A 57671-nucleotide genomic window follows, 5' to 3' on the forward strand; every position below is an offset into this window, starting at 1 on the left:
TTTAATTTAAATTTAACATATAGTGCTGCCCTGATGTAACTATTCATTTATTTCATTTTCTCTAGTAAATATCTTATTGCTATTTAAGCGTAATATCATAAAACGCACTCAAATTGGTCAAATAACAACCTTCATTGATCTTAATTTAAATTTTTCTTCTTTTTCCTAGTACTAAATATAAAGTATTTCTAGCAAAACTTTATATTTAGTACTAGCATAAGACATAGTAAGTGCCATACCCTAATTTTCATTAGGTTGTTTTAAAGGGATATAGCAAGCTGTAAATAACAGTCTTAGCTCTATTGTTTGGTGACTTGCTTTTTATATTTTCAAGATAAATCAATCTAGAGGGTAAAATAATGATTCGTACTAAAATTGTACTGGGCTCTATCGTATTAGCTTCAGCATTACTAGCGGGTTGTTCTAACAGCACTGAAGTGCAAAAACTCTCTTCAGACGTACAAACTCTGAATGGTAAAGTTGATCAACTGAGCAACGACGTTCAGTCTCTGCGTTCTGACGTACAGACAGCTCAAGAAGAAGCAGCACGTGCTAACCAACGTTTAGACAACCAAGTTCGTACTTACAAAAAATAAGTTAGATTTGGTCGTTGTCTAGTTGAAACGGCGCTTCTTTGAAGCTAATAGTATTTATGAGGGCCTATGAAAATAGGCCCTTATTATTTGGAGTAGTTATTCAACTACAGAGGAAGAGCGATATTTAGTAGGAAGCACTGCGCTGACTTTATGGTCATAGATAGGCTGTGGCTGTGAAATAGTAAAAGGTTCAATAGGCACTAACCCTTCGTGCTGCGTTTCAGAGTCTGAAGAACTATTACCCTGATCATTATTCACACGCACAGGCATCCCAGAACGCCTTGCTAGCTCTTTTTCTACTAAAGCCTTATCAACCCCTTCATTTTCCAGAAAACGCTTGAAATCGTCAGTCAGTTTGATTGGCATTGTTTGTGGGTCATCATTACTTGTCCGAGATAATGGCTGATGCACCTCAATGTAATAACTGCCATCAGTTTCTTTGGAGTATTTTACAGGCTGATCAATAACTTGGACACGAGTTCCTTTTGGTACTGTCTTGAATAACGCTTCAATATCATCAGGACGTAAACGAATACAACCGGAGCTCACCCGCATACCAATACCAAAATCTGCATTAGTACCGTGGATCAGATATTCACCACGCCCATATGCTAGTCGTAATGCATACAAGCCCATTGGGTTTTCAGGACCTGCTGGAACGACAGCAGGAAGCGTTATACCTTCTTTAGCATAATTTTTACGGATGTTCGCCGTTGGCGTCCATGTTGGATCTTTAATTGATTGGCTTACTGAAGTTACCATTTCAGGTGTATCACGACCTAATTGGCCAATACCTATAGGGTAAACAATCACTTCTTCGCTGTTCGCCGGATAATAATATAAACGCAGCTCCGCTAAGTTAATCACAATTCCGGTTCTTGGCGTTGACGGTAACAACATTTGTGCTGGAATGATAAGCTCTTTTCCAGCTTCAGGAAGATACGGGTCCGTTCCAGGGTTTGCTTCAAGCATGCCTAGTAGCCCAATTTGGTGCTCACTGGCAATGGCTTCCAGTGGACGCCCGTCATTGGGTACGATATACGTGTAATTTTCCCCGATAAGTCGAGTGTTACTGTCAGGTAATGGATATTCTTTTGCTTGAGCTGGAGCCAATAAGGCGCTCATGACAAACAAACTTGCCACCGTCAAAACTCTTTTCATACCTACTCCAAGGAAAATAATGTTCTTACAATAATTCAATGATTATTGTTCATAATAGCAACTATCTCTCATATCTTTAATACTAAATAAATATTTTTATTAAGTATTAATATGGAAGTAGTCTTTTTATGATAACTAAATACGATGACTTTAATGAATTGCTCGGATAAAGAATAATACCCAAGAAGTAAAATATAAGAGAGGGAGCATAAGGCTCCCTCGGTAAGATTATACTAATTGTGCCGCTCGCGATAAAATTGTGCGGATCATCGCATTCAAACCTTGAGTACGTGAAGGTGTTAAATGCTGCTCTAATGCTAATTGTTCAAAAAATGACTTCACATCAAGTGCTAATATTTGTTGCGCTGTTTTACCTTGAAAAAGAATAATAACAATGGCAACTAGCCCTTTAACGATGGCTGCATCGCTATCACCTGCAAACGTAATTGTCCCGTCCGCTTGTTTTTGCATATCAATCCACACTTGGCTTTGGCATCCAGCGATTAAATTATTATCGCTTCTTTGTGCCTCAGAGAGTTCAGGTAAACGCCCCCCTAGCTCTATCATATAGAGGTAACGCTCCTCCCAGTCCTGACAGCGAGAGAAATTACGTAATAACTTACTTTCATCGGGTAATGCGGGCATGCTCAGTTCCTTTACCATCTGTTTCTTATGTGCTTAGCCTAACAATTTTTTGATGCGCTGTAACGCATTGCATAAAGAATCGATTTCTTCTTTGGTGGTGTATATCCCTACAGAAGCGCGGCACATAGCGGGAACTTGGTAATGTTCCATTAATGGTAAAGCACAATGATGCCCAGTACGGATTGCAATGCCATACCTGTCAAGGAAAGACCCAACATCATAAGCATGGTGCTTGCCTAAATTGAAAGCCAGAACACCTTCCCGTTGGTCATTGCCATATAATATAACTGAAGGTATTTCTTGCAATTTCTTAGAAGCATAAGCCATCACTTCAGCTTCATGAGCAAACACATCAGATAAATTTAGTGCATTTAAATAATCAAATGCCGCCCCTAAACCAATAATTGCGCTTACATTAGGTGTTCCCGCTTCAAAGCGCCAAGGTGCGTCAGCAAAAGTGATCCCTTTGGTCAGGCTGACTTGGCGGATCATCGCCCCACCACCTTCCCATGGTGGCATCATATCCAAAATAGCTTTTTTACCATAAAGGATACCAATACCCGTCGGGCCATATAGCTTGTGACCTGAAAACACATAGAAATCACAGTCTAAAGCTTGTACATCAACCTGCTGATGCATTGCACCTTGCGCACCATCAACCAATACCGTGATTTCACCGCCTTTTGAGGCAGCAATTGCTCGTGCTTGCTTGATTATCTCCTGTACGGGATTAACTGTTCCCAATACATTAGAGATATGTGTAAAGCTCAATAATCGCGTGCGTGAATCAATGACATCATTTAATACCTCTAACTGTAGCCTACCATCATCAGAAATTGGGATAACTCGGATTTCAAAACCAATTTCTTCAGCTAACATATACCAAGGTACAATATTCGCATGATGTTCCATTTCAGTGATGACAATATTGTCCCCTTCATGGAAATACTTTCGACCAAAACTATTTGCTACTAGGTTAATACCTTCCGTTGTGCCTTTAACAAACACAATTTCTTCATTTGAAGCTGCGTGAATGAAAGCGGCCGCTTTTTGACGAACCTCTTCCATCATTGTCGTGGCATTTGCACTGAGAGTATGTATACCGCGGTGAACCGCGGCATATTGATGCAGCGTAAATTCACTCTCTTTTTCAATGACTTGCAAAGGCTTTTGTGCACTTGCTGCACTATCCAAATAGACTAATGGATGATTATTGACAGACTGAGATAAGGCAGGGAAATCCTGCCTGACTGAAGCGACATTGAATAGCATGGGGATTAAACCTCCGCTAAGCGCTGGCGGATGTTTGCCATCACAGCGTGTTTTAACTCTTCCGATTCAATAGATTCTGTAAGTTCTGCAGCAAATGCGATGATAATCATATGTTTTGCTGCTTTACCCTCAATGCCTCTTGAACGCAGATAAAACAGTTGTTCGTCATCAATACGACCGACCGTTGCACCGTGACCACACTTTACGTCGTCCGCATAAATCTCAAGCTGAGGTTTAGTATCAATTTCAGCTTTTTCACCTAACAACAACGTATTGTTAGTCATCTGACCATCTGTTTTTAATGCATTCGGCGCTACTTTAATCATGCCATTAAAGACAGCTTTACTGCTATCCATCGCAATGACTTTATGTAGTTGGCGGCTATTACAGTAACCCTTATTGTGCTCCAAATACGTACGAGTATCTGCAATTTCATTGCCTTTAGGCAGCAATAAACTGTTAAGTTCAAATTCTGTATTTTCACCATCAAGGCGAGCACTGGTATGGTTTCGCGTTAATAATGCGCCAAGTAAAAAGCTCGTACTTTTCACCCGACTATCGCGCCCAATAACAATATCATTGTGAGCAAAATGCTGAGCCTGACCATTTTCAATATTTAACTTAAAGTGACTAAAATCTGCATTATCACCGACTTCAACCGTTAAACGGCTGCCCGTCATGTGCATTTGGTCATTCAAACTGACATAATGCTCAATCACTTGAGCTTTGCTGTTCGCATCTAACGTTAAATGGTAGCGATACTGGCTAATATTCGTAGCTTGTTTATCGCTGCTACCCGTTGAAATATTCAGCAGATACAATGGTTTCTCTGCTATTTTATTTGCAGCAAGATGAACAACTAACGGTTGTACCGCCAAGCTTTCTGTTAAATGCAAGAAAATCTCGCTATTTACAGGCGAAGGAAGCAAGTCTTGGTTATCAAGCAAAGACACTTGGAATGGCCCCATATCAATGGAGCTTAGTGCTGAACTATAGCGCCCATCAATTAAAACAAGGCGATAGGCGTCAATCGGCAGAGCCAATGCTTCACAGTCTTTTGCTTCAACATCGCTATCACTAAAACGATACTGAGCCTCAAGTACCGTATTTAGTGGTGTATAGTGCCAATCTTCATGGCGAAACGCAGGCAAGCCAACTTGTTTTGCCATTTCCCAATGCGTTTTAGCATGTTGAGAATTCACACCGTGTCGTTGCTCAAACAATTCAGAAAAACGTGACATTGCTTGCTCATTGAGCTTTGCAACTTCAGCACGTTTTTGTGCTCTTTCACTGTTGGTCAATAAGCCAGCCATAACCCTGCTCCTCCAGTTTTTTCGCTAAACTGAAATCACCTGATTTGATGATTTTCCCTTGATATAACACGTGGACAAAGTCAGGCTTTACATAATCCAAAATGCGTTGATAGTGGGTTACGATAATAAATGAACGTTCAGGCGAACGTAATGAATTCACACCGTTAGCCACAATTTTCAGCGCATCAATATCTAAACCGGAGTCAGTTTCATCAAGAATACACAATTGAGGCTCTAGAGCTGCCATCTGCAAGATATCGTTACGTTTTTTCTCACCACCGGAAAAACCCACGTTAACAGAACGAGCAAGTAAATCTTCTGGCATTTCTAATAATTTGATTTTATCTTCAATAAAATCTTGGAAATCAAAACGATCTAATGCTTCTTGCTGGCGATATTCTCTGACCGCATTAACGGCGGTTTGTAAGAAAAATTGGTTACTGACCCCTGGAATTTCAACAGGGTATTGGAATGCGAGGAAAACGCCTTCCCCTGCACGCTCTTCTGGATCTAACTCAAACAGGTCTTTACCTTTAAACGTCACTTCACCGCTATCAATTTCATACTCTTCGCGGCCAGCAAGTGTGGCTGATAATGTACTTTTACCAGAGCCATTTGGGCCCATGATGGCGTGAACTTCCCCTGGTTTTACTTCCAGAGATAACCCTTTTAAAATCTCATTACCTTCTACACTCACGTGTAAATCTTTAACACTTAACATATTTACATGCCTTTAGCGCCTTAGCGCAAATAAACTCGATTAGGATCAACCAACACTGTGCTCTAAGCTGATTGCCAGTAATTTTTGTGCTTCTACGGCAAATTCTAATGGAAGCTCCGAGAACACATCTTTACAGAAACCATTTACAATCATTGATATCGCATCGTCTTCGCTGATACCACGTTGTAAACAGTAAAATAACTGGTCTTCTCCAATACGTGAGGTTGTCGCTTCATGTTCGAGCTGTGCCGTATTATTTTTAACTTCCACATACGGGAAAGTATGTGCACCGCACTGTGTACCAATTAACATAGAGTCACATTGGGTAAAGTTACGAGCATTATGTGCACTTGGTAAAATTTTCACTAAACCGCGATAACTGTTTTGGCTTTTACCTGCTGAAATACCTTTAGAAATAATCGTTGAACGGGTGTTTTTCCCGATATGGATCATTTTCGTTCCGGTATCTGCTTGCTGATTACCATTTGTTAATGCAACAGAGAAAAACTCACCGACAGAGTTATCCCCCTTAAGGATAACGCTTGGGTATTTCCATGTGATGGCAGAGCCAGTTTCTGACTGCGTCCATGACATTTTTGAATTTTCACCTTCACACAATGCACGCTTAGTCACAAAGTTCAGGATCCCACCGGCTTCGCTATCTCCACCGGAGAACCAGTTTTGGACAGTCGAATATTTAACTTCGGCATCTTTATGAATAATCACTTCAACAACCGCCGCATGGAGCTGATAGCTATCACGAACAGGCGCAGAACACCCTTCGATATAACTGACATAACTACCTTCATCGGCAATTAAAATCGTACGCTCAAACTGGCCTGTTTTGGCTGCGTTGATCCTAAAATAAGTTGATAGCTCCATTGGACAATGTACGCCTTTTGGTACATACACAAACGTACCATCTGAAGCTACCGCCGCATTTAATGCCGCAAAAAAGTTATCATGGCTCGAAACGACTGACCCGAGATATTTCTGCACCAGTTCAGGGTACTCTTGAATAGCCTCACTGAACGAACAAAAAATAACCCCATGTTTGGCTAAGTCATCACGGTAAGTTGTAGATACCGAGACCGAGTCAAAAATGGCGTCAACCGCAACAGCCTTCCCTTCACGTACAGGAACACCCAATTGGTTAAAAGCTTCTTCAACTTCAGCCGTTAAATAATTATTGGTTTCCGCTACACCTGTGCCTTGGGTTGCACCAGATTGCGAACCACAGGTATCATCACATGAGCCACAAGATGGCGCAGAATAATAGCTATAGTCTTGATAATCGAGATTTGGGTAATTCGCTTTAAGCCAATGAGGCTCTTCCATGCCTTTCCAGTGATTAAAGGCATCAAGACGGAATTGGAGCATCCACTCAGGCTCATTACGTTTTGCTGAAATTGCGCGGATCACATCTTCGTTGATGCCTTTCGCCATTTCATCAGTCGCGACTTCGGTAAAGAAGCCTTCTTTATAACGCTGGTCATCAAGCCAGCTTTGAACATCATCGCCAACTTCTACATTGCTCTGTGACATAATCTGACTTCACATGTTAAACGCCGAAGCTTTCACCACACCCACAGGCATGTTGGGCTTTCGGGTTATTGAATTTGAAAATTTGATTCAGCCCTTCTTGGACAAAATCAACGACTGTGCCATCAATAAATGGCATTGCTTCTTTTGGCACATAAAGATGTGCGCCATCGAGTTCAAATAACAGGTGTTGCTCTGTTGGGTTTTCGATCATTTCAAATACATAACCAAAACCCGCGCAGCCGGACTGTTTTACGCCAAGTGAAAGCCCTTTAGTGTTTGGGTTTTGCACCATCAATTTTTTGATTTGTTTTGCAGCGCTTTGTGTCAGGCTAACTCCCTGCCAATTGTTTTCATCAAATGAAAATGTCTCTACACCGTCAGTCATATTGACCCCACATTTCTTATGGCTTTTCAGCCTGTTATCAGGAGATTAACTCTGCCTACCCTATGGTAATGATTAGCTAATTGACTTCAACCATTTGTTTTAAGAGGTTATAGCTATTTTAGCTCTTTTCTTGCTCATTATCAGGTTAAAAAACAAACAAGCACCTAGCAAAATAAGATTAACCCATTGATAAATAATGAATAAGTAGAGTTGTATTTTTTATTCAAATTTGTACTAAATAATACACTTAAATGACACAAATTAATAAAGATGCATTTATTATACAACTTAATTAACTTGATAAAAAATGAATTTATAGAAAGAATGGCCATATAACCATACAAGAACAAGGGTTTTATAGGGTGTTCTGGCATTTAATTAGCCAAAAAACCCTATATATAGAATGGTTATTATTCAAATAATACCGCAGTTGTCAGGCGAGAAGTACAACACAATTTGCCTTGTTCATTGAAAATTTCAATATTCCACACTTGCTGGCGACGTCCTAAATGAATAGGCTTACAAATACCTTTTACAACCCCTGAGCGAGCAGCACGAACATGATTTGCATTGATTTCCAACCCGACCACCTTTTGTTCCCCTTCCGAGCACATATAACCCGCAATTGAACCCAAGGATTCGGCTAACACAACAGAAGCACCGCCATGCAATAACCCAAAAGGCTGTTTGGTACGATGATCGACAGGCATTATTCCCTCTAAATAATCATCTCCAATTGCCGTGATTTCAATGCCAAGATGCCCTAACATGCAGGTTTTTGACATTTCAGCGAGTTGTTGCAAATTAAATTGACGTTTCCAAATCATTAAACTATCTCCAACAGTGCTTGAATCGGATGTTTTATCGATACATTTTCCATTCGCTTAACTTGGCTACGGCAAGAATAACCTGAACTTAAACAGCGATCTTTTGGCAAAGAAGACATCGCGCCTTTCCACGATAAATCATAAATTCCTTTTGAATTTTGAAGATTGGCCACTTCGTGCCCATAAGTCCCTGCCATGCCACAACAGCCAACACTAACATTATTTAATGTTTGCCCAAAGCGAGCAAATAACGCTGCCCATTGATTCGCACTATTAGGTAAAGCCGTTGATTCCGTACAATGACCGAAAAAATACCATGGTTGTGTCGAAGCCACTTGCACATTGTGTGGTTCAGGCAATGTCATTAACCACTCATGCGCCAACATCACCGTAAATTGGCACTGTTCTTTACCTAAAATTTCATGGTATTCATCGCGATAACAAAGTACCAGTGCAGGGTCAACACCGACCATTGGTAACTGTAATTTTGCCACTCGATTTAAAAAGTCCGCTGTCTTGCGAGCTGTTTTAGCAAATTTCGCTAAAAAACCTTTGATATGTTGCGCTTTTCCATTCGGTGAAAACGGTAACAATACAGGTTTAAGACCTAACTTTTCAATTAAGCGGACAAAATCTGCCACCACTTTGGCATCGTAATAGCTAGTGAAAGGGTCTTGAACCACCAGCACATATTTTTCACGCTGTGAATCCGCCATACTTTCAAGTTGTTCAAGCGTAACAGAAACCGCGGCATGGCCTGAAAGTTCTTGTTTTAATGTGGGTTGAGAAAATAACGGTAAATCCACCATACCAATGGTGTGTTGGCTCAGTTTTTGCACCACCAGTTGACGTAAAAAGAAATTAAATACGCTAGGTACCTTGGAAAGTATTGGTGCACTCGCTTCGACGTTTGCAACAATATGGTCCCGAATAGGTCGCAAATAACGCCCATGATACAATGCTAAAAATTTAGCTCTAAATGATGGCACATCAATTTTAATCGGGCATTGTGTTGAGCAGGCTTTACAGGCGAGGCACCCAGCCATTGAAGCTTTCACTTCATGAGAAAAATCATAATCCCCTTGCTTCGCACGCCAAGTATTACGGGTTTTCTCGATTAAGCCTCTTAATGAAGGCTGGTTGTGCGTAATTCCTTTTTCAAGGTGTTCTGGTGTAACGCCTTGTTCCGCTAGCAACCTTAACCATTCACGAACAAGTGTTGCACGGCCTTTCGGAGAATGGACTCGTTGACCACTCACCTTCATCGATGGGCACATTGGGCTCTTTACATCAAAATTGAAACACAGCCCATTGCCATTACACTCCATAGCACCACGGAACTCTTGGCGCATTTGGACTGGAATTTGCCGGTCATACGTTCCTCGCTTGATGTCATCAACCTGCTTCATCGGTGCATCCAACCCCGCAGGTGGGCAAATTTTACCTGGATTCAAACGGTTATCGGGGTCAAATGCCGCTTTAATATTCCGAAGCTCACCGTATAATACATCGCCAAAAAATTCAGGACTATATTGCGCACGGAAACCTTTCCCATGTTCACCCCACAAAAGCCCACCATATTTAGCGGTTAATGCCACAATTTCATCAGAAATTTGTTTCATCAATACTTCTTGCTGCGGATCACACATATCAAGCGCAGGACGGACATGTAATACCCCTGCGTCCACGTGACCAAACATGCCATAATTCAAGTTGTGACTGTCTAATAATGCACGGAATTCCACTATATAATCAGCAAGATGCTCAGGAGGAACACAAGTATCCTCAACAAACGGAATTGGCTTTGCAGCCCCCTTGCTGTTCCCTAACAGCCCAACTGCTTTTTTACGCATGTTATAAATGCGCGTAATATCTTCAAGGTCATGACAGGTTTGATAACCAATCACGCCGGCTTGGTTATTCGCCATTAACTCATCAAGCCGCTGACAAAGGCTTTCAGTTAATTGGTTAATTTCCGCTTCATCATCACCACTAAACTCAACAATATTCAGCCCCAACATTTCCTTATTTGGAATGTCAGTAATCAATGCTTTAACTGAGTGCCAAACAATATCTTCACGCGCTAAATTCAATACTTTCGAGTCAACTGTTTCAACAGACAAGGCTTTTGCATCAACCATAAAAGGTGCATTACGCAATGCGGACTCAAAAGAGTCATATTTGACGTTTACTAAGCGGCGTACTTTTGGCAAAGGTGTGATATCAAGCGTCGCCTCGGTAATAAAGGCTAAAGACCCTTCAGACCCAGTCAAGATACGGGTAAGGTCAAATTCTGTTAGTTCATCATTAAATACATGACGTAAATCATACCCTGTCAGGAAACGATTTAACTTGGGAAATTTTTCTTCAATTAATGGACGTTGCTCTAAACAGCGTTCTAATACTGTTTTATATATACGCCCCACTGTTGAATCTTCTGACGCAATCGTTTGGGCGAGTTCGATAGGCATAGCACGTGTATCTAGGCATTCTCCACCTAACACCATGGCTTTAACGCCTAACACGTGATCAGAGGTTTTACCATATACTAATGAGCCTTGACCTGATGCGTCAGTGTTGATCATTCCACCTAATGTTGCTCGGTTGCTGGTAGATAGCTCCGGCGAAAAGAAATAACCGTAAGGTTTGAGGTATTGATTTAATTGGTCTTTGATGACCCCAGCCTCAACTTTAACCCAACCTTGCTCTGGGTTTATTTCTAAAATCCTATTCATATAACGGGACATATCCACAACAATCCCTTCAGTTAAGGATTGCCCATTAGTTCCCGTCCCACCACCCCGAGGTGTAAAGCTGAGCTCACGAAATTTCGCTTGCCCCGCAAGCCGAGTGATAATTTGTACATCTGCACTCGAACGCGGAAATACAACCGCTTGGGGTAATAGTTGGTAAATACTATTATCTGTTGCCATGGATAAACGCTCAGCATAGCTGGTGCCGTTATCCCCAGTAAAACCCTGTTCTTGTAGCTCATGCAAGAACTCAATAACTAGATGACTAAGATGAGGAGCTTCTGATATACGCGGGATCATTATTAACGATGACTCTTGTTGTTTAGTGTTCGCATTACTCGTTATGTACTATCTTTATTTTAAGTTGCACAATAGTGTCTTAGGTCTATGATGGGTTACCTTCACAGCCTGTAAAGACAGCACAGCCGCTGATGACATTGTCATTATGAACCATATCACAATATTGTTTTTTTTAACCGTGAAAAAAAATTACGTTATTTTCACCTAAAAATTTGCCACAGACACAGAATTTTCATTTGTAAAGGACCAGTCATTAATGGAAAAATCGCAAAAACGCTTGGATCTTCCCAAACTTATTTTCGGCCTATTATCCATCGTTTTAATGATAGCAGCCTGCTTTTGGGTACTTAATCCATTTATTCTTGGCTTTGTATGGGCTGGAATGATGGTAATTGCTACTTGGCCACTATTATTAAGACTGGAAGCTCGCTTATGGCATAAGCGCTGGTTAGCTACATTGGTGATGGTTCTTCTTATATTACTGCTGTTCGTTATTCCATTGGGTATTCTAATTGGCAGTATCATTGAAAATAGCACACCACTTATTGATTTAGCGAAATCGCCGTCAAGCCTAACATTGCCTGATTTAGAATGGCTCAATACCATTCCAATGGTGGGTGAGAAAATTTACTATGCATGGCATAGCTTAGTCGCCAGTGGGGGGAATGCTTTACTTGCTAAAATTCAACCCTATTTTGGCCAAGCTGCTGGCTGGTTTGCTACACAGGCCATTAGCGCAGGAAGATTTGTTTTTCACTTGATGCTAATGCTGCTATTTAGTGGCTTGCTCTATCTTAAAGGCGAATCTGTCATGGTTAGCATCCGTCACTTTGCGGTCCGTCTCGCAGGGATCCGTGGGGATGCTGCCGTCGTGTTAGCGGCACAATCTATTCGAGCTGTTGCCCTTGGTGTCGTCGTCACCGCGCTAATTCAAGCCATCGTCGGAGGAATTGGACTTGCCTTGTCGGGTATTGGTTATGCGGCCATCTTAACTGTCTTGTTGTTTATATGCTGTGTGGCGCAATTGGGGCCTCTACTCATTATGGTGCCATCCGTCATTTGGCTATTTTGGACAGGTGATACGACATGGGGAATTATCCTTGCTATATGGGCCGCCGTTGTTGCCACTATGGATGGCGTTCTTCGCCCATGGCTCATTAAAATGGGGGCTGACTTACCAATGGTTCTGATCCTTGTTGGTGTTATTGGTGGAATTTTATCATTTGGCATGATTGGTTTGTTTATTGGCCCTGTTGTATTAGCCGTTTCATATAGCTTATTAAAAGCTTGGATGAATGAGGTTGCAGTTCCAAGTGAAGACTTAACAGAAACTGAAAAATTTCTAGAAGAAGAGTTTTCGATTAAAAAGTAGTACGTAGTTGATTAGTAGCAGGCATGTTCAAGCAAGACATGCCTGCTAACTTAATAAGTATTGCTCCATTAATATTTAGAAACAATATTTAACATTCTAACGTTAGTATTTAGTCTAATTTATGTTAACATAAATCTATTGAATTAATTCTCTTTAAGTAACAATGAGTAATATTAATATTGAGAGTGTTCTTAATGATTGTATAATATGAATAGTTTAATATTCTATTATTGAATCATATGGATATAAAAAGCGATGCCCCTCCCTTTTTAGGCATCGCTTTATTTAACTGAATTGCTGTGTGTAGTCTTTGCCTGTCAGCCCATGATAGGCTTTTTTTTTATCCTCATTTAATATGAATATTATTCATATCGTAATCAGAACATCACTTTATAATTATTGATTAATATCAATTTTTGACATAACTAGCAGTTTTCATACTCCTTTAGCGTTATATAATTAAATAACTTTCGTTATTTCTATTTAAGATATATTTTCTGTTCAAATCAAATACACAAAATAAGAGTAATTATATTCGTTTTTTATTTATACCTAAAAAGTATTATATGAATATTTATTTAGAACTGTTTGCTATCAACCTATTAATAATAGTATTAATCAATTTCTGTAATAGGTAATTTTAATCAAATAAATGCGAAGGCTGAATGTTATTCACATTCAGCCTTGATAATTAAAAAACGAGATAACTATTGATTCTCAGCTATCGTCAGCCATGTTTGTACCACGGTATCTGGATTCAAAGATAAACTATCAATACCTTCATCTACCAGCCATTGAGCAAAATCTTGATGGTCGGATGGCCCTTGACCACAAATACCTACATATTTGTTTTGTCGTTTTGCAGCCTGTATAGCCATAGATAACATGGCTTTTACCGCATCGTTTCGTTCATCAAATAACTCAGAAACAACACCAGAATCCCTATCAAGACCCAATGTTAACTGAGTCATATCATTCGAACCGATAGAGAAACCGTCGAAATGTTCGAGGAATTGATCTGCCAGTAAAGCATTTGATGGAATTTCGCACATCATAATGACTTTTAGACCGTTTTCACCACGTTTCAAATCATGTTTAGCCAGCTCAGCAACTACAGACTCAGCTTGTGCAACTGTCCGCACAAATGGGATCATAACTTCAACATTCGTTAACCCCATAGTGTTGCGAACACGTTTAACCGCTTCACATTCTAATGCAAAACAGGCACGGAAGCTGTCAGATACATAGCGCCCTGCACCACGGAAACCTAACATTGGATTTTCTTCTTCAGGTTCATAAATATCCCCACCGACTAAGTTGGCATATTCATTAGACTTGAAGTCAGATAAACGGACAATAACGCGTTTTGGCCAGAAAGCAGCGGCTAGAGTAGAAATCCCTTCGGTTAATTTACCGACATAAAATTCAATCGGGTCATCATAACCCGCCATCATTTGGCGAATTTCTGCTTGTAACTCAGGAGATTGCTGATCAAATTCCAGTAATGCCCTTGGGTGAACACCAATCATACGATTGATGATAAACTCAAGTCTAGCTAGACCCACACCTTCATTAGGTAAGCAAGCAAAATCAAATGCACGGTCAGGGTTACCGACATTCATCATGATTTTGACATCTAGATTTGGCATATCACTCACTTCAGAACTGTGAATTTCAAACGCCAGTTTACCTTCGTACACAAAGCCCGTATCACCTTCTGAACAAGAAACTGTCACTTCTTGGCCTTCTTGCAAACGGTCAGTCGCATCACCACAACCCACAACCGCAGGAATGCCTAATTCACGCGCGATAATCGCAGCATGGCATGTACGTCCACCACGATTCGTAACAATCGCAGCGGCTTTTTTCATGATAGGCTCCCAATCAGGGTCTGTCATATCGGTAACAAGTACATCACCCACCTGAATTCTATCCATTTCACTCAAGTTATGTATGACTTTAACAGCCCCAGAGCCAATACGATGACCGATTGCACGTCCTTCAACTAAAACTTGTCCTTGTTGTTTTAATTGATAACGCTCCATCACTTGTTGATTAGAGCGAACGGTTTCTGGCCTTGCTTGGACAATATACAAACGCCCATTATGACCATCTTTTGCCCACTCAATATCCATTGGGCGACCGTAGTGCTTTTCAATCTGTATAGCTTGGCGTGCAAGCTCTTCCACTTCGAGATCAGTTAAAGAGAAACGATTGCGTAGTGCTTCTGGCACATCTTCAATTTGTACTTGTTTACCGTGCTCTTTACTGTTGGCGTACACCATCTGTAATTTTTTAGAGCCCAGGGTACGGCGCACAATTGCAGGACGGTTATTGGCTAACGTTGGTTTATGGACATAAAACTCGTCTGGATTCACGGCGCCTTGCACCACCATCTCACCTAAACCATACGCAGAGGTAATAAATACGACTTGGTCGAAGCCCGATTCAGTATCAATCGTAAACATAACACCCGATGAGGCTAAATCTGAACGTACCATGCGTTGAACGCCCGCGGACAGTGCTACACCGCGGTGATCATAACCTTGGTGAACACGATATGAAATCGCACGGTCATTAAACAATGAAGCAAAAACGTGTTTAATCGCAACTAATACAGCGTCAATTCCTTGAACGTTAAGGAATGTTTCCTGTTGCCCTGCAAACGAAGCGTCAGGCATGTCCTCAGCAGTTGCCGATGAGCGGACAGCAAATGAAGCTTCCGCTTCACCTTCTGACAGTTGTGCGAAAGCATCACGAATATCTTGTTCCAACTCCTTCGTCAATGGTGTATCAATCACCCATTGACGGATCTGAGCACCTGCTACAGCCAGTTGGTTCACATCATCAATATCCGTTTCATCTAGCAGGTTATAAATGCGTTGATTTACACCGCTCTGCTCCAGAAAATCATTAAACGCCTGTGCGGTTGTCGCGAAACCGTTAGGTACGGATACTCCCAGATCAGATAAGTTAGTGATCATTTCACCGAGAGAAGCATTTTTGCCCCCGACACGGTCAACATCATTCATCCCTAATTGGTTATACCAAAGTACATTACACGGAGTGAGGCCATTTGTGGACATTGAAAGCGATCCTTTTATAGCAATTTAGTGACAGAGTACAAATCGTAAAAAATCTCGTTGGCGAAATTTCGCCTCGTGAAATAGACTAGCACAGACGCTAAGAGAAGATGGACTGGTGAATCGTTCCATCACTGAAGAAAACTTTTTTGTTCTAAAAATCGTTCAAAAAATGGCTATAGTTTCCCCTATAAACTAATTTTTAAACTTTAAACAAAGATAATATTTCCCAATATCCAGTGATAAATACAATAGAGACGAATAATGATGAGCGAATTAGGAGCAATGAATAATATGGTAAGCCAAGTTCAACGTACTGTTTTTTTTATTTCTGATGGAACAGCGATAACCGCTGAAACTTTGGGGCACGCCGTACTTTCTCAATTTCCTCTGTCATTTATTTCTTATACTCTGCCGTTTGTAACAAGCGAAGCTCGTGCACATGAAATTAAGCAAAAAATAGATATTATCTTCGAAGAAACCCAGTTGCGTCCTTTAGTGTTCTATTCGATTATCTCCCCTGAAGTTAAGCAAATCATTACCCAGAGTGCAGGTTTTTGCCAAGATATCGTCCAAAGTCTAGTCGCCCCAATTCAGAAGGAAGTCGGCCTAGAACCTGAGCCAAAACTCAACCGAACCCATGGCCTATCCATGCAAAATATGAATCAATATGATGCACGTATAGCTGCTATTGAATACACACTGGCTCACGACGATGGGATTTCTTTACGAAATTTAGACCAAGCTCAAGTGATACTAATTGGTGTTTCACGTTGTGGCAAAACGCCAACAAGCCTCTACTTAGCGATGCAATTTGGTATCCAAGCGGCAAATTACCCATTTACGGCTGATGATATGGATAATTTACAATTACCTGCAGCATTACGCCCATATACACATAAATTGTTTGGTTTAACTATTAGCCCTGAACGGCTAGCAGCTATCCGCGAAGAGCGCCGTGAAAATAGCCGTTATGCATCCATAAGGCAATGTCGTATTGAGATAGCTGAAGTGGAAGCTTTATTTAGACAAAATAAAATCAACTACTTAAATACAACTAACTATTCTGTTGAAGAAATTTCAGCAAAAGTGATTGATACCATGGGCTTACAAAGACGAATCTTTTAATGAATACAAATAAAAAAAATATTCATTCCTGCTAAGTTGGAGGTTGAAATTAAGCCATATTCGTTTATTGTGATCTTAATCACTTATAGGGCATACGCCTATTAAAGTTCTTTGAGAAAGAAAATGCACAAAACTGATGAATTACGTACTGCGAGAGTGGACAGTTTAATTACCCCACAAACTCTTGCTGATGAGTTTCCTATTTCCCAAAAAGTCGCTGAAAACGTGACAGCGTCACGAAAACGCATAGAACAGATATTATCCGGCCAAGACCCACGTTTACTGGTCATTGTCGGCCCTTGTTCCATTCATGACATTGATGCCGCTATTGAATACGCTAAAAAACTAAATGTGTTAAGAGAGCGTCATCAAGACCGTTTAGAAATTGTCATGCGAACTTACTTTGAAAAACCACGTACTGTCGTTGGTTGGAAAGGGTTAATTTCTGACCCTAACCTCGATAATTCTTGCCAAGTCAACACTGGTATCCGGTTAGCTCGTAAATTATTGATTGAAGTTAACCAGTTAGGGTTAGCCACGGCAACCGAATTCCTTGATATGGTCACGGGCCAATATATTGCCGATCTCATTAGTTGGGGAGCAATTGGCGCTCGCACAACAGAAAGCCAAATCCACCGTGAAATGGCATCCGCATTGTCCTGTCCTGTAGGTTTCAAAAATGGCACCGACGGCAATATTAATATTGCTATTGATGCGATAAGAGCTGCAAAGGCGCAGCATATGTTTTTATCGCCGGATAAGAATGGCCAAATGACCATTTACCAAACCAGTGGTAACCCGCATGGCCATATCATTATGCGTGGCGGTAAACAGCCTAATTACACGGCTGGTGACTTAGCAGCAGCCTGTGACAAACTGCGTAAATTCGAATTACCAGAGCATTTAGTGGTCGATTTCAGCCATGGTAATTGCCAAAAAATTCATCGTCGCCAACTCGAAGTTGCACGAGATATTGCGGAGCAAATAAAAGATGGCTCGACCGCTATCAGTGGAGTGATGGCAGAAAGCTTCTTAGTTGAAGGCACACAAAAAGTGGTTTCTGACCAACCGTTAGTTTATGGCCAATCTATTACCGACCCATGTCTTGGCTGGGAAGATACCGAACAACTTATTGAAATTCTTGCTCAAGCTGTTGAGTCACGCTTTAAATAAGCCAAATCATTCCAATTTTTTTATTATGAGCCCTTTAGTGAACATAGAAACTAAAGGGCTTTTATATTTACAAAAAAAATAATTATCATTTAATGCATAATTAAATAATATAATAATCTAATTAATAAAATAAATACAGAATTTTAATCCAAAAAATCCTTGACCCACCTCGCGCCAACGATAATAATTCTCACTACAAACTAATTTATCCGTTAGAACTTCTGTAGCCTAGCCCATTATTCGCTACGACATTACAGGGCTAAATAGTTCTAATAAATAAATGAGTTACATAAATATTTATTGCATGCCACCCAGATTATTTATCCAGGCAGCCAGCAAATTCTGAAACCAAAGGAAAGGATTTCCTATGCTGTTTAAATCGATGCCTGCATCAATCCATCAAGATCATAAAATATCACTCTCAGCTATTGCTGCCACCGTTGTAATGACCGGGTTTAGCAACACCGCTTTAGGTGAAAACTTATCGACTCCAAAAGCGAATACCCGCGACATTATTCACGTTTCGACCTCACCTCTTAGTTTAGAAAATATCGCTGTAGCAGAACAAGTCGATGTAATTGATGCAAAAGCGCCTGAATATCAATCTGCGACATCCGCCTTAGATTTACTAAAAGGCCAAGCTGGGGTATTTGTTTCTGGTTCCAATAGCACTTATGGCCAGGGTATTCAAATGCGGGGTTATGATTCACGAGGTGTTAAAGTCACCGTTGATAATATCACCCAAGACTTTTATTCCGGCTTATATGAAGCTACATTTATTGACCCCACCTTAGTAAAAAAAGTCTACGTCCATAAAGGCGCATCATCTGTACATCATGGCGGCGGGGCGTTAGCCGGAGTCGTATCATTCAAAACAATAAATGCAGCTGACATATTAAAACCAGGGCAAAAAATCGGTGGTCAGGTCTTTAGCGGTATTAACCGTAATGATCACGGTTACTATGCAGGTGCAACGCTATTAGGCAGAACTGAATCAACAGATACTCTGTTTACCTATAGTCAACGTAAAAAGCACCTACTCGGCTCACCCGAGTTTGAAGAGGTTGATAATACTGAACAGCTAAGCAACTGGATGCTCAAAAGCAGCTGGCTTGCCCACCCTTCATATAACTTGACGTTACAATTAAAAGAATACCGCAACAACAGTTTAGGGGTAAAACAACCCGCTAAACCTTCAGAAAAAAATAGATATCCAAATACACCGCATGAAAGACAAAGCCATCAGCGAGATGTTGCCATTAGCCAATTTTTTACACCCAAAAATGAGGTAAATTGGCAAGCCCAGTGGGATATTTATTATACAGATTTATATTTAGATCAAACTGATACAGTTAAGGTCAAGAGCAAACCAAAAGAGTATGGCTCTGAAACGCGAAATCAATATACCTATGGGACTAAATTTACTAATAGCTTCACTTTACCTATGTATAACTGGGTAAATCATCATATTCAAAGTGGTTTCGAATATTATCAGCAAAAGCAAACGTCAAATCAGTATGCAATAAGTTATCCACCAGCAGAACTTGATAACCTGTCTGGCTGGTTAGTCAATGACATGACATTGCATCAATTACCGTTAACTTTATCAATTGGAACGCGCTTTACACAATACCGTGCATCGAGGAATAATTTCCCTGAAAATAAACATATCAACTTGTCATCCCGTATGGCTGTTAGTATTACTCCAACCCATTGGCTCAATCTTTACTCATCATACGCTGAAGCATACCGTACCCCACGTATGTCCGAGCTTTATAACAATTCTAACCATTTCACTATACCCTTTTTTGGCACTCCCTCGAACTTTCGCCCATCGCCTGATTTACGTCCAGAAACGAATAGAACCCTCGAAACAGGTATAAAAATCAGTTTTGATGGGGTATTTATTGATAATAGCGACCTTCAATTCGGTTCAACCTACTTTAAGACCAAAGCTAAAAACCATATTGCCCTTGAAGGTCTTTATACGCCAAGGTATGGCCAATGGTTCCCAGATGAGCTTTATTATATCAATATCCCCAGCGCATCCATTTATGGCATTGATAGCTTTATAAGCTACAGAACACGGTGGTTTGAATTAAATATCAATCACAATAAAACCACAGGTAGAGAAGACGGCTCACATTATTCTCTTTCGTCTATACGTCCTGAAACACTAACGGCTCGATTCAATGTACCGGTTGCTAGTACTGGCTTTACTCTAGGTTGGATAGGGGAATTCTCTGCAAGAACGCAACTTCAAGGTAACGATAAATATAAAAAGTGGCATCACAGATCTGATAAAGGCTTAGACCGCTATCATAAAGAAGTCATTCAATATGCGGGCTATAGCATTCATGATTTCTATGTGAATTACCAAGCAGATCAATTCATAAAAGGGTTAAGTTCGACTCTCACAATGAAAAATGCATTTGATAAGCCATATCTATCTTCCACTGGCGTACCCCAAGAAGGTCGGAACTTTTATCTCAACATGAATTACAACTGGTAGTTAAGTAGTAAAAAACCATGTTATCAACTGATTTTATTAAATTTATCAGCAGTATAAAAAATAAATCAGTTGATAACTTTTCACTATGTCTTTTAATTTTATTAAGGAAAAATTTGTGAATTCAAACCTCTATAATGATTACCTGCAAGCTAAGAAAATGCACTCTGATAAGCACTCCCAAGAAATAGCGGCCTTACTTAGCGTATCGGAGGCCCAACTAATTCATTGTCGTGTCGGTAAAGATAATGTTCAACGATTGGTCAGTAAACCTATTGATATCTTGCAAGATTTAACCACAATAGGCAAAGCTATAGGGATCACTCGTAATCAGTACGCTGTTAGTATTCAAACGGGTGCATACAATAACCCAAAATTTAGTAACCACGGTGGGCTATTTCTAAACCCTAAAGCATTAGACTTACGCATGTTCTTTGCGCAGTGGAGCTCAGTTTTTGCACTCACTGAAAAAATGCCAGAGGGAACTCGCCACAGTATTCAATTTTTCGATAAATATGGTGATTCGTTACACAAGGTCTTTTCCACCGACAACTCTGATATAGCTGCTTGGCAAGCCATGATAGAGCGCTACAGCACATCAGAGAATCCGCCTATCGAACCTAAAACAATTTCGCCATTTTCAGAACAGAAAATTAGCGAAGAACTCGCCTCTCAATTAGAGCAACAATGGCGTGAGATGACCAATGTTCATCAGTTCTTTGGTATATTAAAGAAACACAATTTAAGTCGTCAGCAAGTTTTTCGTGTCGTTAGCCAAGAATTAGCATGGCAAGTCCCTACTACGGCTTTATCTGAATTACTCTCTCTTGCATACCATGCAAAAAATGAAGTTATGCTCTTTGTAGGAAACCGTGGGTGTGTGCAAATATTTACAGGAAAAATAAATGAACTATCATCACTCTCTGTTGAAAGTTCTCAAACTGATTGGTTAAATGTTTCAAGTACAAACTTTAAACTTCATATCATTGAAAATGGCATTTCTGAGTGCTGGGTCACACGTAAGCCAACTAAAGATGGCTTTGTGACAAGTCTTGAGGTCTTTGATACCCAAGGTAACCAAATTATTCAAATGTATGGCCAGCGTATTGAAGGCACTCCCGAACAAATAGAATGGAGCAAGCAAATTCTTTCAATATCTCGCATATAATAAAAGAATAATAAGAAAGTAGATAATCTGTCATGGTAATTTTCTAAATACTTTTCAATCATAAATTGTGGTTTGAATTAGACATGAAAATTGCCATAGACCCTTTACCTCATTAATTCACAACAACGATACAAGCCACTTTTTGATATAGAAATAGAATAATCATCCATCTCTCGCACAAAGTATTTAACTTACCGCATATATTAGTTATTCATACTACGAAAACTGTAGTTACAAGCACTTTCAATCATAACAATTACCTCGGAATTTCCTGTTTATTGTTATAGAAATACGATTATAAATGAAGCAATAATATTTCAATTATTTACTTGGTTAATAATTTCGAATAGCTTGAACAATTTTTTTGAACATGATGAAAACTTTCTCTTTTTCTCATCTATAAAAATGACATAAAAACATAGTTACTTGAATTAAAAGAATTTTAAACATACAATATTGAATGTTTAAAATGTTAATTTTTTCAACATCTATTGTACTGATAGTTATTCTCATTAAAAAACCGCACGTTTAGCCTATCGATATATCGGAAAAACAGGAAGAATAGACCCTAATTTCGTGAGTTATTATTAGTTATTAATGAACAATAGCCTACTTGAGTAGGAGGTAAATATGTCAGAAAGTGTAGTCAACGATATTGTTAAATGGCTTGAAAGTCAGTTGCAGCGCAATGAAGGCATCAAAATCGACACAATTGCCGATAAAAGCGGCTATTCAAAATGGCATTTACAGCGTGTTTTCAAAGAAATGAAAGGCTGCACGCTTGGTGAATACGTCCGTAAACGTCGTTTATTAGAAGCAGCTAAATCATTACGTGAAGGCAACTTACCTATTCTTGATATCGCATTGCAATATGGCTTTAGTTCACAGGCGACATTTACCCGCATCTTTAAAAAGCACTTTGATACAACGCCTGCAAAATTTCGCCAATCAGGTGAATTACCTGAATGCAAAAACTTTATGACTTGTAGCTGTCATAACTGATTATTTTAGAACATCCCTTCCTATTAGTTATTTGCAATTTTGAAGTCTATGTCTGAGCCGACTATGTCGGCTCTTTTTTTAACTTAATTCATGAACTAACCAGTTTTCCAAATCAGCTAACTGCTCCTGCAATTGAGGCCATTTTACGGCCATTTGTTTACCTAAAGAGCGTATTGTTTCTGTCTGATATGTTTTACCCGTCAATTGCTCACTTAACCACTCCAAAGGAGATGGGTCTAAGCTATCTGTAAAAAACTGACAGCGATTTATCACGCCTTTTTCGATATCAAAATGAAACTCAATTCCTCCCCAAGAAAAACGTGTATCTGAATAGTGAGTGAACGCTGGTGCTTGCCCAAAATTCCATTCCCAACTACTTTGTTTAGCAAAGGTTTCTGGAAAATTTGGCAAATCAGGTAATTTTTCAGGGGAAATATACTCCGCTTCGACCGTTTCACCGAAGTAATTAAAAAAACTTTTAATTATTCCCTCACAAACAATTTCATGAGAAATATTAGGAACAAGCTCAGACAAGTTAGCCACACGAGAACGCACTGACGTAATCCCTTTTGCCTGTAATTTTTTAGGATCTGGATTCAGGTAATTAGCTAAACGACTTAAATCTGCATTAATCAGCAAGGTTCCATGGTGAAAACCTCTATCTTTCGTTTCTCTGTATGCAGAACCGGATATTTTTCGCGGACCACTTTCTGTATCTAAAACCAAATCATTGCGACCTGAAATTTGTGCGTTAATACCGACCTGTGCTAATCCATCAACAATGATTTGTGTAGAAACTGTTTTATCATATTCTGGCTTTCCCGCCATAAATGTGAAACAAGTGTTACCTAGATCATGAAAGACAGCACCACCACCACTACTGCGCCGAGCTAAACGAACATTATCTTCTTCCATCCGCCGTGTATTACATTCTTTCCACGGATTCTGAGCGCGCCCTATGACCACGGTATCCGCATTTCTCCAAAGAAACATAACACGTTGGTCGGTTGGCATTTGTCGGAAAATAGTTTCTTCAACCGCAAGGTTAAACCAAGGGTCGTAGGATTCTGAGATGAGTAAACGTACTGTTGACATTGAGCTATCCTTAAAACAAAACTTGCCCTTAAGATAGCATAATCACTGAATAAAATAGTGAATTTAGATACGTCTTGCTTGCCAAAACACTTTTCGCCAATAAACATTATCCATTGATGAACGAATTACCCCTTTACTCGTTGATGCGTGAATGAATGTATTATCGGTATCGTAAATCCCCACATGCAATCCATTCTCCCCTGAACCTGTTTTAAAGAACACCAAATCCCCTGGCATCAAATCAGATTTATCAATCCGTGTGCCTAATTGAGTTTGATCTACTGTTGTTCGAGGTAACTGAATGGCAAAACGGTCGTTAAATGTGCGATAGACAAAACCGGAACAATCCACACCATTTTGATTCATTCCACCATAATGATAAGGCGTACCATACCACTGCTCTAGCTGGTCTTTTAATTGCGCTATCGTCATGATTGGGTCTGATAATTGTGTTTTTAATGGCGGCGGCGTTCTTTTAACGGATGTCGATGAACAACCAATTAAAACTAAACACAATAATAGTGGTAGGTGTTGTATTTTGATAACCATAAAGCACCTTATTTATCTATCTTATTGCGATAACTTGCTTATATTATAGTGCGTGAAGACTATAATATAAGCAACTAAGAAATTATTCCGTTCTATCACTTGGTGATTTATTGGGCCGGCTAATTAGCCATACCCCTAATAAAATAAAGCCAATTCCAATGGCCTTTAGTCCTGTCGCAGGTTCATTAAACCAAGGTAAGAAAACTGCTAATAAATAAACGAAAACATAGCTTAAGCTAATAAGCGGATAAGCTTTATTCAATGCTATGTGTTTTAAAGCTAATAGCCAACATAACATCGATAACGCATAACAAACTAACCCTAAAAAAATAATTCCTAAGCTAGTAATATTTGCGAGTAACCACTCTAATTGTAGCCAATGCCAGCCAAGTGTGAATGAGGGTAGTTCAACTACCCCGGCTTTTAAGCTCAGTTGAGCGACTGTGACTAATAAAGCACTGCTAATCACCCACAAATAACCCTTGTTCATACGCCGATACTCATTAGCAAAATACCAAACATAATGGCAGCAACCCCTAACCAGTGGTTAAGCCCAGTTTGCTCTTTATAAACAAACTGGCCAATTAAAGTAATTAATACAAAATTAATACTTAACATTGGATAAGCGATACTCAGCGGCATGGTTTCCAATAATTTCAACCAAAACAACATGCCAAGGCCTAGCATAAAAACCGCCAGCACCAGCCACCGAAAGGCTGATGCTGTTTTATTGGTTTTATTACTCTGCCAATTGACGACGGCTTGCTTTTGAGCCACTTGCCCAACGCAGGTCAAAACGCTAACCAGCAATAACAGCAGTAGTTGTGCAATCATTGTTGATGGTAAACCACAATCGCCATACGTGAATTTTTAATGACTTCATCTGGCTTAGGAATATCCGGTAACCCTTCTTTACGGCCTAATAAAAAGACAACAGTTACCTGCCCTTCTTTGCGTGCTTTTTCTAGCCACTGTGCAAATTGATCCGGTTTAACTAAGCGATGTTGGCTATCTGGGTATTCCAAACCGTAACTTAGCTCTCCACTACTATTGTATAAATAGATATTGGAATTTTGTGTTTCCCACGCAAGGCCTGCTGCGACCCCAACATTACTTGCCATCAAATATTTGCTATTCATCAGTAAATCATGATTTTGATGAATAAAGTTTTGAGGTAATTTAGAATCGATGGTGTTGTTCGGCAGAGCACTACCAATACACAAACTCACGGCCAAAGAGCACGAGGCTGCCCATAACCAATATTTAGCATTTAATACCGTACATAGGTAACCGATAATCGCCCAAATAGAAAATGCAACGACACCTAACACCATTTTTGACCATTCATCAGGTTCGTATAACGGTTTTTTGATCACCGTGCTCACGACAATTACCGCTATAACCGCAGCGATCCCTAATACAACATTAATGATCCCATTGGCTTTCAATGCTTTCATTTTACCATTACGAACGCAATCAACCCCATACTTCGCCATAAGCAATGCCAATGGCGCCATAAACGGTAACATATACGTTGGTAACTTACCGCGGGAAATACTGAAAAAGATAACAGGAACAACAAACCAGCACAGTAAGAAAAACATATCGGGGCTAGATTTACGTTCTTTCCAGCCTTTCATTATCGCACCTGGCAACAGCCCTGCCCATGGAATAGCGCCAAGAATGATAATTGGAATATAATACCAAAACGGTGCAATATGCTGCGCATCATCTGCTGTGAAACGCTTAATGTGCTCAATCCAAAAGAAATAGTGCCAATAGTCTGGTTCTTGTTTTGCAACCGCCAAAGCCCATGGCAAACTGATAATAACCGCCGAAATTATTGCAAGCGGCCCGTACTTTAGTAACTCAAGGAACCGCTTTTGATAGATTGTGACAGGAAGCATGACTATCACGGGGATCGCAAGGGCTAAAAAGCCTTTAGTCATAAATGCCATGCCACAAGCCAGCCCAAGACAAAGCCATGCCGCTAGTTTAGATTTTACTTCTCTCGATTTCATTGCCCACAAGCAACAGAACATGCTTGCCGCTATCCATAAAGACAACATTGGGTCGAGTACACTGTAAGTTCCGATGGAGAATACCAAGAACATTGAGATATAAATGAGGCTAGCAACATAAGCAACGTGGTTATTACGCCACATCATTTTTGCCATACGGTAGACAAGTAATGCACTGAGGAAAATACAAAAAACCGAACCAAAGCGAACAGCAAAATTAGTTTCACCAAAAATCATTTGGCTAATATTGTTTATCCAGTAACCTGCTACTGGTTTTTCGAAATAACGTACATCCAGCATGTAAGGAACAATCCAATCCCCACGCTGTAACATTTCACGGCTAATTTCCGCATATCGTGTTTCATCTGGTTGCCAAAGTAAACGGCTATCCAACGGCAATAAATAGGTTAAGATAAAAAAAAGAGCCAGCAGAGAGGCTCCTACTTTGCTCGCTCGGTTATTCAACATAGGTTGCTTATTCCTCTTCTTGGCAGCCTAGCCAGCCTTCACGCCCAGGGAATGGTGCCCTCACCACACGCCCTTTTGGCAATGAATTCAAATCGTCTGGCAGTAATTCACTCAATGTACAGAATTGGATATCTTCTTGTGTAATTCGTTCCAATAATTGTGAAAATTGTTCCGATTTAGACATCCCTTCCACTTCAGTGTGAATAGTATAAACTGGAATGCCTTGATCTTCTTTAATTGCTTGAAGAATAAAATCATTAAATGCCTCATCACTCACGACTGTTCCCACAACTTCATCGTAAGTCGGCAGTGTTACAGGAATTTGAACTGTCCCTAATGAGCCATCCGCTAAAATTGGCCTAAATGGATATTTACCACGGCAATCACTGTTGTAGTCAAAGTTAAACGTTTGTTTAACTTCCAATACGCGCTCATCGCCTCGCCAACCAGCGACGGCTGAACAAGTCACACGATGCCCAATAGCTTGCTCCAATGCATCAACACCTAGCTTAACCTGCTCAGTCAGTTGCGGTTTGCTCCATTTCGCAACCTTAGCCTGCCAGCCTTGATGATCCCATGCATGTAAGCCAACTTCATGGCCAGCATCCAAGGTTTGTTTCATCAAGTAACCTAAATCCTTAGCAATTTTTTTACCCGGCCATGCTGTGCCCGCTAATAAGATATCTAACCCATAAAGGGATGCTGCATTAGACCTAAGCATTTTCCACAGAAATTTAGGACGCAAAAGGCGCCATAAATGGCGCCCCATGTTATCGGGTCCTACGCTGAAGAAAAAGCTGGCCTGAATATTATGCTCTTTGAGCACTTTGAGTAACTGTGGAACCCCTTTTAATGTACCTTGGTAAGTATCCACATCAATTCTCAAGCCAACTTTTTTCATTAGTCTTTATTACCTAACTCTTCAACAGCACCTTGTAAGAAGAAATCTAATGTTTCTTCAATGGTATCTTTCATATCGATAGTTGGAACCCAGTCTAGTAAACGAAGTGCGTTTTCAACACTTGGTTTACGGTGTTCAACGTCTTGATACCCTTGGCCATAATAGCTGCTGCTTTCGATTTCACGGAAACCTGCAAATGGAGGGAATTTTCCACGTTGTGGGTGTTTTTCGAAGCTTTCCAGCAACATTTCCGCTAATTCACGAATACTGGCTTCATTCGTTGGGTTACCGATATTAATGATTTGGCCGTCACACTTACCATCTTTATTTTCGATAATACGGAACAGTGCTTCAATACCGTCTTTAATATCTGTAAAACAGCGTTTTTGTGCTCCACCATCAACTAGTTTAATCGGAGAACCTTCAACCAAGTTCAAGATCAACTGTGTAATTGCACGAGAACTACCAATACGCGCAGAGTTCAAGCTATCTAAACGTGGTCCCATCCAGTTAAATGGACGGAATAAGGTGAACTTCAGACCTTCTTTTGCACCGTATGCCCAAATCACTCGGTCAAGTAATTGTTTAGATACTGAGTAAATCCAACGTTGTTTATTGATTGGACCTACGATCAGGCGTGATTCATCTTCATCAAACTCTTTATCATCACACATACCATAAACTTCAGAAGTTGATGGGAAAATGATGCGTTTGTTGTATTTCACACAGTAACGTACAACTTTTAAGTTTTCTTCGAAGTCTAACTCGAAAACACGCAGTGGGTTACGGGTATATTCGATTGGCGTCGCGATCGCAACCAAAGGCAGAATAACGTCACATTTTTTGATGTGATATTCAATCCATTCTGTATGGATGCTAACGTCACCTTCAATAAAGTGGAAACGTGGGTTACCAATAAAACGTTCAATTGCGGAAGAACCGATATCCATACCATAGATATCGTAATTACCGTCTTTTAACAGGCGCTCAGTCAAGTGGTTACCGATAAAGCCGTTAACACCAAGGATCAGAACACGTGTACGACGTTTTACTTGTGCCGTTGGTTTTGCACCAACACGAACATCTGTCACGATACCCATTTCGTTAGCAAGGCGGCTACCTTGCATATATAAACCCGTCTCACTTTGGCCGCTAATCACTTCGATAGCACCTTGACCACAAGCGATACGCAGTGGGTCACTCGAAAGTACCGTACCTGCTGGTTTACCTTGGTTATCATCTAAAACGCGTGCGCGCCAAATAACCATTTTGCGCGCACCTAAATAGGTAAACGCACCTGGGTAAGGTTCAGTCACTGCACGAATCAAGCAATTAACGTCTTTTGCACTGTCGTTCCAATTAATCAAACCATCTTCAGCGGTACGACGACCAAAGTACGTTGCTTGACTTTCGTCTTGTGCAACGGCTTTGTAGCTACCAGTTTCGATTAATGGCAGTGTTTTATCCAGCAAAACTTCCGCCGCTTCACGGACTTTTGCATGTAAAGTTAGGCTAGTGTCTGTATCGGTAATAACCACTTTTTCTTGAGCAATGATATCGCCAGCGTCGGCTTTAGCTACCATTTTATGTAAGGTTACACCTGTTTCGCTTTCGCCTTTTAATAATGCCCAATTGATAGGCGCACGACCGCGATATTTAGGGAGTAATGAACCATGTAGATTAAACGCACCTTTAGGCGCGATAGCTAACAGCTCTTCACTCAACATATCACGATAGTAGAAGGAGAAAATCACATCAGGTTTCATTTCGCGAATACGTTCAATCCACAATGGGTGATTAACGTTTTCAGGCGCAAAAACAGGAAGCTCCATGTCAGCACTTAAACGCGCAACAGAGGAGTAAAAGTGGTTTTCATTTGGGTCATCAGTGTGGGTAAACACTGCTTGGATATCAAAACCTGCTTTTTCAAGCGCTTTTAGCCCTACGCAGCCAATATCATGATAGGCAAAAACAATAGCTTTCATTAGTCTTCTTCCTGATTTTTGTCGGATTTCGCATCTGCTCCAACGACTTTTTGAATAAAATAACGAGGTCTCGCGCGCACATCATTGTAGATCCTACCAATGTATTCGCCCAATAAACCCATGGCAACAAACTGTGCACCAATAAACATAAAGAGTACTGCAAACAGCGTGAATACGCCATCTGCGGCCCACTCTGCGCCAAAAATTAAACGCAATGCAATTAACAATACCGCTAATAAAAAACCGCCAGCGGCGATAATACTACCGACAACACTCAATAAACGCAGTGGTGCCGTAGTCAGGCATGTTAATAAGTCATACATTAAATTAATCAGCTTCATAAAGCTGTATTTAGAATCACCAAACTCGCGTTCTGCATGCGCTACATCAATTTCAATGGTTCTACGTGCAAATGTATTTGCTAAAATAGGAATAAATGTACTTCTTTCATGACATTGCAACATAGCTTGAATAATATGACGGCGATACGCACGTAACATACAGCCATAGTCACCCATAGAGCGGCCTGTTGCTTTGGTGATCATCGCATTAATCATTTTAGACGCTGTTTTGCGAAACCAAGAATCTTGGCGATTCGCACGGCGTGTACCAACTACATCATAACCTTGCATCGCAGTTTGCACTAAACGAGGGATTTCCTCTGGCGGATTTTGCAAATCCGCATCCAAAGTAATTACTAAATCACCATCCGCTTGGTTAAAACCTGCCATAATAGCAGAATGCTGACCATAATTACGGTTTAAAATAATTGCAATAACGTGGTTTTCTGGATTTTCCGCTGCTTCTGTAAGCATTTGCGCTGAACGGTCGCTACTACCATCATCAACTAAAATTAATTCATAAGATTGAGTTAATTGTTTACATGACTTGATAGTACGTTCTAGTAATTGCGGTAAGCTCTGCTCTTCATTATAGACAGGGATTACCACTGAGACTTTTTTTATCTCATCAAATTCATCTGCGTGTGACACTATTTTGACTCCAAAAGAACTGCTTCTACAGCTTTGACAACCCGTTCAACATCTGCATCCGTCATATCGGGAAATAAAGGTAATGAACACAATGTGGCGCTATTCCAGGTTGATTCAGGTAAGGTTAATTCAGGATATTTTTCACGATAATATTTTTGTGTGTGGGCAGCACGAAAATGTAGCCCTGTACCAATATCGTGCTCTTTCAATTTTTCCATGAAAGTATCACGGTCAATACCACATTGTTTTTTATCAACACGCACCATGAATAAATGATTAGCATGTAAATGTGGGTAATCAGGTACGGTAAGCATCTGTAATGGGGATTTTTTTAGCAATTCACGATAACGCGCCGTCAGTTCAGCACGACGCTGGTTTAACTGCTCGACACGAGATAATTGCACAACCGCTATTGCGGCATGGATATCAGACAAATTATATTTAAAACCAGGTTCAACAACCTCTGCTTGCGGCTTACGGCCTTGCATTTGTCTATCAAACGCATCAACGCCTAGACCGTGAAACTTAAGCGTACGTACACGCTGAGCGAGCTTGTCATCATCTGTTGCGACTAATCCCCCTTCCGCACAGGTGACGTTTTTGATGGCATGAAAAGAGAAAATAGACGTTCCCTTTTCGCCAATCCACTCATCTTTATAACGAGTACCCACGGCATGTGCTGCATCTTCGATTAAAGCTACACCGGCTTTTTGAGCAATCAAACGCAATGCATCAAGATCACAAGGAGCCCCCGCATAATGAACTGGGATAATGGCCTTTGTTTTTTCTGTTAACGCTTTTTCTACGGCATCGGGTTGGATCATTAATGTGTCACGATCTACATCAATCATGACCGGTGTTGCCCCGAGTAGCTCAATCATATTGATTGTTGACACCCAAGTTTGAGAAGGTGTAATAACTTCATCACCAGGACCAATGCCCAATGCCATTAATACAACATGCATACCCGCCGTGGCTGATGACAATGCAATTGCATGTTTGCAGCCATAGCGCTTACAAAAATCGTCTTCTAACTGATGATTCTGTGGGCCTGTTGTTATCCAGCCTGAACGCAGAACGTTTTCTACTGCCTTGACCTCTTCATCACCAATTGCTGGTTTTGAAAATGGTAAGAAATTGCTCATATTGTTTATAGCCTAGTTTTCATTGTGAATAGAATATTCTAGTTAATTATACTTTAACCGAACCTCAACACCTGCAAACATTGCGGGATTATCATGCAAAAATAAGTGATAAAAACACCTTATTGCTTAATCCGCTAAATTTATAATCTGCCACACCCGGTGAGATGCACTGTGGCTTAACTTAATTTCAGACATAAATATGTCAGATAAATTTTTTTCTGTCATTATACATTCTGGTTTCCCTACTGCGACTAACTGTCCTTGTTTTATCATCCAAATACAAGATGCATTTTTATACGAATGGCTAAGGTCATGACCACTCATTATAACGGTTCCTAAGCAATCACAAAAATATTTAATCCATTTATCAAGCATTGCTTGCTGAATAATATCTAAATTATTGGTTGGCTCATCCAATAATATAAATTTCCCCTCGCATTGCTGTTTATCCCAGACCTGCAAAAATGCTGCTACAATTCGGACTCTTTGCCATTCACCACCCGAGAGTTGGTTAATAGGTTTACTTAACAATGATGTTAGTTGAAAATCGCTACATAAACGCTCAAAAATACTAGCTGAAAACACTGTTTTAGGTGAAAACAGGCCAATATATTGAAACACTTTGAGTATTGGAATGTAACTAACTAATTGTGAAAGATAAGCACGTTGTTGGCTCAATTGAGCAATATGATATTGCTGTATACTTCGCCCACCAATTAAAATATCGCCACCTACAGGCAAATAACCGCTTATCGCAGCTAATAATGTACTTTTTCCGGCCCCATTGGCACCCAATATATGAATTTGTTCACCAGCTAGCACTTGAGCTGAAATATTGACCAAGCGTGTATCGGTAGTAATGTTTTTAATATCAATAATTAATTTATTTTCCATCATTTTTACCGCCATTGTTGGTGACGAATTAACAAGAAAATAAATACCGGGGCCCCTAAGGTTGCCGTAATAACACCAATGGGAACTTCCGCATTGGCGATTAATAACCGAGACAGAATATCTGCTGTTAATAACCCTAATGCCCCTGCCACTGCAGAACCAACCAATAATACGCGGTTATCTGTTAAACCACTTAATCTCAATATATGAGGAATAACTAAGCCAATAAAGCTAATCGCCCCCGCAATAGCAACGCTGAGGCCAATTAATACACCGCTAATAATAATCAATATAACGCGCCATTTATAAATTGAGATACCTAATTGATAGGCTTGTACCGTTCCTAATGAAAGATAATTCAGTATATTTCCTTGGAAAAGCACCCAAATTAAAAATGGTAAGCAACCAATAACAAGACCAAATTGTCGCCAATCAACCCCACTAAAACTCCCCATCATCCAATAGAGTAACTGTCGCAAATCAAGGTTGCTGCTCATGTACACCATCCATGTCATACAGGCACCACTAATCACGCCTAGAGCAACACCAACAAGCAATAAACTTGAATTATTCAAGTTTTTACGGCGAGCAAAATAGAGCAATATGGAGGTAAAAAATAGTGCTCCCATAATTGCGCTAATACTTAATAGCCAATAGTGCGTCACGCCTGAAGACAACAATACAGCCAGCACCACAGCAACACCCGCTCCATTGCTTACCCCCAATAAGCCAGGCTCGGCCAAGGGGTTTTCAAATAAGGCTTGCATGATAGCCCCTGTGACCGCAAGAGCTGCGCCAATAACAATCACCGCAAGTGTGCGGGGAAAACGAATTTGTCCCACGAACATGTGTCCTGCATCACTCATCCATCGTGTTGGTGGTAACCACACTTCACCTGCACACAGAGAAAGTAGCACAGCAGTAATCAGCAAAGCGCTCAATAGAGTAATTAGCTTTAAGTCGGAACATCGCTGTTGATGATGCAAATTTTCAAGTTGCTGATCCATTGAATTTTTTCTTATTTTTCATTAAGTCAGGAAATTATAGCTTTTTATGTAAGCAAAGCGATAACAATAATCTTATGCTCCTGCATAATTTAACGACCTCATTAAAAGGAAATTATATGAATACTAAATCAAATACAAATCTCCATCCTAGGCTTAAATCGTTTAACCTACAACCAGCCCAACCAATAGAGACTGTATATAGCGAAAGAAAGGGGGTTTTTGCGTCCATAAAGAAAATAATAAATAGCTGCAAAAGTTTCTTTGGTTTCGTCTCAAATCACAATTTCGAACCTATAAATGTAGAAAATGTAAAGTTCAGAGCATTGACAGAACAAGAAAAATTAGTAAACAGTATTATTTCTGATGCCGTTAGCAGAAACGCACTCTCGCCACATGAAGTCTCTCTGTTAGAAACAAAACTACCTAGTGTACAAACACTAGTTAAAATTCTAATTGAAAAAAATAACGCCCTATCAACGGAAGGAATTTTTCGAATTCCAGGTCAAGAAACAGCCATGCAATTTATAAAAGATAATATTAATAAATCAAATTTAGCTGATTTAGATATTTGTAGCTTAGCAGGGGCGTTAAAATCTTTATGCTCTGAAGTAAATAGTAATTTTCCCTCAGAAGAAAATAGAATCAGTTTGCTCATGAATCAACATCACGAAGACTACCTCAATCTGTTGAAAGTTAAAGTAGGAGAAATATTCACAGAAAAATCAGAAAATTACAATGCGTTACTGGATTCAATTGAAAAGTTAGAATTTAACACTTTCACTCAACAAAGAGCACAGATATTCGAACAAGAAGTTTCAAAAGCAGAAGATTTAGGTGGATGTAACGAACATACTAGAAAACTAATTCGCTATCTTTTGGATGAGATCACAGAAAATTCTAGTCAATGGAAAGTTTCGGTATTAAAGCACAGCGAAGTAATGAAATCGCCCTTAGCTCAAACACTAGCCCCTCTAATTGCTGGGATAGTAAAAAACTCAGACAAAAATAAAATGTCTGCACATAATCTCGCTATTGCAGCAAAAGCTCTACTCATACCTGCAAATACCTTTTCAAAGAACACTAAACCAGAAGACATAATTTTAAGAGAAAATATGTCTGCCCATTATTTTGAAGCTATTGCTACTTATATGGCTAATAAATACTAATTCTACACTTTTAGTAAAAACAAAGACCGCCTAGGCGGTCTTTTTTCATATCAAACGATATAATTACTCTTTCGGAGTTGCTTTTTCTACACGGCTTTTTAATTTTTGGCCTGGGCGGAAGGTAACAACACGGCGGGCAGTAATTGGAATATCTTCCCCAGTTTTAGGGTTACGTCCGGGACGTTGATTTTTATCACGTAAATCAAAGTTACCGAATCCAGATAATTTTACTTGCTCACCATTTTCTAAGGAAAGGCGAACCTCTTCAAAGAAAGTTTCGACAAGGTCTTTAGCATCACGTTTGCTAACACCCAGTTTTTCAAACAAATTTTCTGACATTTCAGCTTTAGTAAGCGCCATAGGTTTAGTCCCTCAAGGAGGCTTGGAATCGCTGTTTTAACGCAGCAATACACAGATCAACGGTAGCAGTGATCTCTTCTTCTTCCATAGTACGCTGGGTATCTTGGAAGACAAGACTGATAGCAAGGCTCTTATAGCCATCCGCTATTCCTTCACCACAGTACACATCAAATAAGTTTATGCCAACTATATGATTTATGCCAACTTTTTTACACTCTGCTAAAACTTCAGCAGCAGCCACATCTTCTGGCACGACAACAGCGATGTCACGGCGGTTCGATGGATAGCGCGAAATCGCCTTAGCTTCAGGGATGACACGTTGTGCTATCGCATCACTACGAACCTCAAACACCACCGTACGACCATTTAAATCGAGTTTGCGTTCTAATTCTGGGTGAACTACACCAATAAAGCCAATGTGTTCATTTTCCAGATAAATCCCAGCACTTTGACCTGGATGCAATGCAGGATGTGCCTCAGATTTAAATGTAATTTGATTTAGTTTCCCAGTCAATTCAAAAACAGCTTCAAGATCACCTTTTAAGTCAAAGAAGTCAACAACTTGTTTATCTAATGACCAATGTTCTTCAAATCTGTTACCTGTAATGACCCCTGCCAACATAGGTTCTTGGCGAATTCCATATTCTGCTTGATTATCAGGAATAAAGCGCAGACCTGTCTCAAATAAACGAATTCTATTTTGTTGACGATTTTGATTATAGACAACCGTTCCTAATAAACCAGTCAGTAACGATAAACGCATCGCTGACATATCAACAGAAATAGGGTTAGGTAAAAGCAACGCGTCTTGTTGTGGATGCAGTAAAGCTTGAACTTTAGGGTCAACAAAACTATAAGTGATTGCTTCTTGGTAACCACGGTCAACTAACATTGCTTTAATACGTTTTAAAGGTAAGTTAGCTTCTTTGTGGTTAGTCATGGTCAAATCAGCACGTAATGGCACATCAGGGATGCTGTTATAACCATATACACGAGCAACTTCTTCCACTAAGTCTTCTTCGATTTGCATATCGAAGCGCCAACTTGGGGCGACAACATCCCATGTATTAGCAGAAACCGTGACTTTGCACCCTAAACGCGTCAAAATATCAGTAACTAACTCATCTTCAATAAAGTGACCAATCAAACGGTCTAATTTATTGCGTGTCAGTTTAATATTTGCGGCTTTTGGTAAATGCTGTTCACTGGTTACATCAATAATTTCACCGACTTCACCACCACAAATCTCAACAATTAGCGCAGTAGCACGTTCAATCGCTTTAAACTGTAATTGAGGGTCAACACCACGCTCAAAACGGTGAGATGCATCAGTGTGCAAACCGTAATTACGTGCACGACCTGTGATCGATAATGGGTCGAAGAATGCACACTCTAATAAAATATTTTTGGTTTCCGTATTAACACCTGAGTGTTCACCGCCAAAAATACCTGCAATCCCCAGTGCTTTTGATTCATCAGCAATCACTAATGTGTCTGATTTTAACGTTGCTTCACTGCCATCAAGGAGAACTAGTTTCTCCCCTTCTTTTGCCATGCGAGCAACAATAGCACCATCTAAACGGTCTAGATCATAAGCGTGTTGAGGCTGACCCAATTCTAATAAGACGTAGTTGGTAATATCCACAACCGCGTCAATAGAACGGACGCCACCACGACGCAACTTTTCTTTCATCCACATTGGCGTTGGCGCTGACACATCAATATTTTTGATCACACGACCTAAGAAACGTGGGCAGGCATTAGGTGCTTCTACTCGAATTGGGAAAGTATCTTTTGTGGTCACAGATACTGTATTAATAGCAGGCTCATTTAGCGCTAATTTATTAATAACAGCGACATCACGTGCAACCCCAAGAATACTTAAGCAATCTGCACGGTTAGGTGTAATACTGATTTCAATCGCATTATCATCAAGTTTTAGATATTCACGAATATCGGTACCGATAGTGGCATCTAGTGGCAATTCAATAATGCCACTGTGGTCATCAGAAATACCCAGTTCAGAATAAGAACACAGCATACCTTCAGAAGGTTCGCCACGCAGTTTTGCCGCTTTAATTTTAAAATCACCCGGTAATACTGCGCCAACCGTTGCAACAGCAACTTTCAGGCCTTGACGGCAGTTTGGTGCACCGCAGACGATATCTAATAAACGCTCACCGCCTACGTTAACTTTTGTAACGCGCAGTTTGTCTGCATTTGGGTGTTGACCACACTCAACCACTTCACCAACAACAACGCCGTGAAATTGGCCAGCAACTGCATCTACACCATCAACTTCCAAACCCGCCATCGTGATTTGGTCGGATAATGCTTCACTACTGATCGCCGGGTTTACCCATTCGCGTAACCATAGTTCACTGAATTTCATGAGATAACCCCGCCTTATTTAAACTGTTTGAGGAAACGAAGATCATTTTCGAAGAATGCACGTAGGTCAGAAACACCGTAGCGTAGCATTGTTAAGCGCTCCATCCCCATACCAAAGGCAAATCCAGAGTAGACTTCAGGGTCAATACCTACATTGCGCAATACATTTGGATGCACCATTCCGCAGCCTAATACTTCTAACCATTTACCATTTTTACCCATAACATCAACTTCCGCTGAAGGTTCGGTGAATGGGAAATATGATGGTCTGAAACGTACTTGAACTTCCTCTTCAAAGAAGTTATTCAAGAAATCATGCAATGTGCCTTTTAGATTGGTAAAGCTGATATCTTTATCAACAATCAGGCCTTCTGTTTGATGGAACATTGGTGTATGCGTTTGGTCGTAATCATTACGATATACACGACCAGGAGCAATGATACGAATCGGTGGTTGTTGGCCATTCATTGTACGGATTTGTACACCCGATGTTTGCGTACGCAGTAAGCGTTTTGCATCAAACCAAAAAGTATCATGGTCAGCACGCGCGGGATGGTGAGCAGGTATATTTAACGCATCAAAGTTATGATAGTCATCTTCGATTTCTGGACCAGTTTCAACAGAGAAACCTAATTCGCCAAAAAACTCTTCAATTCGCTGAATTGTACGGGTCACTGGGTGTAACCCACCATTTTCCATACGACGCCCAGGTAATGACACATCAATTTTTTCTGATACTAGACGTGCATTAAGAATTTCAGCTTGCATCGCGTCCTTACGGGCGTTCAGTGCATCTTGAACCTGTACTTTAGCTTCATTTATCACAGCCCCTGCTGCTGGGCGTTCCTCAGCAGGCAGATCACGCAACGTTTTCATCTGTAGTGTGAAATGGCCGCTCTTGCCTAAATATTCAACACGCACTGATTCCAACGTAGCAACATCTTGGGCCTGTTCAATGGCTGCTTTTGCCTGTGCAACCAACTCAGCGAGATGTGGCATTGTTTCCCCTTTATGACCACTTGGTCTTTTTGCTAGTTATTCACTATATATATTAAGCTTCACATTCTATTTGGTAATGAATGAATACTTAACTGATTTTACTGCACTTAATCTAAAACTAGAAATGAAAAAGCCTCCCTAAGGAGGCTTTAGCGTAACTTTTCATTTCTTCTTTCTATTTACGCGAAAAAGCCCCCGAAATTCAGGTGCTAAAGTAAAAAAAGAAACGAAAAATCACAGAATGCATGTAATAAACTCTCAATAGCTAACTGTATCTAAAGTATTAACACAAATAGCTATAAATGAAAAGAGGAAGTTTCCCTCCTCTTTCCAAGCAAACAATTAAGCTAAAGCGCCTTTCGCTTTTTCAACTAAAGCAGTGAATGCTGCTTTATCGAAAACTGCGATGTCTGCTAAGATCTTACGGTCGATTTCAATTGAAGCTTTTTTCAAGCCATTGATGAAGCGGCTGTAAGACAGACCGTTCTGACGAGCCGCAGCGTTGATACGTGCGATCCACAGTTGACGGAACTGACGTTTACGTTGACGGCGGTCACGGTAAGCGTATTGACCAGCTTTGATTACCGCTTGAAATGCTACGCGGTAAACACGTGAACGTGCACCATAGTAACCTTTCGCTTGCTTCAGAATTTTTTTGTGACGTGCACGGGCGATTACACCACGTTTTGCGCGAGCCATAAGCTATCTCCTATCGTCTTTATCTTATATTAACTAAATTGTTTACTTATGCGTAAGGCAGGCAAGCAACTACCAGACCCAGATCGCCCTTAGATACCATTCCTTTCGGACGTAAATGGCGTTTACGCTTAGTTGACTTTTTAGTCAGGATGTGACGAAGGTTTGCATGCTTACGCTTAAAGCCACCGCCTGCAGTTTTTTTAAAGCGCTTTGCTGCGCCACGTACAGTTTTAATCTTTGGCATTTCTTTTATTTCCAACTTCGCATTGTGATTAACTACGAATTAATTAGGCGAATAACATCTATATTGCTATAAACGAGTATTACTTGCAGGCCTAATTATTTCTTCTTCGGTGCCAGCACCATGATCATCTGACGCCCTTCAATTCTTGAAGGGAAAGACTCCACGGATGCCAGTTCTTCCAGATCAGCTTTGATGCGGTTAAGCATTTCCAGACCGATCTGCTGGTGAGCCATTTCACGACCGCGAAAACGCAGTGTAACTTTAGCTTTATCACCATCTTCCAGAAAGCGAGTCAGGTTGCGTAGTTTGACCTGATAATCACCTTCATCTGTACCAGGGCGGAATTTAATTTCCTTCACCTGAACAACTTTTTGTTTCTTTTTTTGCTCTTTTTGAGATTTGCTCTTCTCATAAAGGAATTTGCCGTAATCCATGATACGACAAACTGGCGGTTCAGCATTTGGGCTGATTTCTACTAGGTCTACACCTGCTTCTTCAGCTTTTTCAAGCGCTTCGCGTGCGCTCATGATGCCTAACTGTTCACCGTCTAAACCCGTTAAACGGACCTCTGGAACACGAATTTCATCATTGATACGATTTGGACGTGTTGTTGGGATTCTTTTTCCGCCTTTAATACTTCATTCCTCCAATTGGATAAAGAGATTTGCTTCTCTCAAGCAAATACACTCGTCACTCAATAGTTACTACTTGACGCGTGTACGATATTCTTTGTTTGTCTTTATGCGCTATGCGCTGACAAAGTGATTCGACCGCGGATTTTAATGCTTCTTGCCGGATTACTCAAGTAAATCTTGCAATAAATCACACTGAACTGTTTGAAAACTTGGATTTTGAGGGAAATTTGTAGCATTGAAGCAATTATTTTTACTCATTAGATAAGACAAACAAAATAGAGAAGCAGCGCCCAAATGAGCGCTGCTCGACTCTAGCAATTACTTCGCTATAACCATACTGGCTTAATTATTTTTTCTTTGGTGCCAATACCATGATCATCTGGCGTCCTTCAATCCTTGATGGGAATGATTCTACTGATGCCAGTTCATCCAGATCGGTTTTGATGCGGTTAAGCACTTCTAAGCCAATCTGTTGGTGAGCCATTTCGCGACCACGGAAACGCAGTGTCACTTTAGCTTTGTCACCATCTTCCAAAAAGCGAATTAAACTACGTAGTTTAACTTGGTAGTCGCCTTCGTCTGTTCCCGGACGGAATTTAATTTCCTTCACTTGAACAACTTTCTGTTTTTTCTTTTGTTCTTTTTGAGATTTGCTTTTCTCATAAAGATATTTACCGTAGTCCATGATACGACAAACTGGTGGCTCAGCATTTGGGCTGATTTCGACTAAGTCGACACCTGCTTCTTCTGCTTTAAAGAGGGCTTCACGCACACTCATTACACCAAGTTGCTCACCGTCTAAACCAGTGACACGGATTTCTGTTGCGCGAATTTCATCGTTAATACGATTTGGGCGCGCCGTTGGGAGTTTTTTTCCGCCTTTAATACCTTATTCCTCCATCTGATTGAGTTGACGACTGCGGATCTCTTCAAGCAGTTTTGTCATGAATTCGTTGACATCAAGGCTGCCTAAGTCTTTACCACGACGGGTACGTACAGCAACTTTACCTGATTCAACTTCTTTATCACCACATACTAACATGTAAGGGACGCGACGCAGCGTGTGTTCACGGATCTTAAAGCCGATTTTCTCGTTACGTAAGTCCGCTTTCGCACGAATGCCAACACTTTGCAGCTTGCTTACTAATTCTTGAACATAATCTGCTTGGCTATCAGTAATGTTCATTACAACCACTTGCTGTGGTGCTAACCATGTTGGGAAAAAGCCTGCATACTCTTCTGTTAAGATACCAATGAAGCGTTCTAGTGAACCTAACACTGCACGGTGGATCATAACAGGAACGATACGTTCGTTATTTTCACCTACATAGGAAGCTGTTAAACGGCCCGGTAAGAAGAAGTCTAACTGGACAGTACCACATTGCCATGCACGGTCAAGGCAGTCGTACAGTGTAAACTCGATTTTCGGACCATAAAATGCGCCTTCACCTGGTTGGTATTCAAACTCAATACCTTTTGATTTCAGTGCATTCGCTAAGTCTTCTTCCGCCCTATCCCACATCTCGTCAGTACCGATACGTTTTTCAGGACGGGTTGATAGTTTTACGACAATCTTTTCGAAACCGAAAGTTGCGTAAACATCATAAATCATTTCAATACAGCTAGTTACTTCGCTTAAGATTTGCTCTTCAGTACAGAAGATATGTGCATCATCTTGAGTAAAGCCACGCACACGCATTAAGCCGTGCAGTGCACCTGACGGCTCATTACGGTGACAGCTACCAAACTCTGCCATACGCAATGGTAAGTCACGGTATGATTTCAAACCTTGGTTGAAAATCTGTACGTGACCTGGGCAGTTCATTGGTTTCACACAATATTCACGGTTTTCAGAAGAAGTCGTAAACATCGCGTCTTTATAGTTATCCCAGTGACCTGTTTTTTCCCACAGCACGCGATCCATCATGAACGGGCCTTTAACTTCTTGATAGTTATAAGCTTTCAGTTTAGTGCGTACAAAAGTTTCCAGCTCACGGAAAATTGTCCAACCGTCATTATGCCAGAATGCCATACCCGGCGCTTCTTCTTGCATATGGTATAAATCTAATTGTTTACCAATTTTACGGTGGTCACGCTTAGCTGCTTCTTCTAAACGTAATAAATAGGCCGCTAATTGTTTTTTATCGGCCCATGCGGTGCCGTAAATACGTTGCAGCATTTTGTTATCGCTGTTACCACGCCAGTATGCGCCAGCCACTTTCTGTAATTTAAAATGGTGGCAAAAACGCATATTCGGTACGTGTGGACCACGACACATATCAACATATTCTTCGTGATGATATAAACCAGGGCGGTCATCTTGGCTAATATTTTGATCTAAAATTTCAACTTTATAGTCTTCGCCACGGGCAACGAAAGTTTCACGAGCTTCGCTCCAAGAAACGCGTTTTTTCACCACATCATAATCTGTTTTGGCAAGCTCAAGCATACGCTTTTCAAGCTTTTCCAAGTCTTCCTGCGTCAGCATATGGTCTAAATCGACATCATAGTAAAAACCATTATCGATAGTAGGGCCAATCGCCATTTTCGTGTTTGGCCATAGTTGTTTAATTGCATGACCTAACAGGTGAGCACAAGAGTGACGAATAATTTCGAGTCCGTCTTCATCTTTACTCGTAATAATGGATACGTTTGCATCATGTTCAATTATTTCACATGCATCGACACGTTCGCCATTAATTCGTCCTGCAATACAGGCTTTAGCTAAACCTGCGCCGATGTCACGAGCAACATCCATCACAGAAACGGGGTGGTCAAACTGACGCTGACTTCCATCAGGAAGAGTAATAACAGGCATTAAAAAATCCTTATCAGCAGTGGTGACCCACACGAAAGATCACTTGCTTGATTATTCCAAAGTTATAAATCAATACGTTACTAACGATTTCTCACTTCACAATGCAAGACATGTACACAAATATGGGCAATTTAAGTACCCTATTTCGTTACATCGTGAGTAACTCAACTACTAATGATAACACAGACCTATTTTATGGTGATAGCGTAATGCCGCTAATTGTTCTTCTTCATATGAAAAATCAATACCTTCCCGATTAAATGGCAAATAAGTTATCTAATGCAGGAAATAGTTTCTCTTTTTGCTCAAAAAACACGCGATACCAATGGGATCCACTAGGTGCAATTATCTCTTCGCTGATTATCTTATTTTGTTGAAGAGTAATAACCGATTGAATTGATTTCCATAAAGAGTAAATGATGTAGAAAGTGGCTATTAACGAGAGTAATAGTACATAAGTATTATCTAATTTCTCTATTTGCCAAAGTAAATAAATACAAAAGATAATTTGAATTAACGCCCGAATAATAAAGGCAATACTAAAGAATGACTTCGCATGCTGTATCGTTGCAAAACAGGGATTGGAGAGAGTTTGTCTTCTTTCTTGGACTGGAATACCATTCACATATACCATCCAATCAGATGTATCGCTATTTTTTAAGACTATTCCTTTTTCCTTCATTCCATGAATTTTAAATGAGACTACGACAGCCCAAACAACCCCGATGGTAAATAAATAAAGTATAAAACCACTTACCGAAAAAAAAGCAAAAAATACGCTGAACATTATAAAACATGCGAGTTTACTGGAATATATCCAAAATGGCGCCACCTGATAGTTCATGATTATCCTAAATATGTTTTGCGTAAATTCTAAATTTGAAGTGTACAAAACAGATTAAATGATAAAGCGTCTCATTTCCACCAATCTATAACCAACGTCTCGTTTGTTTGCTATATTTTTCCCACTCATTCTTAAATGATGCAGATAAAAAACGTTCTTCCTGTGGGATCGTGTATAAATCAGTAATCAGCCAAAATACTAACCCTGCGACCAAAAAATAAGGAGAATGTGAAAAGAAAGCTAAAGCCAAGCTCATTGATGTAAAAGCTAAATACATTGGATTACGTGAAAATCGGTAAGGCCCGTTAGTCACTAAATGCGTTGCCTTAACCGTAGGATTTGGTGATGTTTTATGTTTATAAAAGTAGTAAAGGCTTGTCGCGACCCAACTCACACTCTCCAGTGCAATTAATATACCTAAAATTCCCATCCAACCAGAAAACGTCCAGTCTAAAAGACCTTGCTTGGAAAGAAAATATACAGCGACCCCATTAGCGACTAACCAATTCAATAATGGCAATTTAAATATATTCATTGCGTTACCTGTAAGCCAAAATGATGCTATTAGCATACCATAAATGAATATATAAATTTGAGTGGAGGAACATATAGAGGAGTGATATTAACTACAAAAATAATTAGTTATTGGGAGTTAAGGAAAACACACTCTTTAAACCTTCTAATTTACTATACTCTTGCTGGCAAACTAAATTTCGTACATCACTGGGCATAGAATCAATTCTGGTTTGAATATTGGCAAGTTGTTCATCTAAACTATTCATTCCCTTTACATCAACAATGTCCTGATTCACTTTAAGATAATCAGTAAAACTTTGCAGGTTATCCTCTAGACTATTACAAATATCATTACCGGCTAAACTCTGCGGTAAAATAGCACTGAGCGATGTTGGTAAGACTTGGGATATATTCGGATAAATGCTTTGCTTCCACTGCTGAGGAAAAACGATTAGTAACATGGCGGCAGCCAAAACTAATAGCATCGACGCCCCGGCTAATGTCGCTATAAGTTTTTTCATTCTTTTTCCTATTACTCAAAATTAACTGAAAATAGGATAACCAACTCTGCGTAAAGCTACTTTTAAAACTAAAAATCCTTTGTAAAGAAATCCATAACTCTTTTTAATAAAATTTCATTTCTTCATACGGTTTTTCTTGGCAGCTCTTTAAGCGCTGTAATAAGCCGCCTACATGCAATTCTAATTTGTGGCCATCTGGATCAAGAAAGTAAAAAGAATCTCCTTCACTTTTATTTTCTTTCCAAACAATGACATTTGCTTGCATTAGCCTATCAACAACGATAAGAAAGTCTTTCGCATCAACGTTAAAGGCATAGTGTGTGTAATCCGTTTTTTCTGGGGACGAAAATTGGCGAGTTATATCTAATGATAAACATAACCATAAATCGCCACAGGAAATATAGGCGCCCTTTTTCCAACTCGCATGTAACTTCATACCAAGTAGTGATTGATAAAAACCAATACTTTTTTCTAAATCAGTTACAGCTAAAGTTAAATGGTTGATTCCGTTTAACATATTTTTTTACCCTTTACTTGTCTGTCACAGTGAATTCTTTTAATGAATTTACATAAATTATCAGTAAATAACATTGCAGCAGATATACTGTATCCCATATCAACTTAAAGACAACCTGTTACGAAATGCCCTTAACCTTTTTATCCCCCATAAAAAGGTTTTTTTTTGCCTTTAAAAATTGAATACTTTTACCACAATCACTCATCTTGCTGTTATTTAACAAATAAAATAAGTTATTCACAGATGAAAGCCATTGTTATCCACAATTAATGTGAACAACTCTTATTATCTACAAACTAATAAATGATAGTTAATATTAACTCTTACTCATCAGTATGCTAACCACCTCCTACCATAAAATATCTCACTAGATATAAATGCTAACCTACAGATCTATAAGAAATTTTGCTATCATTTGAGATAAGGTATTTTATTCACATTAATCAGGAGCTTGAATCTAACTTCCATGACAAATTTTCTTGAGCTATTTCAAGCCGTTGGTATTGGTCTGGTACTGTTACTTCCTCTCGCCAACCCTTTAACTGCAATTGCAGTCATGTTAAGCATCTCTGCTAATATGACAAAAGAGCAGCGTGACCATCAATCGTTATTGGCTTCTATTTATGTATTCGCAATCATGACAATCGCTTTTTATGCAGGCCAATTAGTCATGAACACATTTGGAATATCAATACCAGGACTGCGAATTGCAGGCGGGCTAATTGTGGCATTTATTGGATTTGGCATGCTGTTTCCTAGCAGTGATGTTGGGGAAGACCCAACCGCCAATGCCCTTGATGATCCAAATGTCCCTAAAAAACGCCAAGAATCACCTAGCATTGCCTTTGTTCCTCTTGCTATGCCAAGTACCGCAGGCCCTGGTACTATTGCTATGATCATCAGCTCCACTGCATCATTACAAGGTAATGTTAGTTTTGCCCCATGGGTTTTAAAAGTCGCCCCCGTAATTACCTTTTTTATTGCAAGTCTCATCGTTTGGATTGGTTTAAGAGGCGCAACTTCTATTATGAGGTGGCTAGGAAATAGCGGTATTGATGCAATCGCACGGGTGATGGGATTTTTATTAATCTGTATGGGAGTGCAATTTGTAATCAACGGAATTGTTGAAATTGTCGCGCAACTCCCACACTTAATGCGTGAATATCAATAAGACATAGCTAATGCATTGTAAGCATTTTTAACTTTCCACAAATAGCGTGGGGCTTGCGGTGCAGGATGTTTTGTTTGTACATGTTGATAAAATTCTTCCGGCGATAAGCTGTTAATCATTGCAATCGCCCTACCCTTATCATTATCAAATGTTCTTAATAACGCTCCAGCCCCGTTCACATAAGCGACAACAGTTGCATAATATAACGTCTGAGGGTGGCTTATTCCAGCAAGGTGCTGTTCCCTTAAAATACGAATATAGGCTGTGCCAATATCAATATTTTTTTGTGGATCTTTTAGGTCACGAGTACTCGGCTCCCCTGGCTTCCCTTGGTAACGGTATGCGTCACGCCCCGCTGTCGAAGCTTTAATCTGCATCAAACCTATTGCGTTGGATTTACTGACAACTTCAGGCCTAAAATTGGATTCGACCTCAATAATAGCCCTAATTAAAGCTTCATCAACACTATAACGAACCGCAGAATCACGAATAAATTCATCAAAAGGCGTTCTTGGAAATGTCGTATTTTGTGTGGCTATTGGCCCTGTAGGCTCTAACATTCGCTGTTTTGTTACAGGCCTATCTGGCTCGCTTGAACAACCTGCTAGTAGCAGTAGCATAAAAGTACCGCCAATTATTTTTCTCACTGTCGAATCCTCTACGATGGAAGCCGATGGCAGAATAACTAATCCTAAGAAAAATAAAATAATTTTTACTTAACTTTTACTTCAGGACGTGTTTTAGTCATACAAATAGCCATGGGACTTAGAAGCCTATAATGACGAATAATGCTATTCCACACTGTTTGTATTTATTTTTCACAATTGATATTGATAATCATTATCAATTAGGATATAAAATATAATTGTTATAAACCTTAACAACTGTATGTTAAAAAACGCTAAACCAATAATGTCAGGGTCAACTTTTATGAAGAAGAACGTATCTCGATTATCTGCACCTTTACTAACCAGTATGTTTGCTTTGGTAGCAGTCATCTTTTTTAGCCAACCTGCTTTTGCTAAAAAGTTTAAAGTCGTAACCACTTTTACCATTATTCAAGATATCGCTCAAAATGTAGCTGGAGATGCAGCAATTGTCGAGTCTATAACGAAGCCTGGTGCGGAAATTCACGGTTATCAACCGACTCCTAAAGATATTATGAAAGCCTATGATGCAGATTTAATCTTATGGAATGGGATGAATTTGGAAGTTTGGTTCCAACGTTTCTTTGAAAATTTCAAAAATGTTCCTGCAGTCGTAGTCACTGAGGGTATTGAGCCAATGCCAATCCGTGAAGGTGAATATAAAGACAATCCAAACCCACATGCATGGATGTCTCCTGCCAATGCTAAAATTTATATTGAAAATATTCGTCAAGCTCTGGTCAAATATGATCCTGAAAATGCAGAAACATATAATGCCAATGCTAAAAAATATGCGCAACAAATTGCTGAACTTGACGCCCCTTTACGTGAACGTTTAAATCGCATTCCAGAAAATGAACGTTGGTTAGTCTCAAGTGAAGGCGCATTTAGCTATTTAACGAAAGATTACGGCTTTAAAGAAGTGTATTTGTGGCCAATCAATGCGGAAGAGCAAGGCTCTCCTCAACAAGTGAAAAAAGTGATTGATACTGTCCGTAAATACAACATCCCTGTGGTATTCAGTGAAAGTACCATTTCTGATAAACCTGCTCGCCAAGTCAGTAAAGAAACCGGGGCAAAATACGGTGGCGTGTTATATGTTGACTCATTATCAACTGCCGATGGCCCAGTACCAACATATATAGACCTTTTAAATACAACTGTAGACACGATAGCGAAAGGATTTTCACAGTAATATGAATCACTCAAGTCAATTCGAACACCCGAATCTTATCGTCGATGATGCGACTGTGACATATAATAACGGTCACACCGCTATCTATGACGCAAGCTTTACTATCTCAGGTGGCTCTATTTGTGCCTTAGTTGGCGTAAATGGTAGTGGCAAGTCAACGTTATTTAAAACCATTATGGGGCTTGTCACCCCATCTTCTGGCAGTGTGACATTAAATGATCAGCCGATAAAAACCGCGCTTAAAGAAAATGTGATTGCATACGTCCCACAAACAGAAGAAGTTGACTGGAATTTCCCCGTTCTCGTTTCTGATGTTGTGATGATGGGCCGTTACGGCAAAATGGGGTTTTTCCGCATCCCTAAACAAGCCGATAAAGATGCTGCCAAAATGGCATTAGAACGGGTTGACCTTGCAGGGCTTGAACATCGCCAAATAGGCGAGCTTTCAGGTGGTCAGAAAAAACGGGTTTTTTTAGCGCGAGCGCTCGCACAAGAAGGTAAAGTTTTACTCCTTGATGAACCCTTTACTGGGGTTGATGTTAAAACTGAAAATGCCATTATTGACTTACTGCGTAGTTTGCGTGACGAAGGCCATCTAATCCTCGTTTCAACTCATAACTTGGGTAGTGTGCCTGAGTTTTGCGACCACGTTATCTTAATCAATCGCACTGTTTTAGCGAGTGGACCTACAGAAACAACATTTACGCAACGAAACCTGCAGCAAGCTTTCGGCGGCGTATTGCGTCATATTAACCTGTCAGGTCAAGAGCTTCATGACGATGATGACCCTCGCTCTGTCACCGTCATTACCGATGATGAAAGAGCGGCTGTATTCTATGGTCATGACCATAATGCGCCCGTTCGAAAAAACCAAGCTAAGGGTTCCGAATGATTGAGATGTTATTACAGCCCTTTGAATATGATTTTATGATAAAAGCTATTTGGGTCAGCGCCATTGTTGGTGCTGTCTGTGCGTTTTTATCGGCGTATTTGATGTTGAAAGGCTGGTCATTAATGGGAGATGCGCTCTCCCACTCTGTTGTTCCTGGGGTGGCTGGTGCTTATGCTTTAGGTTTGCCCTATGCGGCTGGAGCCTTTTTTACTGGGATCCTCGCGGCACTGGCCATGACATTAATAAAGCATCTAACTCGTTTACGTGAAGATGCTGTCATTGGCTTTATTTTCTCTACTTTTTTCGCAGCAGGTTTGTTGATTGTTTCATTGAACCCAACATCTGTGAATGTACAAAGTATTATTTTTGGTAATATTTTAGGTATTGCGGATTCTGACGTATTACAAGTAGAAATTATTATTGGCATTTCATTCATTGTACTGCTGTGCTTATGGAAAGATTTATTAGCCGTTTTTTTCGATGAAAGCCACGCTCGTTCAATTGGCTTGAACCCATTACGCCTAAAAATTATTTTCTTTACATTATTAAGTGCTTGTACTGTTGCAGCCCTACAAACAGTTGGTGCAATCCTTGTTATCGCAATGGTCGTCACCCCAGGGGCAACCGCCTATTTATTGACCGACCAGTTTAAACGTTTACTCATTATTTCAGTCACAATTGGTACCGTAACCAGTGCTGTTGGTGCTTATATCAGTTATTTCCTCAACGGTGCTACAGGTGGGTTAATTGTTACACTACAAACTATTATTTTCCTGTTGGCATTTTTCTTTGCACCTAAGCACGGTATTTTTGCCTCAAAACGTAATGCAAAAAAGGAAGTAGCTCGGCTGCATCAGTCACACCGACAAGGAGCATCTCATGAGTGATTTCATTGACTTACTGATGGCTCCGTTTGCTTTTCCTTTTATGCAAAAAGCATTGATTACCGCCATTGTTAGTGGGACCGTATGCGCTATCCTTTCTTGCTTTTTAGTATTGAAAGGTTGGTCATTGATGGGTGATGCAATTTCCCATGCCGTTCTGCCGGGGATCATTATTGCTTCTTTACTCGGTATCCCATTGGCGATAGGGGCCTTCGCATCTGGCTTATTCTGCGCTGTCGCGACAGGGTATTTAAAAGAAAATAGTCGGATAAAAGAAGACACCGTCATGGGGATTGTGTTTTCTGGGATGTTTGCTATCGGCTTGGTTATGTTTGCTAAAATAGATACCGAACAACACCTTACACATATTTTATTTGGTGATATTTTAGGGATCACGGATAGCGAGTTTAAGCAAATATTGCTATTTGCAGGGGTCACTATTGCAATTATCTTACTGAAACGTAAAGATTTTATGCTCTATTGTTTTGACCCAAACCAAGCCCGTGTGATTGGCCTCCCCGTCAAGCTGATACATTATGGTTTACTGTCTTTACTTGCATTAACCATTGTCGCTTCACTGCAAGCGGTTGGGATCATTTTAGTTATTGCCATGCTGATCTCACCAGGAATTATTGCATTTGTCCTATGTCGGAGCTTCGGCAAAATGCTCGTCGTCGCTATCATCGCTTCTGTAACATCAAGTGTTATTGGAACCATCTTGAGTTTTCACATTAATGCGACGACTGGGCCAACCATTGTTGTTACGCAGGCAGTTTATTTTGTGATAGCCCTGCTCTATAGCAAGCTAGTACTAGCACGCAAAAGAAGTCAAACTAACCCACAAAGTATACATACCGCATAATAAATGGCAGATATAACAAAAAAGCTGAATTCACGCATAATGAATTCAGCTTTTTTATTTTAAATAATGCCCTAATATGTGACTAAATCTTCTTTAGTGATACCTATTTACTGCGTGTTTTGAGGTGGTTTACAGCAATATTATGACGTTGATCTTCAGATTGAGTTTCATACACCTTCATTTCCCCTCTTCCCGCTGGTAACGCCTGCTCAACAACAAGTTCCGCATCTGTCTGAGCAATAATATCTTGTAATTGTTGATGTTGATTACACCAAATTGCATCAACATCCTGGTCTCGTGAATTATCCCGCCTTGCAGAAAAAGCCACTGTACGCGCTTGAAAACGCGCTTGTTTTCCACCTAATTCTAGTCCATACCCCGGCGTTGCAGGGTGTGTGACGACCACTTTGCCATCATCCAGCCATGCTTTAACATCAGTATCTTGAACTTGATAACCGAGTTTTCCTAACCCTTCTAATACCGTTTTCCTTTGTGCAGTGGCAACAACCTGTTGTTCTGCAGTACTTACGGCATTATTCAGCTTATCTATCCATGCAGTTAACACTTCTATCGAGCTTGATTGTATACTCGCTAGCGCATTCGAAATCATGGCTTCATTTTCATTACTCGCAAAAATAGCCAATTCATCACAAAGTTGTTCAATTTTATCGATAAGTTCAATTCGTTGCTGACTTAACTTCAATTGCCCAGCTAATGTCATGATCAATGAATCGGCACGTAAATGGCGCTGTGTGCCTTCTTTAAACTCTTCAAGCTCAAGCAGTTGTTGTTCCGCACGCTGAGCTTCATCAAGCGAAGTCATCAGTTTTAGCTTTTCAATCATCAATAGAATCTGCTCACATTGCTTGGCAAACGGCGTTTGAGGTAAGCCTGATTGCCAAAATTGCTTCACGCCTTCAGATTGTGCTTTTAGCTGGCTCAATAATGCCGCTGCCGATGGTGTTAGTGAAGTTGATTGTGAACTCAATAAAGCTAATACTTTAAAAATTAATTTATTAGATTGGTTTTCATCCAGTTCACTAGCCGAAATTAATTGCGTAAGAAGTTCGGTCTCATTTGGCAGTTTTTCATGTACCAGTGCGATTAATTCAGCCAAATTATGTTCTCTGTACTTTTTTGTTCGGGCTAATAACGCTTGTTTTTCAAGTTGTTGCTCACGAACTTCCTGTACTTCGTTATTCAGTGTCCCAGTAAACTCAACCAATTGGTTATTTAATAAACTTAAATTGCGTGCTGACAATGTGGCAACCAGTGCCTCATTTTCCATTAACTGCTGGTATGCTTGTTTGATTTGTGCAATACGCGGCTGATGATATTGGCTGCGGTTTGCCAATTCATTCCACTGTTTAAATCGACGTTTAACTACCGCAAGCTGACGCCGACACTGAATTTCATTCATTTCCCTAACAGTTATACGATGAACCGATGAACTCATAACGCACCTTCTTGCGGATTTTGACTCTCTATTTGAGAGAGGGATGAGGTTAATAAAGCCTGAGAAATGGCATCATGCAGTTGTTGCTGCGCCAAATCACGATTTTGATACCATTCGATAATAGAAACCCGGTAGCGTGCTGGTATCACTCGTGCCAGAACAGCACTGCGCCATAGCTCCCTAGAACGCGCTGTTTTTAATAGTGGGTGTGATGGTATGTCGCATTCAATACCGATGAGCAAACGGCCACTGGTTCGGTCCTCAACAATGCCATCAAAATGGAATACCCCATTTTGGCTTGCGGTGGTCACCTGCCAGCCACTTTGTCGAATAAAACTCATTACCGAATCGACAAACGCATTTTGCGGGAGCGTTTCGTTATCAACCGCTGACTGTGTATGACACATGCGACTAAGTAATTTTTTATTTTCTTTTTGCATTAATGGGTTACACGCATTTAACGCATAAGCCAGATAACCTTGTAAATAATCTCTTGGAATTTCCGGTTTGCGGTAAGTGGTTAGTAAATCAGAAATTTCATCTATTGGCATTGATGACATTATTACGACTTGCTGACGAGCACGAGTGATGGCGACATTTAAACGCCGTTCACCACCAGTTTGCCCTAATACCCCGAAGTTACGCCTGAATGTCCCCTGCGCATTGCGACCAAATGTGGTAGAAAATAAAATCACATCGCGTTCATCACCTTGCACATTTTCCACATTTTTCACAAAAAATGACATATCTTCGTCATCGTGAGTGCGTTGGTTTTCCTGCGTATACGCCTGAAGAAAATCTTCATCCTGTGCTGCACGTAATTGAATTATTTGATTAATTAATGTTGCTTGTTTTTGGTTAAACGTGACTACCCCCACAGAGGGTCGTTGTTCGAAAGGCCGTTGCCACAGTGAAGCTAAATGATCCACGATAGCGACTGCTTCAGCTTCATTGCTTTGGTTAACATATGTACCATTGACTTGAATAAGCTGTAATGGCTTAATTTTACTGACCATTTTAGAAGAAAACTGCGCTGGAATATTAAGCCTATTTTCATAGAAAGCAAAATTGGAGAAATTAATCAGCTCTCGATAAGCAGAACGATAATGAATATCCAATGTATGAATAGGCAATACTGTACGTGCTAAATGTAATAAATCAGGGCAATCACTAATTTGCCGGTAATCCCATTGATCTCCTGCCAATTCTTGTTGGTCATCGTCTTCTTCATCAATATCGTCTTCAATTTGCTTGCCTGTGAAAAATTTTGAAGGTGGCATTTGCTTTTCATCGCCACTAACAATAGCCTGTTTGGCTCTAAATAAAGTCGATAAGGCAAATTCAATCGGCATCTGTGAAGCTTCATCATAAATCACACTGTCAAACATGGCACCTTCAAGTGGAAGTACCTGGCTCGCTACATCGGGTGTCATCAACCAAACCGGTCGTAATTGCATTAACCCAATATCTCGACCTTCTTGTATAAATTCCCTTAAACGTCGCGCTCTTGGTCCTGCTAAACGAGTAATTTCTTCCCATTCTCGGCGGTTCCCTAACGTTTTGATATCTATATTGGCCGTCAATGCCAATTTATTGAATTGTTGTAATTGTTTTTGAGCATTTTCTAGTTCAGCTAGGTCTGACATCAGCTGGCCGTGATTAGTACTTAATGCAGGCAATGTTGCCAGCAATTGAGCTTTAGTAAACAGACAGAAATAATAGTTAATTGTTTGAATTAATTGATCTCTCCATTGCGTTGTGCCCCCTTCAGTTGCGATAAGTTGTCCAATAGCCGGTTTTAATAGCGTTAAGATCCCCCAATGCTGTTCGGTAAAATATTGTGTTTCTTCCCTAAACGATTGGTAACGCCGTAAATTTTCTTTCTGTTGCGCTATCAGCACCAGTTCAGTCGTATATGACTCACCGTTTACGATGGCCATCTTAAACCGTTCAACGGTTTCTGATGAAAATACGCTATCTAGCCGACTTAATTGGCTTAAGCTTTCCGTTTTTGCGCGTAACTTAGCTATTGCCGCCCTGACTTCATGACATTGATGGATAAACCCGGCTTTTTGTTGCTGAGTAATCGCGTCTATAAAATGCAAAGGCTCAGGGTACTGAGTGAGAAGCTCAGCCATATCTGCCACTCGTTTTAATTGCATGACCAACGGTTGCAATGTGCTACGCCACTGGTGGTTTGGCTGAAGCTCAAGACCAAGCTGTTGATATAATGGTTGTAATTCCCTTTCAAGTAAACGCCATTGTTGTTCAACGGCGATGGTATTAAGCACTGACGTCTGTTTTTCAGTCGTAGGCGCTAAGCCACTAGCCGCCATAAATGACTGCAATTGGTTTTGCCGACGGTAGTAATACGGGTTCAAGAAACGTAACCATGACCCTTGCATTGTTTCCATCAATGCTCGCGATAATTGGGAAAGATGGTCATTATCAATCCCCCTAAACACAGGGAATAATAACGGGTCGATATTTTCGTCATTAATCGATAATAAACGCTGATACAACAGCTCAAGTTGGTTAATAACTAAATTTCCCGTTTCACTGCTAAATAGCGTTAACCAACGGGAGAAATCCTGCCATTGTTCAGCCGTTAATTGGCTAAATTGTGCTTCATGCTGTGATAACCATTGCTCATGAGTCGATAATTGAGTCAACGTAATTTGCTGATATGGCGTTTTATAAGCTTCATCACGTTGCTTTTCAGTATCGATCAATCCCATAATAGATTGATTAAACAATAAATATTGAGGGTCATTCACCGTAAACTGCGATAAGGCTTTTAGTGCATTATTTTCATAATCCAATTGCCACCAAGTATACGCATGTGACTTCAAATCATCCGTTAGTTGCTCAATCGTATGGCTATCAAATTGCGCTAATAAAGGCTTAATGTGCTGTTCATCAATATCAAAATGAGGAAGCTTTTCAAGTTCAATCAATTGGCTTAATACTTGTTTATAAGAAACTTGAAACTTTTCGTCGATATTATTGAGTGAGTGAAAATACCTATCTATTTTTTGTTCAAATAGCTGAACGCGATTTACAAGATGAATTCTCTCTCCCTGCCAATCAAGCTCAACGAGCTGGCTTTTTTCTTGTCCCCAAAGTTGCTCAATTTGTTCTCTCACCGCCAAAATAATCTCACGGCCTTTTTGGCTTTGGCTGATATATAGTGCTCTATCCCCTAATCCATTAGCAATCAAACGCTTATAGACTACTTCTAGTGCAGCAGGTTTTTGACACACCACTAAAACGGTTTGCTGACGCCCTATCGCATCTGCAATCAAACTCACGATGGTTTGGCTTTTCCCTGTCCCTGGCGGCCCCTCAATCAGCAGCCCCGTGTTAGCTTGTACAGCTTGAACAACTTGTTCTTGTGATGGGTCTGCCAATGACAATGCATACTGATTAAGTAAATTATCTGGCTGTGTTTCACTCGTGCTATTGAGCGGTGAGACTTTTAGCATTGTCGCTAAGGCTGTTTGGGAAATAGGTAGCCCAGCAATTTGCTGTAAATCGCTACTCATCGCCTGTCCAATAAACGAGGTATGGAAGAGTACCGCTGAACAACAGATTTGTGCACTATTCTCTGCAATTGAAGTAGTGATCGACGGAAGTGGCGCGAGTTCTGTACTTTGTATCGGTAATAAAGACGTAAGTGTCTCCATCATATCTTCAATGGTTAAACCTGCTTTAGATAATAAATTATCTAATATTGTTTGCCACTCACTCACCGGAGGTATCCCCGCAAAGCTTGCCAGTGCTGGATTTAAGCGTATTGCCGCCCTCTCATGATCAAAACTAAGCTGTATAGGGCTGTTTTGAGCTAAAGAAGTCCGTAATGAAACGGGCCATAAAAATAAAGGTGCAATTCGTGGTTTAATTTGATTCGGCTGTGTGTGCAATAATAAGAATGGGAAACCAAGGTACATGCCATCAATACCTGTATCCCGTTGATATAACTGCGTATCTGATTGTAGGATCCGTAATCGGCCATTGACGCCTTTATGCTGTAATAGCAAATCACTATCAATGGTAACCGTGCTTTTTTTGCGGTTCAATAAATGTTCAAGTAATGCACTTGCAGGGCGAACGGGGCTATCGCATTCCATTAAATCGACTCGCCCAGTATTTTGCGTTAAACGCATACGTACCAGGTTTCCACGTTGTGTCACTGACGTGAGCTTTTGTGTAAAAAACCTTAGAACTTCAAGAACATATTTTTGTGATTCGGGTACTTGCCAGTGTTCGAATGGAATAGCCAGCAATACGAGGATTTTGACTAACGGCAAGCGACGCATTAATAAAAAGTCATCAACCCAACCATCTAATTCAGGGATCCCTATACGTTTGAAATCACTGACTCGGTGGTTAATGAGCTGGTATAGTTCCCCTCTTGGTAACAAAAGTTGGTTTTTGGCTATTTCGCTATCAAAATTGTGGATATCATTGTGTTTTGCTAATTCAAAAGATTGCTCGACTAATGCAGTCAGTGAAACAAATTGCCCAATATCGGCACTTAGCAATAAAATATAATCAATTTCTTGCAGATTTTGTCTATCTAATAAGGCTTGTAGGCTTTCATTATGTGAGTCAGGAAATTGGCTATGCAGTAATTCCCAACGCGCAGCGAGCTGGCTTATTGACGTGATTAACAAATACAGTTTCAAGCTTTCTTCATTGAGTAATATATTCAACTGTTCAGCACGTTGGCGTACTAAACATTGGCGGTGGTAGAGCTGCACTAACCAATGTTGTGGGTCGATATTCTGAATATGTTGAGTTAATGGCTCACTAATTAGTGCGTAAGCAAGAATAGGCTGTTC

50 protein-coding genes and 1 other annotated feature (1 of these 51 only partly in view) are annotated in these 57671 nt (G+C 40.2%); of the genes, 13 read left to right on the forward strand and 37 right to left on the reverse strand.

Annotated features, from left to right (window positions below; translation table 11 throughout):
• Positions 1-359 precede the first annotated feature (359 nt).
• Positions 360-596, forward strand: a complete 237-nt coding sequence (locus M1F17_RS12040; protein ID WP_004263789.1) for a major outer membrane lipoprotein — start codon at positions 360-362, stop codon at positions 594-596.
• Positions 597-692: 96 nt separating this feature from the next.
• Here M1F17_RS12040 and M1F17_RS12045 read toward each other — a convergent pair whose 3' ends face one another.
• The 9 genes from M1F17_RS12045 to M1F17_RS12085 form a co-directional block, all read right to left on the reverse strand.
• The gene (locus M1F17_RS12045) at positions 693-1757 is read right to left on the reverse strand and encodes a L,D-transpeptidase family protein (protein ID WP_004263785.1); all 1065 of its coding nucleotides are present in this window, start codon (positions 1755-1757) and stop codon (positions 693-695) included.
• Positions 1758-1985: 228 nt separating this feature from the next.
• Positions 1986-2402: a cysteine desulfuration protein SufE gene (gene sufE, locus M1F17_RS12050; RefSeq protein ID WP_036958665.1), complete on the reverse strand. Its 417-nt coding sequence runs from the start codon at positions 2400-2402 to the stop codon at positions 1986-1988.
• Positions 2403-2435: 33 nt separating this feature from the next.
• Positions 2436-3674 (reverse strand): cysteine desulfurase SufS, encoded by a 1239-nt coding sequence (gene sufS, locus M1F17_RS12055; protein ID WP_094961760.1) that lies wholly within the window; start codon positions 3672-3674, stop codon positions 2436-2438.
• 5 nt (positions 3675-3679) lie between these two features.
• A complete protein-coding gene (sufD, locus tag M1F17_RS12060; protein ID WP_110591616.1) occupies positions 3680-4987 on the reverse strand; it encodes a Fe-S cluster assembly protein SufD in 1308 nt (435 codons plus the stop codon).
• Positions 4962-5708 carry a Fe-S cluster assembly ATPase SufC gene (gene sufC / locus M1F17_RS12065; RefSeq protein ID WP_004263776.1) on the reverse strand — a complete coding sequence of 249 codons (747 nt, stop codon included), beginning with the start codon at positions 5706-5708 and terminating at the stop codon, positions 4962-4964. Before sufC ends, sufD begins: the two co-directional genes overlap by 26 nt.
• Before the next feature lie 45 nt (positions 5709-5753).
• A complete protein-coding gene (gene sufB / locus M1F17_RS12070) occupies positions 5754-7253 on the reverse strand; it encodes a Fe-S cluster assembly protein SufB (RefSeq protein WP_004263774.1) in 1500 nt (499 codons plus the stop codon).
• 16 nt (positions 7254-7269) lie between these two features.
• Positions 7270-7638: a Fe-S cluster assembly scaffold SufA gene (gene sufA, locus M1F17_RS12075; RefSeq protein ID WP_004263773.1), complete on the reverse strand. Its 369-nt coding sequence runs from the start codon at positions 7636-7638 to the stop codon at positions 7270-7272.
• Positions 7639-8048: 410 nt separating this feature from the next.
• Positions 8049-8465, reverse strand: coding sequence for a 1,4-dihydroxy-2-naphthoyl-CoA hydrolase (gene menI, locus M1F17_RS12080; protein ID WP_094961759.1), 417 nt, complete (start codon positions 8463-8465; stop codon positions 8049-8051).
• Positions 8465-11518 (reverse strand): FAD-binding and (Fe-S)-binding domain-containing protein, encoded by a 3054-nt coding sequence (locus M1F17_RS12085; RefSeq protein WP_094961758.1) that lies wholly within the window; start codon positions 11516-11518, stop codon positions 8465-8467. Before M1F17_RS12085 ends, menI begins: the two co-directional genes overlap by 1 nt.
• A 256-nt stretch (positions 11519-11774) precedes the next feature.
• Between M1F17_RS12085 and ydiK the strand changes: the two genes are divergently transcribed.
• Complete coding sequence (gene ydiK / locus M1F17_RS12090) at positions 11775-12890, forward strand: AI-2E family transporter YdiK (RefSeq protein WP_004263767.1); 1116 nt, start codon at positions 11775-11777, stop codon at positions 12888-12890.
• Positions 12891-13597: 707 nt separating this feature from the next.
• Here ydiK and ppsA read toward each other — a convergent pair.
• On the reverse strand, positions 13598-15976 hold the full coding sequence (gene ppsA, locus M1F17_RS12095) for a phosphoenolpyruvate synthase (protein WP_004263765.1): 2379 nt from the start codon (positions 15974-15976) through the stop codon (positions 13598-13600).
• A gap of 261 nt (positions 15977-16237) precedes the next feature.
• Between ppsA and M1F17_RS12100 the strand changes: the two genes are divergently transcribed.
• The 5 genes from M1F17_RS12100 (at position 16238) to M1F17_RS12120 (ending at position 22953) form a co-directional block, all read left to right on the forward strand.
• Positions 16238-17101 carry a pyruvate, water dikinase regulatory protein gene (locus M1F17_RS12100; RefSeq protein ID WP_004263762.1) on the forward strand — a complete coding sequence of 288 codons (864 nt, stop codon included), beginning with the start codon at positions 16238-16240 and terminating at the stop codon, positions 17099-17101.
• A 123-nt stretch (positions 17102-17224) separates the two neighbouring features.
• Positions 17225-18274 (forward strand): 3-deoxy-7-phosphoheptulonate synthase, encoded by a 1050-nt coding sequence (locus tag M1F17_RS12105; protein WP_004263759.1) that lies wholly within the window; start codon positions 17225-17227, stop codon positions 18272-18274.
• A gap of 367 nt (positions 18275-18641) precedes the next feature.
• A complete protein-coding gene (locus M1F17_RS12110; protein ID WP_094961755.1) occupies positions 18642-20786 on the forward strand; it encodes a TonB-dependent receptor domain-containing protein in 2145 nt (714 codons plus the stop codon).
• A gap of 115 nt (positions 20787-20901) precedes the next feature.
• Positions 20902-21951 (forward strand): hemin-degrading factor, encoded by a 1050-nt coding sequence (locus M1F17_RS12115; protein WP_094961754.1) that lies wholly within the window; start codon positions 20902-20904, stop codon positions 21949-21951.
• Between the two features lie 630 nt (positions 21952-22581).
• Complete coding sequence (locus M1F17_RS12120; RefSeq protein WP_004910390.1) at positions 22582-22953, forward strand: helix-turn-helix domain-containing protein; 372 nt, start codon at positions 22582-22584, stop codon at positions 22951-22953.
• A gap of 78 nt (positions 22954-23031) precedes the next feature.
• Here the strand turns inward: M1F17_RS12120 and M1F17_RS12125 are convergent, their stop codons facing one another.
• The 11 genes from M1F17_RS12125 to btuC all read right to left on the reverse strand — a co-directional run bounded on the left by M1F17_RS12125 (position 23032) and on the right by btuC (position 34010).
• On the reverse strand, positions 23032-24048 hold the full coding sequence (locus M1F17_RS12125) for a lipoate--protein ligase A (protein ID WP_004263748.1): 1017 nt from the start codon (positions 24046-24048) through the stop codon (positions 23032-23034).
• Positions 24049-24111: 63 nt separating this feature from the next.
• Positions 24112-24597, reverse strand: a complete 486-nt coding sequence (locus tag M1F17_RS12130) for a C40 family peptidase (protein ID WP_036958662.1) — start codon at positions 24595-24597, stop codon at positions 24112-24114.
• Between the two features lie 82 nt (positions 24598-24679).
• The gene (gene arnF / locus M1F17_RS12135) at positions 24680-25087 is read right to left on the reverse strand and encodes a 4-amino-4-deoxy-L-arabinose-phosphoundecaprenol flippase subunit ArnF (protein ID WP_004263744.1); all 408 of its coding nucleotides are present in this window, start codon (positions 25085-25087) and stop codon (positions 24680-24682) included.
• Complete coding sequence (arnE, locus tag M1F17_RS12140) at positions 25084-25431, reverse strand: 4-amino-4-deoxy-L-arabinose-phosphoundecaprenol flippase subunit ArnE (protein ID WP_004263742.1); 348 nt, start codon at positions 25429-25431, stop codon at positions 25084-25086. Before arnE ends, arnF begins: the two co-directional genes overlap by 4 nt.
• Positions 25428-27086, reverse strand: a complete 1659-nt coding sequence (gene arnT / locus M1F17_RS12145) for a lipid IV(A) 4-amino-4-deoxy-L-arabinosyltransferase (RefSeq protein ID WP_004263740.1) — start codon at positions 27084-27086, stop codon at positions 25428-25430. The genes arnE and arnT overlap by 4 nt, the downstream gene beginning before the upstream one ends.
• Before the next feature lie 7 nt (positions 27087-27093).
• Positions 27094-27987: a 4-deoxy-4-formamido-L-arabinose-phosphoundecaprenol deformylase gene (gene arnD, locus M1F17_RS12150; RefSeq protein ID WP_004263737.1), complete on the reverse strand. Its 894-nt coding sequence runs from the start codon at positions 27985-27987 to the stop codon at positions 27094-27096.
• Complete coding sequence (gene arnA, locus M1F17_RS12155; RefSeq protein WP_318836996.1) at positions 27987-29972, reverse strand: bifunctional UDP-4-amino-4-deoxy-L-arabinose formyltransferase/UDP-glucuronic acid oxidase ArnA; 1986 nt, start codon at positions 29970-29972, stop codon at positions 27987-27989. Before arnA ends, arnD begins: the two co-directional genes overlap by 1 nt.
• A complete protein-coding gene (gene arnC, locus M1F17_RS12160; RefSeq protein ID WP_004263733.1) occupies positions 29972-30964 on the reverse strand; it encodes an undecaprenyl-phosphate 4-deoxy-4-formamido-L-arabinose transferase in 993 nt (330 codons plus the stop codon). Before arnC ends, arnA begins: the two co-directional genes overlap by 1 nt.
• Positions 30964-32109 (reverse strand): UDP-4-amino-4-deoxy-L-arabinose aminotransferase, encoded by a 1146-nt coding sequence (arnB, locus tag M1F17_RS12165; RefSeq protein ID WP_004263731.1) that lies wholly within the window; start codon positions 32107-32109, stop codon positions 30964-30966. The genes arnC and arnB overlap by 1 nt, the downstream gene beginning before the upstream one ends.
• A 126-nt stretch (positions 32110-32235) precedes the next feature.
• The gene (locus M1F17_RS12170; RefSeq protein WP_112307423.1) at positions 32236-33006 is read right to left on the reverse strand and encodes an ATP-binding cassette domain-containing protein; all 771 of its coding nucleotides are present in this window, start codon (positions 33004-33006) and stop codon (positions 32236-32238) included.
• A 2-nt stretch (positions 33007-33008) separates the two neighbouring features.
• A complete protein-coding gene (gene btuC, locus M1F17_RS12175) occupies positions 33009-34010 on the reverse strand; it encodes a vitamin B12 ABC transporter permease BtuC (protein ID WP_004263725.1) in 1002 nt (333 codons plus the stop codon).
• Between the two features lie 116 nt (positions 34011-34126).
• On the opposite strand from btuC, the gene M1F17_RS12180 reads away from it, so the two are divergent.
• Positions 34127-35176, forward strand: coding sequence for a RhoGAP domain-containing protein (locus M1F17_RS12180; protein WP_161595388.1), 1050 nt, complete (start codon positions 34127-34129; stop codon positions 35174-35176).
• A gap of 63 nt (positions 35177-35239) precedes the next feature.
• On the opposite strand, the gene ihfA is transcribed toward M1F17_RS12180, so the two are convergent.
• The 13 genes from ihfA to fos all read right to left on the reverse strand — a co-directional run bounded on the left by ihfA (position 35240) and on the right by fos (position 45720).
• Entirely contained in the window at positions 35240-35536 is a 297-nt protein-coding gene (gene ihfA / locus M1F17_RS12185; RefSeq protein ID WP_004263721.1) for an integration host factor subunit alpha, read from the reverse strand.
• 4 nt (positions 35537-35540) lie between these two features.
• Complete coding sequence (gene pheT, locus M1F17_RS12190; RefSeq protein WP_112307438.1) at positions 35541-37928, reverse strand: phenylalanine--tRNA ligase subunit beta; 2388 nt, start codon at positions 37926-37928, stop codon at positions 35541-35543.
• Positions 37929-37942: 14 nt separating this feature from the next.
• Positions 37943-38926, reverse strand: coding sequence for a phenylalanine--tRNA ligase subunit alpha (gene pheS, locus M1F17_RS12195; RefSeq protein ID WP_004263717.1), 984 nt, complete (start codon positions 38924-38926; stop codon positions 37943-37945).
• A 123-nt stretch (positions 38927-39049) separates the two neighbouring features.
• Positions 39050-39179, reverse strand: a sequence feature (Phe leader region).
• On the reverse strand, positions 39129-39173 hold the full coding sequence (gene pheM, locus M1F17_RS22575) for a pheST operon leader peptide PheM (protein ID WP_136134757.1): 45 nt from the start codon (positions 39171-39173) through the stop codon (positions 39129-39131). It overlaps the preceding feature by 45 nt.
• Before the next feature lie 89 nt (positions 39180-39268).
• A complete protein-coding gene (gene rplT / locus M1F17_RS12200; RefSeq protein ID WP_004263714.1) occupies positions 39269-39625 on the reverse strand; it encodes a 50S ribosomal protein L20 in 357 nt (118 codons plus the stop codon).
• 46 nt (positions 39626-39671) lie between these two features.
• A complete protein-coding gene (rpmI, locus tag M1F17_RS12205) occupies positions 39672-39869 on the reverse strand; it encodes a 50S ribosomal protein L35 (RefSeq protein ID WP_004263702.1) in 198 nt (65 codons plus the stop codon).
• Positions 39870-39964: 95 nt separating this feature from the next.
• A complete protein-coding gene (gene infC / locus M1F17_RS12210) occupies positions 39965-40504 on the reverse strand; it encodes a translation initiation factor IF-3 (protein WP_071524539.1) in 540 nt (179 codons plus the stop codon).
• Positions 40505-40850: 346 nt separating this feature from the next.
• Positions 40851-41390 (reverse strand): translation initiation factor IF-3, encoded by a 540-nt coding sequence (gene infC, locus M1F17_RS12215; protein WP_071524538.1) that lies wholly within the window; start codon positions 41388-41390, stop codon positions 40851-40853.
• Positions 41391-41393: 3 nt separating this feature from the next.
• The gene (gene thrS / locus M1F17_RS12220; protein ID WP_004910357.1) at positions 41394-43322 is read right to left on the reverse strand and encodes a threonine--tRNA ligase; all 1929 of its coding nucleotides are present in this window, start codon (positions 43320-43322) and stop codon (positions 41394-41396) included.
• 256 nt (positions 43323-43578) lie between these two features.
• Positions 43579-44166, reverse strand: coding sequence for a hypothetical protein (locus M1F17_RS12225; RefSeq protein WP_096863951.1), 588 nt, complete (start codon positions 44164-44166; stop codon positions 43579-43581).
• An 85-nt stretch (positions 44167-44251) separates the two neighbouring features.
• Complete coding sequence (locus M1F17_RS12230) at positions 44252-44701, reverse strand: methyltransferase family protein (RefSeq protein WP_096863950.1); 450 nt, start codon at positions 44699-44701, stop codon at positions 44252-44254.
• 103 nt (positions 44702-44804) lie between these two features.
• Complete coding sequence (locus M1F17_RS12235; protein ID WP_112307442.1) at positions 44805-45203, reverse strand: hypothetical protein; 399 nt, start codon at positions 45201-45203, stop codon at positions 44805-44807.
• Between the two features lie 103 nt (positions 45204-45306).
• Positions 45307-45720: a fosfomycin resistance glutathione transferase gene (gene fos / locus M1F17_RS12240; protein WP_004263671.1), complete on the reverse strand. Its 414-nt coding sequence runs from the start codon at positions 45718-45720 to the stop codon at positions 45307-45309.
• 466 nt (positions 45721-46186) lie between these two features.
• On the opposite strand from fos, the gene M1F17_RS12245 reads away from it, so the two are divergent.
• Entirely contained in the window at positions 46187-46891 is a 705-nt protein-coding gene (locus tag M1F17_RS12245; RefSeq protein WP_004263665.1) for a MarC family NAAT transporter, read from the forward strand.
• Here M1F17_RS12245 and M1F17_RS12250 read toward each other — a convergent pair.
• Positions 46885-47511, reverse strand: coding sequence for a transglycosylase SLT domain-containing protein (locus M1F17_RS12250; protein WP_153673696.1), 627 nt, complete (start codon positions 47509-47511; stop codon positions 46885-46887). The two genes, M1F17_RS12245 and M1F17_RS12250, sit on opposite strands and share 7 nt — an antisense overlap.
• 310 nt (positions 47512-47821) lie before the next feature.
• On the opposite strand from M1F17_RS12250, the gene M1F17_RS12255 reads away from it, so the two are divergent.
• The 4 genes from M1F17_RS12255 to M1F17_RS12270 are packed head-to-tail and all read left to right on the forward strand — an operon-like array spanning position 47822 to position 51371.
• Positions 47822-48733: a metal ABC transporter substrate-binding protein gene (locus M1F17_RS12255; RefSeq protein ID WP_036958656.1), complete on the forward strand. Its 912-nt coding sequence runs from the start codon at positions 47822-47824 to the stop codon at positions 48731-48733.
• A gap of 1 nt (position 48734) precedes the next feature.
• Positions 48735-49625, forward strand: a complete 891-nt coding sequence (locus M1F17_RS12260; protein ID WP_180311995.1) for a manganese/iron ABC transporter ATP-binding protein — start codon at positions 48735-48737, stop codon at positions 49623-49625.
• Positions 49622-50512: a metal ABC transporter permease gene (locus tag M1F17_RS12265; protein WP_004263652.1), complete on the forward strand. Its 891-nt coding sequence runs from the start codon at positions 49622-49624 to the stop codon at positions 50510-50512. Before M1F17_RS12260 ends, M1F17_RS12265 begins: the two co-directional genes overlap by 4 nt.
• Positions 50505-51371 carry a metal ABC transporter permease gene (locus M1F17_RS12270; protein WP_094961742.1) on the forward strand — a complete coding sequence of 289 codons (867 nt, stop codon included), beginning with the start codon at positions 50505-50507 and terminating at the stop codon, positions 51369-51371. The genes M1F17_RS12265 and M1F17_RS12270 overlap by 8 nt, the downstream gene beginning before the upstream one ends.
• A gap of 103 nt (positions 51372-51474) precedes the next feature.
• Here M1F17_RS12270 and M1F17_RS12275 read toward each other — a convergent pair whose 3' ends face one another.
• The gene (locus M1F17_RS12275) at positions 51475-52827 is read right to left on the reverse strand and encodes a hypothetical protein (protein WP_094961741.1); all 1353 of its coding nucleotides are present in this window, start codon (positions 52825-52827) and stop codon (positions 51475-51477) included.
• Positions 52824-57671: the 3' portion of an AAA domain-containing protein gene (locus M1F17_RS12280; RefSeq protein ID WP_318836997.1), read on the reverse strand. 1461 nt of this gene lie beyond the right edge of the window; the window shows 4848 of its 6309 coding nt (coding positions 1462-6309); its start codon lies off the right edge, out of view; the stop codon is at positions 52824-52826. Before M1F17_RS12280 ends, M1F17_RS12275 begins: the two co-directional genes overlap by 4 nt.

The organism is Providencia sp. PROV073 (assembly GCF_033688125.1).
In the GTDB taxonomy this organism is placed as follows: domain Bacteria; phylum Pseudomonadota; class Gammaproteobacteria; order Enterobacterales; family Enterobacteriaceae; genus Providencia; species Providencia hangzhouensis.

Excerpts from the sequence above, each read along its gene's own strand:
- M1F17_RS12120 (WP_004910390.1), top strand. The coding sequence starts at position 22,582 with ATGTCAGAAAGTGTAGTCAACGATATTGTTAAATGGCTTGAAAGTCAG.
- rplT (WP_004263714.1), bottom strand. The coding sequence starts at position 39,625 with ATGGCTCGCGCAAAACGTGGTGTAATCGCCCGTGCACGTCACAAAAAA.
- arnB (WP_004263731.1), bottom strand. The coding sequence starts at position 32,109 with ATGAGCAATTTCTTACCATTTTCAAAACCAGCAATTGGTGATGAAGAG.
- M1F17_RS12045 (WP_004263785.1), bottom strand. The coding sequence starts at position 1,757 with ATGAAAAGAGTTTTGACGGTGGCAAGTTTGTTTGTCATGAGCGCCTTA.
- sufA (WP_004263773.1), bottom strand. The coding sequence starts at position 7,638 with ATGACTGACGGTGTAGAGACATTTTCATTTGATGAAAACAATTGGCAG.
- M1F17_RS12235 (WP_112307442.1), bottom strand. The coding sequence starts at position 45,203 with ATGAAAAAACTTATAGCGACATTAGCCGGGGCGTCGATGCTATTAGTT.
- ppsA (WP_004263765.1), bottom strand. The coding sequence starts at position 15,976 with ATGTCCACAAATGGCCTCACTCCGTGTAATGTACTTTGGTATAACCAA.
- M1F17_RS12100 (WP_004263762.1), top strand. The coding sequence starts at position 16,238 with ATGATGAGCGAATTAGGAGCAATGAATAATATGGTAAGCCAAGTTCAA.
- M1F17_RS12250 (WP_153673696.1), bottom strand. The coding sequence starts at position 47,511 with ATGCTACTGCTACTAGCAGGTTGTTCAAGCGAGCCAGATAGGCCTGTA.
- sufC (WP_004263776.1), bottom strand. The coding sequence starts at position 5,708 with ATGTTAAGTGTTAAAGATTTACACGTGAGTGTAGAAGGTAATGAGATT.
- arnT (WP_004263740.1), bottom strand. The coding sequence starts at position 27,086 with ATGTTGAATAACCGAGCGAGCAAAGTAGGAGCCTCTCTGCTGGCTCTT.
- rpmI (WP_004263702.1), bottom strand. The coding sequence starts at position 39,869 with ATGCCAAAGATTAAAACTGTACGTGGCGCAGCAAAGCGCTTTAAAAAA.
- M1F17_RS12270 (WP_094961742.1), top strand. The coding sequence starts at position 50,505 with ATGAGTGATTTCATTGACTTACTGATGGCTCCGTTTGCTTTTCCTTTT.
- M1F17_RS12245 (WP_004263665.1), top strand. The coding sequence starts at position 46,187 with ATGACAAATTTTCTTGAGCTATTTCAAGCCGTTGGTATTGGTCTGGTA.
- menI (WP_094961759.1), bottom strand. The coding sequence starts at position 8,465 with ATGATTTGGAAACGTCAATTTAATTTGCAACAACTCGCTGAAATGTCA.
- M1F17_RS12225 (WP_096863951.1), bottom strand. The coding sequence starts at position 44,166 with ATGAACTATCAGGTGGCGCCATTTTGGATATATTCCAGTAAACTCGCA.
- M1F17_RS12255 (WP_036958656.1), top strand. The coding sequence starts at position 47,822 with ATGAAGAAGAACGTATCTCGATTATCTGCACCTTTACTAACCAGTATG.
- M1F17_RS12275 (WP_094961741.1), bottom strand. The coding sequence starts at position 52,827 with ATGAGTTCATCGGTTCATCGTATAACTGTTAGGGAAATGAATGAAATT.
- arnE (WP_004263742.1), bottom strand. The coding sequence starts at position 25,431 with ATGATTGCACAACTACTGCTGTTATTGCTGGTTAGCGTTTTGACCTGC.
- ihfA (WP_004263721.1), bottom strand. The coding sequence starts at position 35,536 with ATGGCGCTTACTAAAGCTGAAATGTCAGAAAATTTGTTTGAAAAACTG.
- arnF (WP_004263744.1), bottom strand. The coding sequence starts at position 25,087 with ATGAACAAGGGTTATTTGTGGGTGATTAGCAGTGCTTTATTAGTCACA.
- arnD (WP_004263737.1), bottom strand. The coding sequence starts at position 27,987 with ATGAAAAAAGTTGGCTTGAGAATTGATGTGGATACTTACCAAGGTACA.
- M1F17_RS12260 (WP_180311995.1), top strand. The coding sequence starts at position 48,735 with ATGAATCACTCAAGTCAATTCGAACACCCGAATCTTATCGTCGATGAT.
- M1F17_RS12265 (WP_004263652.1), top strand. The coding sequence starts at position 49,622 with ATGATTGAGATGTTATTACAGCCCTTTGAATATGATTTTATGATAAAA.
- fos (WP_004263671.1), bottom strand. The coding sequence starts at position 45,720 with ATGTTAAACGGAATCAACCATTTAACTTTAGCTGTAACTGATTTAGAA.
- M1F17_RS12040 (WP_004263789.1), top strand. The coding sequence starts at position 360 with ATGATTCGTACTAAAATTGTACTGGGCTCTATCGTATTAGCTTCAGCA.
- M1F17_RS12180 (WP_161595388.1), top strand. The coding sequence starts at position 34,127 with ATGAATACTAAATCAAATACAAATCTCCATCCTAGGCTTAAATCGTTT.
- sufB (WP_004263774.1), bottom strand. The coding sequence starts at position 7,253 with ATGTCACAGAGCAATGTAGAAGTTGGCGATGATGTTCAAAGCTGGCTT.
- M1F17_RS12085 (WP_094961758.1), bottom strand. The coding sequence starts at position 11,518 with ATGATCCCGCGTATATCAGAAGCTCCTCATCTTAGTCATCTAGTTATT.
- btuC (WP_004263725.1), bottom strand. The coding sequence starts at position 34,010 with ATGGATCAGCAACTTGAAAATTTGCATCATCAACAGCGATGTTCCGAC.
- M1F17_RS12170 (WP_112307423.1), bottom strand. The coding sequence starts at position 33,006 with ATGATGGAAAATAAATTAATTATTGATATTAAAAACATTACTACCGAT.
- thrS (WP_004910357.1), bottom strand. The coding sequence starts at position 43,322 with ATGCCTGTTATTACTCTTCCTGATGGAAGTCAGCGTCAGTTTGACCAC.
- sufE (WP_036958665.1), bottom strand. The coding sequence starts at position 2,402 with ATGCCCGCATTACCCGATGAAAGTAAGTTATTACGTAATTTCTCTCGC.
- pheS (WP_004263717.1), bottom strand. The coding sequence starts at position 38,926 with ATGCCACATCTCGCTGAGTTGGTTGCACAGGCAAAAGCAGCCATTGAA.
- sufD (WP_110591616.1), bottom strand. The coding sequence starts at position 4,987 with ATGGCTGGCTTATTGACCAACAGTGAAAGAGCACAAAAACGTGCTGAA.
- ydiK (WP_004263767.1), top strand. The coding sequence starts at position 11,775 with ATGGAAAAATCGCAAAAACGCTTGGATCTTCCCAAACTTATTTTCGGC.
- M1F17_RS12130 (WP_036958662.1), bottom strand. The coding sequence starts at position 24,597 with ATGGTTATCAAAATACAACACCTACCACTATTATTGTGTTTAGTTTTA.
- pheT (WP_112307438.1), bottom strand. The coding sequence starts at position 37,928 with ATGAAATTCAGTGAACTATGGTTACGCGAATGGGTAAACCCGGCGATC.
- M1F17_RS12230 (WP_096863950.1), bottom strand. The coding sequence starts at position 44,701 with ATGAATATATTTAAATTGCCATTATTGAATTGGTTAGTCGCTAATGGG.
- M1F17_RS12105 (WP_004263759.1), top strand. The coding sequence starts at position 17,225 with ATGCACAAAACTGATGAATTACGTACTGCGAGAGTGGACAGTTTAATT.
- M1F17_RS12125 (WP_004263748.1), bottom strand. The coding sequence starts at position 24,048 with ATGTCAACAGTACGTTTACTCATCTCAGAATCCTACGACCCTTGGTTT.
- arnA (WP_318836996.1), bottom strand. The coding sequence starts at position 29,972 with ATGAAAGCTATTGTTTTTGCCTATCATGATATTGGCTGCGTAGGGCTA.
- sufS (WP_094961760.1), bottom strand. The coding sequence starts at position 3,674 with ATGCTATTCAATGTCGCTTCAGTCAGGCAGGATTTCCCTGCCTTATCT.
- M1F17_RS12110 (WP_094961755.1), top strand. The coding sequence starts at position 18,642 with ATGCTGTTTAAATCGATGCCTGCATCAATCCATCAAGATCATAAAATA.